Annotated in this window: 49 protein-coding genes (2 of these 49 running past the window's edge); 33 read left to right on the top strand and 16 right to left on the bottom strand. The window is 60.9% G+C overall.

The features are described 5' to 3' along the window. Positions 1-226, top strand: partial view of a non-homologous end joining protein Ku gene (gene ku, locus PDM29_RS17000; protein ID WP_311191235.1) — the end only. The gene continues 695 nt to the left of window position 1, outside the view; only the last 226 of its 921 coding nucleotides appear in the window; its start codon lies off the left edge, out of view; it ends in the stop codon at positions 224-226. Positions 227-239: 13 nt separating this feature from the next. Further along, the gene (gene ligD, locus PDM29_RS17005; RefSeq protein ID WP_311191236.1) at positions 240-2,780 is read left to right on the top strand and encodes a DNA ligase D; all 2,541 of its coding nucleotides are present in this window, start codon (positions 240-242) and stop codon (positions 2,778-2,780) included. Here the strand turns inward: ligD and PDM29_RS17010 are convergent. Genes PDM29_RS17010 through PDM29_RS17020 form a run of 3 tightly spaced genes read right to left on the bottom strand, consistent with a single transcriptional unit; the run spans position 2,769 to position 5,838 of the window. Beyond that, positions 2,769-3,407, bottom strand: a complete 639-nt coding sequence (locus tag PDM29_RS17010; protein WP_311191237.1) for a DNA-3-methyladenine glycosylase — start codon at positions 3,405-3,407, stop codon at positions 2,769-2,771. The two genes, ligD and PDM29_RS17010, sit on opposite strands and share 12 nt — an antisense overlap. Then, a complete protein-coding gene (locus PDM29_RS17015) occupies positions 3,407-4,141 on the bottom strand; it encodes an SOS response-associated peptidase (RefSeq protein WP_311191238.1) in 735 nt (244 codons plus the stop codon). The genes PDM29_RS17010 and PDM29_RS17015 overlap by 1 nt, the downstream gene beginning before the upstream one ends. A 35-nt stretch (positions 4,142-4,176) precedes the next feature. Further along, complete coding sequence (locus PDM29_RS17020; RefSeq protein WP_425508757.1) at positions 4,177-5,838, bottom strand: phosphoethanolamine transferase; 1,662 nt, start codon at positions 5,836-5,838, stop codon at positions 4,177-4,179. 200 nt (positions 5,839-6,038) lie between these two features. On the opposite strand from PDM29_RS17020, the gene PDM29_RS17025 reads away from it, so the two are divergent. The 6 genes from PDM29_RS17025 to PDM29_RS17050 all read left to right on the top strand — a co-directional run bounded on the left by PDM29_RS17025 (position 6,039) and on the right by PDM29_RS17050 (position 14,180). After that, positions 6,039-7,145 (top strand): efflux RND transporter periplasmic adaptor subunit, encoded by a 1,107-nt coding sequence (locus PDM29_RS17025; RefSeq protein WP_311191240.1) that lies wholly within the window; start codon positions 6,039-6,041, stop codon positions 7,143-7,145. After that, complete coding sequence (locus tag PDM29_RS17030) at positions 7,142-10,228, top strand: efflux RND transporter permease subunit (protein WP_311191241.1); 3,087 nt, start codon at positions 7,142-7,144, stop codon at positions 10,226-10,228. Before PDM29_RS17025 ends, PDM29_RS17030 begins: the two co-directional genes overlap by 4 nt. Further along, positions 10,225-11,262, top strand: a complete 1,038-nt coding sequence (locus PDM29_RS17035) for an aspartyl/asparaginyl beta-hydroxylase domain-containing protein (protein ID WP_311191242.1) — start codon at positions 10,225-10,227, stop codon at positions 11,260-11,262. Before PDM29_RS17030 ends, PDM29_RS17035 begins: the two co-directional genes overlap by 4 nt. A gap of 11 nt (positions 11,263-11,273) precedes the next feature. Next, positions 11,274-11,954, top strand: a complete 681-nt coding sequence (locus tag PDM29_RS17040; protein ID WP_311193817.1) for a response regulator transcription factor — start codon at positions 11,274-11,276, stop codon at positions 11,952-11,954. Next, positions 11,947-13,281, top strand: a complete 1,335-nt coding sequence (locus tag PDM29_RS17045) for a sensor histidine kinase (RefSeq protein WP_311191243.1) — start codon at positions 11,947-11,949, stop codon at positions 13,279-13,281. The genes PDM29_RS17040 and PDM29_RS17045 overlap by 8 nt, the downstream gene beginning before the upstream one ends. Positions 13,282-13,379: 98 nt before the next feature. Then, positions 13,380-14,180, top strand: a complete 801-nt coding sequence (locus tag PDM29_RS17050; RefSeq protein WP_311191244.1) for a MipA/OmpV family protein — start codon at positions 13,380-13,382, stop codon at positions 14,178-14,180. Here PDM29_RS17050 and PDM29_RS17055 read toward each other — a convergent pair. Beyond that, on the bottom strand, positions 14,164-15,063 hold the full coding sequence (locus PDM29_RS17055) for a LysR family transcriptional regulator (RefSeq protein WP_311191245.1): 900 nt from the start codon (positions 15,061-15,063) through the stop codon (positions 14,164-14,166). The two genes, PDM29_RS17050 and PDM29_RS17055, sit on opposite strands and share 17 nt — an antisense overlap. Positions 15,064-15,220: 157 nt before the next feature. Between PDM29_RS17055 and PDM29_RS17060 the strand changes: the two genes are divergently transcribed. From PDM29_RS17060 to PDM29_RS17095, 8 genes are all read left to right on the top strand, one after another. After that, entirely contained in the window at positions 15,221-15,874 is a 654-nt protein-coding gene (locus PDM29_RS17060) for a hydrolase (RefSeq protein ID WP_311191246.1), read from the top strand. Positions 15,875-16,023: 149 nt separating this feature from the next. After that, positions 16,024-16,680, top strand: a complete 657-nt coding sequence (locus tag PDM29_RS17065) for an NAD-dependent epimerase/dehydratase family protein (protein ID WP_311191247.1) — start codon at positions 16,024-16,026, stop codon at positions 16,678-16,680. 65 nt (positions 16,681-16,745) lie between these two features. Then, a complete protein-coding gene (locus PDM29_RS17070) occupies positions 16,746-17,549 on the top strand; it encodes a CHAD domain-containing protein (protein ID WP_311191248.1) in 804 nt (267 codons plus the stop codon). A 163-nt stretch (positions 17,550-17,712) separates the two neighbouring features. Then, positions 17,713-18,141, top strand: a complete 429-nt coding sequence (locus PDM29_RS17075) for an antitoxin PaaA2 family protein (protein WP_311193818.1) — start codon at positions 17,713-17,715, stop codon at positions 18,139-18,141. Next, the gene (locus PDM29_RS17080) at positions 18,138-18,434 is read left to right on the top strand and encodes a type II toxin-antitoxin system RelE/ParE family toxin (protein WP_311191249.1); all 297 of its coding nucleotides are present in this window, start codon (positions 18,138-18,140) and stop codon (positions 18,432-18,434) included. The genes PDM29_RS17075 and PDM29_RS17080 overlap by 4 nt, the downstream gene beginning before the upstream one ends. Before the next feature lie 463 nt (positions 18,435-18,897). After that, complete coding sequence (locus PDM29_RS17085; protein ID WP_311191250.1) at positions 18,898-20,727, top strand: Mu transposase C-terminal domain-containing protein; 1,830 nt, start codon at positions 18,898-18,900, stop codon at positions 20,725-20,727. After that, entirely contained in the window at positions 20,724-21,590 is an 867-nt protein-coding gene (locus tag PDM29_RS17090) for a TniB family NTP-binding protein (protein ID WP_311191251.1), read from the top strand. The genes PDM29_RS17085 and PDM29_RS17090 overlap by 4 nt, the downstream gene beginning before the upstream one ends. Before the next feature lie 1,405 nt (positions 21,591-22,995). Next, a complete protein-coding gene (locus PDM29_RS17095) occupies positions 22,996-23,220 on the top strand; it encodes a helix-turn-helix domain-containing protein (protein WP_311191252.1) in 225 nt (74 codons plus the stop codon). A 657-nt stretch (positions 23,221-23,877) separates the two neighbouring features. Here the strand turns inward: PDM29_RS17095 and PDM29_RS17100 are convergent. After that, on the bottom strand, positions 23,878-27,867 hold the full coding sequence (locus PDM29_RS17100; RefSeq protein WP_311191253.1) for an autotransporter outer membrane beta-barrel domain-containing protein: 3,990 nt from the start codon (positions 27,865-27,867) through the stop codon (positions 23,878-23,880). A 481-nt stretch (positions 27,868-28,348) separates the two neighbouring features. Here PDM29_RS17100 and PDM29_RS17105 point away from each other — a divergent pair, with 481 nt between their 5' ends. The 4 genes from PDM29_RS17105 (at position 28,349) to PDM29_RS17120 (ending at position 33,962) form a co-directional block, all read left to right on the top strand. Further along, positions 28,349-28,861 (top strand): hypothetical protein, encoded by a 513-nt coding sequence (locus PDM29_RS17105; protein WP_311191254.1) that lies wholly within the window; start codon positions 28,349-28,351, stop codon positions 28,859-28,861. A gap of 148 nt (positions 28,862-29,009) precedes the next feature. After that, a complete protein-coding gene (locus PDM29_RS17110; RefSeq protein WP_311191255.1) occupies positions 29,010-30,287 on the top strand; it encodes a DUF1214 domain-containing protein in 1,278 nt (425 codons plus the stop codon). Positions 30,288-30,318: 31 nt separating this feature from the next. Continuing rightward, a complete protein-coding gene (locus PDM29_RS17115) occupies positions 30,319-31,833 on the top strand; it encodes a DUF1254 domain-containing protein (RefSeq protein ID WP_311191256.1) in 1,515 nt (504 codons plus the stop codon). Between the two features lie 695 nt (positions 31,834-32,528). Next, positions 32,529-33,962, top strand: coding sequence for a KAP family P-loop NTPase fold protein (locus PDM29_RS17120; RefSeq protein ID WP_311191257.1), 1,434 nt, complete (start codon positions 32,529-32,531; stop codon positions 33,960-33,962). A 241-nt stretch (positions 33,963-34,203) separates the two neighbouring features. Here PDM29_RS17120 and PDM29_RS17125 read toward each other — a convergent pair whose 3' ends face one another. The 3 genes from PDM29_RS17125 to PDM29_RS17135 all read right to left on the bottom strand — a co-directional run bounded on the left by PDM29_RS17125 (position 34,204) and on the right by PDM29_RS17135 (position 38,357). Beyond that, positions 34,204-35,574 carry a hypothetical protein gene (locus tag PDM29_RS17125; protein WP_311191258.1) on the bottom strand — a complete coding sequence of 457 codons (1,371 nt, stop codon included), beginning with the start codon at positions 35,572-35,574 and terminating at the stop codon, positions 34,204-34,206. A gap of 40 nt (positions 35,575-35,614) precedes the next feature. Then, complete coding sequence (locus tag PDM29_RS17130; RefSeq protein WP_311191259.1) at positions 35,615-37,072, bottom strand: SEC-C metal-binding domain-containing protein; 1,458 nt, start codon at positions 37,070-37,072, stop codon at positions 35,615-35,617. A gap of 199 nt (positions 37,073-37,271) precedes the next feature. Continuing rightward, positions 37,272-38,357: a tyrosine-type recombinase/integrase gene (locus tag PDM29_RS17135; protein ID WP_311191260.1), complete on the bottom strand. Its 1,086-nt coding sequence runs from the start codon at positions 38,355-38,357 to the stop codon at positions 37,272-37,274. Positions 38,358-38,461: 104 nt separating this feature from the next. On the opposite strand from PDM29_RS17135, the gene PDM29_RS17140 reads away from it, so the two are divergent. After that, a complete protein-coding gene (locus PDM29_RS17140; protein ID WP_311191261.1) occupies positions 38,462-39,367 on the top strand; it encodes a DNA-binding protein in 906 nt (301 codons plus the stop codon). A 15-nt stretch (positions 39,368-39,382) separates the two neighbouring features. Here PDM29_RS17140 and PDM29_RS21080 read toward each other — a convergent pair whose 3' ends face one another. Then, positions 39,383-39,961 carry a histidine phosphatase family protein gene (locus tag PDM29_RS21080; RefSeq protein ID WP_425508684.1) on the bottom strand — a complete coding sequence of 193 codons (579 nt, stop codon included), beginning with the start codon at positions 39,959-39,961 and terminating at the stop codon, positions 39,383-39,385. A gap of 757 nt (positions 39,962-40,718) precedes the next feature. Here PDM29_RS21080 and PDM29_RS17145 point away from each other — a divergent pair. The 4 genes from PDM29_RS17145 to PDM29_RS17160 all read left to right on the top strand — a co-directional run bounded on the left by PDM29_RS17145 (position 40,719) and on the right by PDM29_RS17160 (position 46,091). Then, on the top strand, positions 40,719-41,729 hold the full coding sequence (locus PDM29_RS17145) for a site-specific integrase (RefSeq protein ID WP_311191262.1): 1,011 nt from the start codon (positions 40,719-40,721) through the stop codon (positions 41,727-41,729). Positions 41,730-41,834: 105 nt separating this feature from the next. Continuing rightward, positions 41,835-43,265, top strand: a complete 1,431-nt coding sequence (locus PDM29_RS17150; RefSeq protein ID WP_311191263.1) for a tyrosine-type recombinase/integrase — start codon at positions 41,835-41,837, stop codon at positions 43,263-43,265. Then, complete coding sequence (locus PDM29_RS17155) at positions 43,262-45,598, top strand: hypothetical protein (RefSeq protein ID WP_311191264.1); 2,337 nt, start codon at positions 43,262-43,264, stop codon at positions 45,596-45,598. Before PDM29_RS17150 ends, PDM29_RS17155 begins: the two co-directional genes overlap by 4 nt. After that, positions 45,591-46,091 carry a hypothetical protein gene (locus PDM29_RS17160; RefSeq protein ID WP_311191265.1) on the top strand — a complete coding sequence of 167 codons (501 nt, stop codon included), beginning with the start codon at positions 45,591-45,593 and terminating at the stop codon, positions 46,089-46,091. The genes PDM29_RS17155 and PDM29_RS17160 overlap by 8 nt, the downstream gene beginning before the upstream one ends. A gap of 672 nt (positions 46,092-46,763) precedes the next feature. Here PDM29_RS17160 and PDM29_RS17165 read toward each other — a convergent pair. Continuing rightward, positions 46,764-46,988, bottom strand: a complete 225-nt coding sequence (locus PDM29_RS17165) for a helix-turn-helix domain-containing protein (RefSeq protein WP_262246292.1) — start codon at positions 46,986-46,988, stop codon at positions 46,764-46,766. Between the two features lie 80 nt (positions 46,989-47,068). Here PDM29_RS17165 and PDM29_RS17170 point away from each other — a divergent pair, with 80 nt between their 5' ends. Further along, the gene (locus PDM29_RS17170) at positions 47,069-47,437 is read left to right on the top strand and encodes a hypothetical protein (protein WP_262246290.1); all 369 of its coding nucleotides are present in this window, start codon (positions 47,069-47,071) and stop codon (positions 47,435-47,437) included. Between the two features lie 57 nt (positions 47,438-47,494). Next, positions 47,495-48,118, top strand: coding sequence for a histidine phosphatase family protein (locus PDM29_RS21085; protein ID WP_425508685.1), 624 nt, complete (start codon positions 47,495-47,497; stop codon positions 48,116-48,118). Between the two features lie 67 nt (positions 48,119-48,185). Here PDM29_RS21085 and PDM29_RS17175 read toward each other — a convergent pair whose 3' ends face one another. Both PDM29_RS17175 and PDM29_RS17180 read right to left on the bottom strand, forming a co-directional pair. Further along, a complete protein-coding gene (locus tag PDM29_RS17175; RefSeq protein ID WP_311191266.1) occupies positions 48,186-49,049 on the bottom strand; it encodes an ImmA/IrrE family metallo-endopeptidase in 864 nt (287 codons plus the stop codon). A gap of 2 nt (positions 49,050-49,051) precedes the next feature. After that, positions 49,052-49,444 carry a helix-turn-helix domain-containing protein gene (locus PDM29_RS17180; protein ID WP_262246286.1) on the bottom strand — a complete coding sequence of 131 codons (393 nt, stop codon included), beginning with the start codon at positions 49,442-49,444 and terminating at the stop codon, positions 49,052-49,054. A 245-nt stretch (positions 49,445-49,689) separates the two neighbouring features. Between PDM29_RS17180 and PDM29_RS17185 the strand changes: the two genes are divergently transcribed. The 6 genes from PDM29_RS17185 (at position 49,690) to PDM29_RS17210 (ending at position 55,253) form a co-directional block, all read left to right on the top strand. Continuing rightward, complete coding sequence (locus PDM29_RS17185) at positions 49,690-49,914, top strand: DUF2188 domain-containing protein (protein WP_262246284.1); 225 nt, start codon at positions 49,690-49,692, stop codon at positions 49,912-49,914. Then, on the top strand, positions 49,914-50,906 hold the full coding sequence (locus PDM29_RS17190; RefSeq protein WP_425508686.1) for a CBASS cGAMP-activated phospholipase: 993 nt from the start codon (positions 49,914-49,916) through the stop codon (positions 50,904-50,906). Before PDM29_RS17185 ends, PDM29_RS17190 begins: the two co-directional genes overlap by 1 nt. A gap of 8 nt (positions 50,907-50,914) precedes the next feature. Further along, positions 50,915-52,057 carry a CBASS cGAMP synthase gene (locus PDM29_RS17195; protein WP_311191267.1) on the top strand — a complete coding sequence of 381 codons (1,143 nt, stop codon included), beginning with the start codon at positions 50,915-50,917 and terminating at the stop codon, positions 52,055-52,057. After that, positions 52,054-53,676, top strand: coding sequence for a ThiF family adenylyltransferase (locus tag PDM29_RS17200; protein WP_311191268.1), 1,623 nt, complete (start codon positions 52,054-52,056; stop codon positions 53,674-53,676). Before PDM29_RS17195 ends, PDM29_RS17200 begins: the two co-directional genes overlap by 4 nt. After that, positions 53,667-54,143: a Mov34/MPN/PAD-1 family protein gene (locus tag PDM29_RS17205; protein WP_262246276.1), complete on the top strand. Its 477-nt coding sequence runs from the start codon at positions 53,667-53,669 to the stop codon at positions 54,141-54,143. Before PDM29_RS17200 ends, PDM29_RS17205 begins: the two co-directional genes overlap by 10 nt. A 570-nt stretch (positions 54,144-54,713) precedes the next feature. After that, positions 54,714-55,253 (top strand): phosphate signaling complex PhoU family protein, encoded by a 540-nt coding sequence (locus PDM29_RS17210; protein ID WP_311191269.1) that lies wholly within the window; start codon positions 54,714-54,716, stop codon positions 55,251-55,253. A gap of 11 nt (positions 55,254-55,264) precedes the next feature. Here PDM29_RS17210 and arsN2 read toward each other — a convergent pair whose 3' ends face one another. The 4 genes in view from arsN2 to arsH are tightly spaced (at most 44 nt apart) and all read right to left on the bottom strand, a layout consistent with a single transcriptional unit that may run on beyond the window. After that, positions 55,265-55,657: an arsenic resistance N-acetyltransferase ArsN2 gene (gene arsN2, locus PDM29_RS17215; RefSeq protein WP_311191270.1), complete on the bottom strand. Its 393-nt coding sequence runs from the start codon at positions 55,655-55,657 to the stop codon at positions 55,265-55,267. 44 nt (positions 55,658-55,701) lie between these two features. Then, positions 55,702-56,994 (bottom strand): MFS transporter, encoded by a 1,293-nt coding sequence (locus tag PDM29_RS17220; protein WP_311191271.1) that lies wholly within the window; start codon positions 56,992-56,994, stop codon positions 55,702-55,704. A 30-nt stretch (positions 56,995-57,024) separates the two neighbouring features. Beyond that, the gene (gene arsC, locus PDM29_RS17225; protein ID WP_311191272.1) at positions 57,025-57,444 is read right to left on the bottom strand and encodes an arsenate reductase (glutaredoxin); all 420 of its coding nucleotides are present in this window, start codon (positions 57,442-57,444) and stop codon (positions 57,025-57,027) included. Continuing rightward, a protein-coding gene (gene arsH, locus PDM29_RS17230; protein ID WP_311191273.1) for an arsenical resistance protein ArsH crosses the window boundary here: on the bottom strand, positions 57,441-57,671 show its 3' end. Its footprint extends 510 nt past the window's final position; 231 of the gene's 741 nt are visible here — the last part of the coding sequence; its start codon lies beyond the right edge, outside the window; the stop codon is at positions 57,441-57,443. Before arsH ends, arsC begins: the two co-directional genes overlap by 4 nt.

Below are 57,671 nucleotides of genomic sequence, written 5' to 3' on the forward strand. Positions count from 1 at the left end.
GGCCACCACGAAGTTCGAGGAGCCCGAGCACCACGAAGATGCCGCTACCAACGTGGTGGACTTCATGGCCCTGCTGCAGAAGAGCCTGGACAGCAACCGGCGCACACCTGCCAAGGCCACCAAGGCAGCGAAGAAATCCGCACCGGCGAAGAAGGCGACCAAGAAGGCAGCAGCGAAGAAGGCACCTGCCAAGAAGGCGGCGACGAAGGCGCGCAAACGCGCGTGACCGGAAGCGTCGCATGAGCCTGAGTGAGTACCGCCGCAAACGCAGTTTCGACAAAACCCGTGAGCCCGAACCGGGCAAAGCCGCGCCACGCGGCCATCGCGCCCTGTTCGTGGTCCAGTTACACCATGCCAGCCGACGGCATTACGACTTCCGCCTGCAGGTGGGCGACGCGCTGAAAAGCTGGGCGGTGCCGAAGGGGCCCAGTTACGATCCCAAGGTCAAGCGGATGGCGGTGGAGGTCGAGGACCATCCCCTTGACTACGCCGGGTTTGAAGGTGAGATACCCAAAGGCGAGTACGGCGGCGGGCATGTGGCGCAGTTCGACCATGGGGTGTGGTCAACCGAAGGAGATGCCGAAGCACAGCTCGCCAAGGGCCACCTGCGCTTCGAGCTGTTCGGTGACAAGCTCAAGGGAGGCTGGCATCTTGTGCGCTCGGGAAAGCCAGCGCGGCAGCCACAGTGGCTGCTGTTCAAGGACAACGACGCGTTCGCCGGCGCGCTCGAGGCCGACGACCTGCTGGCGGATGTCACCTCGGCCCCGGCGGCTGATCGCAAGCGCGCGGGTACCGGCAAGACCCACAAGAAGCGGCTGACGACTGTGGCACCGAAGGCGCGCAAGCGGCGCGTGGACTGGGCCAAGCGGGCGCTGGCATTGGCTGGGGCCCGGAAGGCCGGCGCGCCATCGGGACCGTTTGCGCCACAGTTGGCCAAGCTCGGCGAAAGTCCCCCGCAGGGGGATGCCTGGGTGCACGAAATCAAATGGGATGGTTATCGCATCCTGGCCACGGTCAACAAAGGCGTCGTACGACTGTGGTCGCGAAACGCGCTGGAGTGGACCGACAAAGTGCCGGAGATCCGTGATGCGGTGGCCGCGTTGGGGCTGGAATCGGCCGCGCTGGACGGCGAGCTGATCGCCGGCAAGGGCACCAAGCAGGATTTCAATCTGTTGCAGTCCACGCTGTCCGGTGAGCGCCACGGCGCGCTGACATATGCGTTGTTTGACCTCCTGCACCTGGATGGCGTTGATGTTTCAGAGGCACCGCTGCTGGAGCGGAAACAGCTCCTGCAGTCGCTGCTGGAGGATTCCCCCCGGCAGCTGGCCTACAGTTCGCACGTTGAAGGCGAGGGCGCAAAGGCCTTCGAGATGGCGGGCGAGCAGCACTTCGAGGGCATCATTTCCAAGCGTGCGGACCGTGCTTACCATGGCGGCCGAAGTGACGACTGGCGCAAGACCAAGCAACTTGCCAGCGACGAGTTCGCAGTGGTCGGATACACCGCGCCCAAAGGGAGCCGAACCGGCTTCGGCTCGCTGCTGTTGGCCAGACCCGACGCCGAGCATGGTTGGCGCTTCGCTGGTCGCGTAGGCACAGGCTTCACCGACGCCCGGTTGCGCGAGATCAGCGCACTGATCGGCAAGGCCGGCAGCAAGACCCCCAGTGTCCATATCCCTGAGATGGACACGGATCTTCGCAGTGCCACCTGGTTCAAACCGCGCTTCGTAGTGGAGGTGTTCTATCGGGGCATGGGCGGGCAGCAACTGCTTCGCCAACCGTCATTGAAAGCGGTACGCGAGGACAAGCAGGTGAGTGATCTGAAAGACAGTGATCGGGGCACATCGACAGGCCCGCAGAAGAAGGCGGCCAGAAGGTCGGCAAGATCGAAGAAGGCGGCCAAGGAGATGCCGTCGCTTTCATCGCCCACAAAGGTCCTGTTCGTCGACGACGGCATCACCAAACAGGACGTCTGGAACTACTACACCGCCATCATGGACTACATCCTGCCTGAGATCGTCGGGCGGCCGCTGTCGGTCATCCGCTGCCCTGTAGGCACCGCGAAAGCGTGCTTCTTCCAGAAGCACCATACCGCCGGGATGGAAATCGTGGACACGGTGCGACTGAAGGAAGAAAGTGGGTCGCAGGGCGATTACCTGGTGGTGCGCGAAGCCGCCGGGCTGATGGAACTGGTGCAATTCAACACGCTGGAGTTCCACCCCTGGGGGAGTCATGCCGAATCGCCGGATCGCGCCGACCGCGTAGTGTTCGACCTGGACCCGGGCCCGGGAGTGCCGTTCTCGGAGGTCAAGAAAGCAGCCACTGACATTCGCAGCAAACTGAAGCAGTTGAAGCTGGAGTCGTTCCTGCGGGTATCCGGCGGCAAAGGGCTCCATGTGGTGGTGCCGCTGCGGCCGGGCTGCGACTGGGAGCTGACCAAGCGTTTCGCCAAGGGCTTTGCCGAGGCGCTGGCCGAGACCGAGCCGGACCGTTTCCTTTCCAAAGCCACCAAGAGCCTGCGCAACAAGCGCATCTTCGTGGACTACCTGCGCAACGGGCGCGGTGCCACGGCGGTCGCGTCGTATTCCCTGCGCGCGCGTCCGGGGGCACCTGTGGCCATGCCGATCAGTTGGACCGAGCTGTCCAAACTGCAGCGTGCCGATACGTTCACCCTGAAGACGGTGCCGGCCAAGCTCAAACGGCGGCGCAAGGATCCGTGGGAAGGCATTGATACGCTGAAGCAGAACCTGTCGCGCTGGGCGCGCAAGCCCTCAGGGCGGTGAGCGTCTGGGGCGGACAGACACGTGCGGATGGTCTGGCACGCACCAGCGCCAGGGAATCTCCACCGCCTTGCTGATGCCAATGCGTGGCCCCACCCATGGGGAGTCAGGCGGCGTTACGCCGTCGCTGACGATCGCAACGCCTGAATCGGCACGAACGAGATCTGCTCCGTCCAGAGCGCGGGTGATGCCGAACGCCTGCGACAGCTTGCCCGGGCCGCTCGCCAGGTCGCGATCACGACGCGCCGCAGGACGGGATGCGCGCATGAGATCGAGAGCGCTGACCGGCTCGGCGGCACGCAGCAGTACACCCATTCCCTCACCAACGGGACCACAGACCGCGTTGCTGCCCCAGTGCATGCCATAGGTGAAGTAGACATACAAATGGCCCGCCTCACCAAACATGGTGGCATTGCGCGCCGTCTTTCCCCGGTAGGAGTGTGCGGCGGGGTCTTCACCGCCGGCGTAGGCTTCCACTTCCACGATGCGCGCGGCACGGCCGTCGTCGCGCACCAGCAGCTTGTTGAGGAGTTCAGGTGCCACTTCGGTCGGGTGGCGTGCATAGAAGCGCCGTGGCAGCACAGACCAATCCGCCGGGATCCACGCAGGGGCAAGCGCAATATCGGTCATCAGTCCTGGTCCTCATCGAGGCCGTCACCGTCCCAGGCCACGTTCTCCTCAGAATGAGACTCATCCGGGCTTACCGGTTCCAGCAGGGTGTACTCATCCTGCTTCGGGTCGCGCACGGCCTTGCTCACGTAATGGATCTCAAGCGCATCCGTTCGGGCACGGGCTTTCATTCCTGCGGGGGTATTGATTGAACCGCTCAGCCAGTCCATCGCCACCTGCGGCGAGACGAAGACGGGGCCATCCTGCGAGAGCGGGGCGGGGATGTCCGGATTTGCATCGGTCAGTACTGTAAAGCTGTCCAGGACCTGGCCGGCTTCGTCCTGCCACCGCTCCCAGAGTCCGGCCGCCAGAAGCGCGCGACCGTCCTGGCGCTGTACAAACATCGGCCACGGTGGTTTCCGCTCACGGTCCCATTTGTAGTAGCCGGTCAATGGCACAATGCAGTGGCGGTGCTCCCAGGCACTGGCGAACAGACGGCTGCCCGGTGCCTTGGTCAGGCGCGCGGTCACCGTGGTGTAGGGTGTCGCGGGTTCCTTTGACCAGCGCGGTACCAGTCCCCACTGCATGTCAGTGATCGACGGATCCTCGCCATCCGTCGCGAACAGAACCGCCGCCGGGCAGCCTTTGCCGATGTTGTAACGCTGCACCGCGCTGGCCAAGGCCAGCGTGAGGTGATCCGGAAGGCCGGGCGCAAAGGCGTCCACGTCGACGAAGGCTTGGGCAAAACGGCGCATTCGCGAAGGTTACCGCGCGGTGGGTGATCCGCCTGTCATGTCGCCTTCATGCAGGAAGCAAACACATCCTGGGTCGGGTCATAGGCCCGGGTGCTGACCTGCATCAACCCCAGCAACGAGGAGAACAGCACGTCATGGTCCGTCCGCTGACGGGCGCGCTGCGCCAGGCAGCCGGTGTCCAGGCCGCGCGAGCTGGCGAATCGTTGCGAGAACCACATGATCATCGGCACCGAGGTCTGCTCGGCGGGTGCAATGGCGTAAGGCACCCCATGCAGGTACAAGCCCTTCTCGCCCAGTGACTCGCCATGGTCGGATACATACACCATTGCAGTGTCGTAGTCGCTCATCGCCTGCAGCTCATGGATGGTGCGGGCCAGGAAATGGTCGGTGTACAGCACCGCATTGTCGTATGCGTTGGTGATCTGCTGCGGCGTGCAGTTGCCCAGCTCCGGGTTCTGACAGGGTGGGGTGAACTTGCGGAAGTTGTCCGGGTAGCGCTGGAAGTAGCTGGGGCCATGGTTACCCAGCTGGTGCAGCACCACCACGCGGTCGCCGGGGACGGCACGCACCTTTGCGTCCAGGCCAGCCAGCAGTATCTCGTCCATGCAGCGACCCTCCCTGCACAGTGACGGATCACGGGCATCGGTCAGCGATTCGAACTCGGCTCCCTCGCACACGCCCTTGCAGCCGGACTGGTTGTCGCGCCACAGTGAGGTAATACCGACACGATCAAATACGTTCAACAATGATTGCTGTCCGCGGATGGCTTTCTCGTCATAGTTGCGCCGGCCGATCTGCGAGAACATGCAGGGCAGCGAAACCTCGGTACTCGTTCCGCAGGAATGCATGTCCGGGAAGTTCACCACTCCGATCTGCGCCAACTCGGGAGTGGTCTGGCGCGCATACCCATTCAGACCCCAGTTCTGGGCGCGCACGGTCTCGCCCACCACGATCACAAGCAGGCGCGGACGGCTTCCGGCCGGGCGCGCAGCCACGATGGCGTCCTGCGCGATGGGGGTCTTGGGTGCTTTGGCGATGGGCGAGCTGCTGCGCAGGTTCTGCTTCAGCCCGATAACGTAGTTCATGGGCGTGGCCAGATACTTGATCTCGCGGTGATTGCGCAGCATCGAGGCGACGTCGGCCGATGCAAGCATCACCGAACCCGCGCCGATCACGAGCAACCCCAGCATGAACACCGGGCGTACCCACAGGGTGCGGGTGAACGCACGCGGCACGATGCGAACCCGCCAGAGCAGAAGCGTAGGGAGCACGGCGGTGATCAGCAGCGGCAGGATCAAGCTGGGGGTCATCAGCTCGCGCGATTCCTTGACATCGGTAGCCAGGACATTGCGCACCATGTCGGCGTCGAAGTAGACGCCGTAGCGGGTCATGTAATGCACTGCCATTGCAGTGACGAACAGCAGCACCGTGAGCACAGGTTTCGCGGTCCAGCGCCAGACCAGCAGGGAGAGCAGCAGGCCGTTGGCCGCGATCAGTACCCCCGCCAGCGACACCAGAAACAGCACGCTGCCCGGATGCAGCGCGTGAGCGGCATTCCAGAAGGGGCCGTTGCTGATCAGCGCGAAGAACACGCTTGCCACCAGGATCAGCATTTCCTGGTTCAGAGACGGGCGAAATGCGGAAAGACGGGCAAATACGCCCGTCTTCGGTGCCGGGGTTGCGACTGACGCGTCCAGCGCGATCGACGAAGGGGAGGGGGTTGCAGGAGCCATGCGACCAGCCGCCGTTGGAAAGATGGCGGCGATTCTGGAAGCCGAGAGGTCGGATTGCGGTCGGAGCGGGGCTAGATATTCGTTAACTGCGCGGTTCCGACATTTCCCCGACACCCCCGCGCCATCCTCCGGCCCCAACAGCAGGCCAGAGGAACGCCGCCACCATGAAACACCGCCTTACTGCCCTGACCGCAGCGCTGCTGCTGGTCGTGGCTGCGCTCGCCCTTGGGTGGCATCAATCCCGTTCCAGCGCACCGCCGTCAGGTGCAGCCGTGCCGGTCCTTTCCGTCACCCTGGTGCAGCCACGGCACGAAAGGCTGCCGGTGCGGGTGCCGGCGACCGGCAATATCGCGGCCTGGCAGGAGGCCAGCGTTGGAGCCGAGACAGACGGCCAGCGCCTGACCGAAGTGCTGGTCAACGTCGGTGACGTGGTGCAACAGGGCCAACTGCTCGCACGATTCAGCCCGACATCGCTGCAGGCCTCGCTGGCCGAAGCCGAGGCGGCCGTGACGCTGGCGCGCGCCGAAGCCGATGAGGCAGCGAGCAATCACCAGCGCGCACAGGGTCTGGACGCAGCAGGGGTGATGTCCAAGCAGCAGGTGGGGCAGTACAGCGCTGTCGCGCTGACCAGTCGCGCCCGGCTGCAGGCCGCGCAGGCCGTGGCCGAGCTTGCGCGGTTGCGCGTGCAGCAGACCCGGGTGCTGGCTCCCTCCGACGGAACCATCAGCGCGCGTACGGCGACCGTGGGTGCCGTGGTACCGGCCGGCCAGGAACTGTTCCGGCTGATCAAAGACCATCGGCTGGAATGGCGTGCGGTGGTATCCACTACGGGGCTGGCGCAGGTGCAGGCCGGCCAGCCGGTGCGAATCGCCACTCCGGCGCAGCCCGACGTTGTGGGTCGGGTTCGCATGGTCGGCCCGATGATCGATACCGCCACGCGTAGTGGGCTGGTTTTCGTGGACCTGCCGACGACAACCGTGCTGCGTGCCGGTGCATTCGCACAAGGGCAGATCGAGGTGGGTGATCACGCCGGCCTGACGTTGCCGAACAACGCGGTGTTGGCGCGCGACGGCTTGGATTACGTGATGGAAGTGGGGCAGGGCGGTGCGGTGCACACGCGTCGGGTCACGTTGGGGCAGCGCGTGGGCGAGCGGGTGGAGATCAGTGCGGGGCTGGATGCCGGCACTCGCGTCATCGGCTCAGGTCTGGGTCTGCTCAACGACGGTGACACAGTGCGCGTGGTGAACGGCACTGCGGGGGGCATGCGATGAGTGCCAACCTGTCCATCTGGTCGATCCGCAATCCTGTCGCGGTCACGCTGTTGTTCGTACTGCTGGCGCTGGCCGGTCTGGTCGGCTTCCGTGAGATGAAAGTACAGGATTTCCCGGATATCGACTTCCCGATCATCACCGTCACCGCCACCCTTCCGGGGGCCTCGCCCACGCAACTGGAGAACGACGTTGCGCGCAGGCTGGAAGATGCGCTGGCCAACCTGCAGGGCATCAAGCACATCACGGCGACGCTGGGTGACAGCGTGGTGTCACTGAACGCAGAGTTCGAAGTCGGAGTGCCTGTCCAGCAGGCCATGGATGACGTGCGCAATGCCGTGGCCGGCATACGGGCGGATCTGCCCGCTGAACTGGAAGACCCGGTGATCCGTCGGGTGGAACTGGCGAGCCAGCCGGTGCTGACATTCGCACTGAGCTCCACAACGCTGGATATGGAGCAGCTGTCTTGGTTCATCGACAACCAGGTGAGCAAGCGCCTGCTGGGATCGCCAGGCATCGGGGCCGTACAACGGATAGGCGGGCTCAGTCGCGAAGTGCGGGTGGCGTTGGACCCGGCCCGCCTGCTGGCACTGAACACGACCGCCGCCGACATCTCACGCCAGCTGCGTCAGTCGCAGCTGGAGGCGGCTGGCGGGCGGGTGGATCTGGGCGGCGCTGAACAATCCGTGCGCACGTTAGCGGCGACGGCGTCTGCCGCAGAGATCGCTGCGTTTGAGATCACCCTGAGTGACGGTCGGCACCTGCGCCTGGACGATGTGGCCACCGTCAGTGACACCACGGCCGAGCCCCGCGCTGCTGCCCGCATGGACGGGTGGCCGGTGGTCGCCTTCGATGTGATGCGGGCACGCGGGGCCAGCGAGCTGGAGGTGGCCAGGGTAACGCGGCGGGTGATCGAGGAGCTTCAGCGAGAGCACCCACAGATACAGGTGGAAGAGGCGGTCAGCTACGTGGATCCGATTGCGGCCAACTATCGCGGCTCCATGATGCTGCTGTTGGAAGGTGCGTTGCTTGCGGTGATCGTGGTGTACCTGTTCCTGCGCGACTGGCGCGCCACCTTCATCGCGATCGTGGCGTTGCCGCTCTCGGTCATCCCCACCTTCGCACTGATGCAGTTGATGGGGTTCTCGCTCAATACGGTGTCGCTGCTGTCGTTGTCACTGATCATTGGCGTGCTGGTGGATGACGCGATCGTGGAGATCGAGAACATCGAACGCCACCTGCTGATGGGCAAGGCCCCGCTGGACGCGGCGCGGGACGCCTCCAGCGAGATCGGTCTGGCCGTGGTGGCAACCACGCTGACACTGGTGGCGGTATTCGTGCCGACCTCACTGATGGGCGGTACCGTGGGCCAGTATTTCGTGCAGTTTGGCTGGACCGCCGCGGTCGCCGTGCTGTTCTCGCTGCTGGTCGCGCGAATGCTGACGCCGACCATGGCGGCGTATCTGCTGAAGGCGGCACCTCGTGGCGTCAGCGCGCCACGCTGGGTGGTGCGCTACCTGCGCGTGGTCCGCACCTGCCTGCGGCACCGGCTGCTCACTCTGGCGGCCGCCACAGCCGTGGTGCTGTTGGGGCTGGGGGTGGCTACGCTGCTACCGGGCGAGTTCATGCCGCCGGACGACGGCAACCACGTCCAGGTCCAGTTGACCCTGCCGCCGGGCAGTCGGCTGGCCGATACCCTGGCCAGCGCGGAACAGGCGCGGGCGCTGCTTGCACGCAACCCGTACGTGGAATCGGTGTACACCGCTGTCGGTGCGGGTGGTGCGCGCTCGGGTGAACCGGATGAAGCCGCGCCCAGCGTCGGCGTTACCACCGCAGCGATGACGGTGAACCTCATGCCGCGTGGGGAGCGTCCTCAACGACAGGACGTTGAGAAGGTGCTGCGTGACGCCCTGCAGCCGTTGGCCGGCATCCGCGTGGAAGTGGGGGAGGGCAGCGAAGGCTTCGAGCTGGTGCTCACCGGTGACGATGGCGACCTGCTGGCACGGCATGCCCGTGTGGTGGAGCGTGAGCTGCGCGCGATTCCCGGCGTCGGCGCGGTGGTGTCATCGGCGGCCGTGGTTCGCCCCGAGCTGGAGATCCATCCTGATCCGGCGCGCGCAGCGGACCTCGGTGTCAGCGCCAGCGCCATTGCCGATGCCCTGCGCGTCGCCACCCTCGGCGATTACCGACAGGACCTGGCCAAATTGAACCTGAGTGAGCGCCAGATTCCGGTGGTGGTGCGCCTGGACAACGCAGGGCGCGACGACCTGGACATCCTGCGACGACTGCCGGTGGCCAGCGCCCGGGGCGCGGTGCCGCTGGAGAGCGTGGCGGATGTGCGCCTGGGCAGCGGCCCGGCAGCGCTCAGCCGCCATGACCGCAAGCGCAATGTCACGCTGAATGTGGCCCTGAACGGCCTTCCCCTCGGTGAGGTGGAGCAGCAGGCGATGGCGCTGCCCAGCGTGCGCCACCTGCCTCGCGGTGTTGCCCTGGCCGTGGCTGGCGATTCGGAAGTGATGGGCGAGCTCATCGCTGGTTTCGCGCTGGCGATGGGGGCGGGCGTGCTGTGCGTCTACATGGTGCTGGTGCTGCTGCTGAAGGACTTTGCCCAGCCGCTGACGGTGCTGGTGGCACTGCTGCTCTCGATCCCCGGCGCCTTCCTGGCGCTGTGGTTGAGCGGGCATACGCTGTCCATGCCGTCGATGATCGGCCTGATCATGCTGATGGGCATCACCACCAAGAACGCCATCCTGCTGGTGGACTACATCGTCATTGCCCGCAATGACCTTGGACTGAGCCGGCACCGTGCGGTCATCGATGCATGCCGCAAGCGCGCGCGGCCCATCGTGATGACCACGGTGGCGATGGGGGCCGGCATGCTGCCGGTAGCACTGGGGTGGGGTGCCGATCCCAGCTTCCGCGCGCCCATGGGCGTGGTGGTGATGGGCGGACTGCTGACCTCCACCGTGCTCTGCCTGCTGGTAGTGCCGGTGGCCTACACGGTGATGGATGACGCCGTGCAACACCTGAGACGGCTGTTTGGGAAGGGGGTGCCGGCCCCGGTTCTGCAGGAGCGACGCCCATGAACATGGCGTTTCTCATCCTGCTGTTGGCCATGGTCTACGCCATCGGCAGCGTCTTCTACGTGTACCGCATGCGCGGCCAGCATCGCTACGCCAGTCTGTCCCAGTACCTGCGTAAGAGCTGGCCGGTGTTCGCGCCGTTCAACTGCCTGCTGTACATGGCCACGCGTCCCGAGGCCCGTCACCCGGTGCTGGAACCGCACTACCTGGAGGGCATCCATCGTTTGCGCCGCAACTGGCGCCGCATTCGCGACGAAGCGTTGGCACTCCATGCTGCCGGCAGCATCGATGCCGCTTCAGCCCCGGGTACCGCAGGCCATCATGACGTGGGCTTCCGCACCTTCCACAAGCGCGGCTGGCGGCGGTTCTACCTCAGCTGGTACGGCGAGCCGCATCGCTCCGCGCAGCGTCTGTGCCCCGGCACGGTGCGCCTGCTGGAAGGCATTCCCGGCGTGCGTGCGGCGATGTTCTCGGTATTGCCGCCCGGCGCGGAACTGAGCCTGCATTCCGACCCGCTGGCGTGCTCGCTGCGCTATCACCTCGGCCTGGACACTCCCGAGTCCGACGACTGTTTCATCCAGGTGGATGGCCACCCGGTCTCCTGGCGCAATGGACAGGATTTCGTCTTCGATGAGACGTATCCGCACTTCGTGAGAAATGACACGGACGCGGTGCGCATCATTCTGATGTGCGATGTGGAGCGCCCCATGCACCTGCCGGGACGCGTGTTCAACCGGCTGTACGCGGGGTTGGCCCGGGGCATGACCGTGCCCAACACGCCCGAGGACTGGCAGGGCCCGGTGAGCTGGTTGTTCGCCCGCGTGGCGCCGCTGCGCGAACGTGGCCTGCGTTTGAAACGCTCCCATCGCCGCCTGTACGATCTGCTCAAGCTGAGCCTCAATATTGGCCTGTTGCTGCTTTGCCTGGGCGGCGTATGGGCCGTGCTAGAGTTCGCCTCACAGGCGTTCGCGCTGATGCAGCATTACGCCTCCGGGATCACCTTCCCGATCTTTTTCCTGGGACGCTCCTGGCAATGAGCACTACATCACTGTCGATTCTGATCATCGAGGACAACGCCCAGCTGGCAGCGAACCTCTACGATTACCTGGAAGCCTGTGGGCATCAGTTGGACGCCGCGCCGGACGGCCTCTCCGGTCTACACCTGGCATCGTCAAAGCACTATGACGCCATCGTGCTGGACTGGAACCTGCCACGGCTGGACGGTCTGAGCATGCTGCGCTGGTTGCGCGGCGATGCGAAGAACATGGTGCCGGTGATCATGCTGACCGCACGCGACCAGGTGGCTGACAAGATCGACGGCTTTGAATCCGGCCTGGACGACTACCTCGTCAAGCCCGTGGCCCTGCCGGAGATCGAAGTGCGGCTGCGCTCGCTGGTGGCGCGACGCCGACAGGCGGGCACCGCGGCCAACGTGCTGAGCGTGGCGGACCTGCACTTCGACCTGGGTACGCTGCAGGTGCGGCGGGGTGAACGCGAGGTCACCCTGACCCGCACCGGCCGTCGCCTGCTCGAGCTGCTGATGCGGGAAAGCCCGCAGGTGGTCAGCCGCGCGCGACTGGAGCATGCGGCGTGGGGCGATGCCGTGCCCGGCACGGATCTGCTGAGGTCGCACATGTACGTGCTGCGGCGCGCGATTGAAGTGGATGACGAACCGCCATTGCTGCACACGGTGTCCGGCTCCGGTTACCGGATCTTCGCCCGTGACTAGGCCGGCACCCCGGCGGGGGCGCGGCGTGCATTGGTGGACCAGCGTTGCCCTGATCGTACTGGGACTGCTGATCCTGCTTGCGATCGCCATCCAGAGCTTCAGCGGCCAGCTGCTGATGGAAAGCCGCTACTGGCCCCAACTTCTGCAGTCCATGTCCAAGGAGCATGCGCAGCTGGTACGCGAGGGCAGGCAGGACCTGCTGCCGCGCGAAGGGCTGATGCGTTCCTGGTACGTGGTGGGCGAGCAGGGGCGGGCCGATGTTCCCGCACACCTGGTGGACCAGCCACCGGGGGGCTACACGTCGGAATCCTCGATCCTCGGCGACACGCTCAGCACCGGCCCGGAAGACGGCGAAACCTATCATGCGTTGGTCGTTGACCTGCCGCCCGGTCGGTTGATTACCCAGATCAGCATCGAACCGCTGGAACAACAGCAGAACCGCTACGCTCGGTACAGTGCGTTGTGGGTGTTCTGCTTTGCTGGTGTTATCGCGGGCCTGATCGCCTGGCTGCATGCGAATCTGGTCCGCCCGGTACGAGATCTGGCTGCACGCATGCAGAGCATCGACCCCAGTGACAGCCTGGCTCGCCTGCCCACCGACTACCGGCGCGAGGAAATCCAGATCATTGCCCAGGCCAGCAATGCGCATCTCGAACGGGTTGCCCGCTTCATTGAACGCGAGCGCAGTCTGCTTGACCAGGCCAGCCACGAATTCAGAACGCCGATTGCGGTGATTGCCGGTGCCATCGACGTGCTCAAACAACAGCCCTTGCCCGCTACATCGGCTCCGGCCATGTTACGTATTGAAAATGCGGTGGCCGATCTCTCCGAGACCATGGTCGCACTGCTGTACCTGGCCCGGGAAGCGCCCGCTGCGGGGGCACCGCTGGAAATCACCGCACTGCACGATCTGCTGCCGCGGCTGTTGCAGGACCACGAACATCTGCTGGGTAGCAAAGCCGCGTTCCTGCAGCTGGGTGCTTTGGAGCCTACCTTCATTGCCGCACCCGAAGCGATGGTGCGTATCGCCGCCAGCAATCTGTTGCGGAACGCGATCGAGAACACCGAGTCAGGCAAGGTGGAAGTTGCGCTGCAGGACGGCGTGCTCAGCATCACCGATTCTGGCAGGGGGTTCGACCCGGTAGAGGCCGCGCGCCGCTATCGCGACATCCTGCGGCAAAGCGCCCCGATACGCGGGCAGGGGCTGGGCCTGTTCCTGATCGGGCGCATCTGCGACCGCTTTGGCTGGGCACTGACGTTGGATTCCAGTGAACGTGGCACACGCGCCGCGCTGGACATGTCCCCCAGCCGTATCGACATCGGCTGAGATAGACAGCACGCATTCATCCCCAGGCGGGACGCGCGACATTTCGGCGACATCGAACGCTCATTCTGCGCACTCCATCAGCAGAGGTCTCGTGTCTTATGAAGAAGTTCCTGTGGCCGGTACTGGCCTGTGGTTTGTCCTTCCATGTGGTGGCGCAGGAAGGCGCGGAGGGCAACGGACAGGGTGAGCAGGGGCCGCCACGGTGGGGCTTGGGACTGGGTGCTGTGGTGACCGACAGCGCGTACGCAGGGGAGGGCACCCGGGTGATGCCGTTCCCCCTGGTGAGCTACAACGGCGACCACTTCTACGTTGAAGGCCTGACTGCCGGTTGGAAGTTCATAGAGAGCAACAACTTCAATGCCGCCGTCGTCGCCAAGGCCCGCATGGACGGTTTCGACGTGAAGGACCTCGGTCGCCGCGAGCTGGCCGAGAACGGTATTGATTACCGACTGCTGGAAGATCGTGACAAGGCGCTGGACCTGGGCACCAAGCTGGTGTGGCGGGGTGGTTTCGGCGAGCTGGAGTTCGAAGCCCTGGCCGACGTGACCGACGCCAGCGGCGGGCAGGAAGCATCGCTGCAGTATGGCTATGGTTTCAAGGCCGGCAAAGGTCAGTTGACTCCGAACGTGGGCGTCACCTGGCAGTCCAAGGACATGGGCAACTACTACTACGGAACATTGAAGGAAGAGGTTGCCCGTGGTGTGATCGACTACCGTCCCGGAAGCGTGACCGTGCCGCATGTGGGCGTGAGCTACTTCCGCCCGCTGGGCGAGAAGTGGAGCATGATGGGTTTCGCGCAGTACAAGCTGCTGCCCGATAAGATCACCGACAGCCCGCTGATCGAGCGGGATACCGACGGAAGCGCTACCGTGTTCCTGGGGTTCATGCGCGGGTTCTGATGCCGTCCAGGTGCGGGGATTGATCGAAGCACTCAAGCAGCAGATCGGTCAGTACCCGCACTTTGCGTGACGGGTGTCGTCCCGGCGGGCGCACCACATAGATGCCTGCGGATGGCGGCGGATAATTCTGCATCACTACCTGCAAGGTGCCATTGGCGAGGTGTTCGGCGATGATGCCGTCCGGCAGCCAGGCTACGCCCAATCCGGCGACCGCCGCGACCGCCAACGCTGTGCCGTTGTCAGCCTTGAATCGACCCTGCGGACGCACGCTCACCACTTTGTCGCCGTCCAGCAGCTGCCAGGGCTCGGTGCCCTGCATCAAGGCCTGGTGCTGCGCCAGCTGCTCCGGCGTTTCCGGCGCACCGTGTGTGGCAATGTAGGCAGGACTGGCCACCATCTTGCCGTTCAGTGGACCTACGCAGCGGGCGACCAGACTGGAGTCGGCGAGGTAGCCAACGCGGATGGCGCAGTCGAAGCCTTCTGTCACCATGTCGACAAAGCGATCGCTGTAATGCGTATGCACCTGCAGATGCGGGTGTCGCATAGCCAACTCGGCAAGTATCGAAGCGAAGTGGGTGGGGCCAAACGTCAGCGGCAGGGCAATGCGCAGCCGTCCACGCAGCTCACCTTCCGGCTGCAGCGCTTCGCGGGCCTGATCGATCTCCGCACAGGCCTTGGCCGCATGCTCGCGAAACACCGCACCCGCCTCGGTCAGCGCGGCCCCACGGGTGGTTCGGGCGAGCAGCTGGACGCCCAATTCAGCCTCCAGGCGCGCCAGTGCACGGCTGGCGATGGATTTGGAGATGCCGAGCCGACGTGCACCGGGGGAGACGCCGCCTGCATCCGCCACTTCCACGAACGTCCGCAGATCTTCGATATCCATGCCGCGTCCTTCTGATGAATCTGCATCCTGCCACAGCCGGGCAGCAGACGTCGTTCCGCGCGGCGCGACACAGCTGCGCTCGGAGTGGATCTACCGGCAGTCGTCGTGGGATGACAAGGTTTCAGCCTCACCCTTCACTGCAGCAAAGGATGCATTCATGGCGTTCCGTAATGGTCTTTCCTCGCTTCTTCGCCCCGAAGACTCGGTTGTGGTGCTGATCGACCATCAGCCCTACCAGCTGGCGAACCTCAACAGCCACGACCCGCAGGCCGTAGTGAACAATGCAACCGCGCTGGCCAAGGTCGCCAAGGTGTTCGACGTCCCGACCATCCTCACCAGCGTGATCGCCGAACGTGGCGGCCTGATCTTCCCGCACATCACTGACGTGTTCCCCGACCAGAAGGTGATCGACCGCACCTTCATCAACACCTGGGAAGACCCGGCCGTGGTCGACGTGGTGAAGGAAACCGGACGCAAGCAGCTGATCATTGCCGGCCTGTGGACCGAGATATGCGTTGCCATGCCGGTGATTCAGGCATTGGGGGAAGGCTGGGACGTCACCGTGGTCACCGATGCCTGCGGTGCGGTTTCCACCGAAGCACACGAAGTGGCGATCCAGCGGATGATTTCTGCCGGTGCAAACGTGATGACCTGGGTGGCGGTGGCCGCCGAATGGCAGCGTGACTGGGCACGTCTGGAGCACGTGGAAGCACTGACCGAGGTATTCAAGTACCACGCGGCGGGCAGCGGCGTGGCGTATCTTTGGGAACAGCAGTTGCTCAATACGCCGGCTCCACGCGCGGCCAGCTGAGACTGGACGGGCAGCCCTCGGCGGAGCACTTCCGTCGAGGGCCGCCTGCGCACCCTGCAATGCCACCCCAGGGGTGATGGCGACAACCACAACGGCGTCACCTGACCCGGGTGATAGTCTAGCGTGAGCTGTTCTGTGGGTGCGAGACAATGAAGATTCTGGTGACCGGCGCAACCGGGCTTGTGGGGCAGGGCGTGGTCCTGGCCTGTCAGGCCTCGGCAGCGGTGGAGCGTTTGGCGGTGCTGGTACGCAAGGGGGGCGATGCGCCCGCTGGCGTTGAGGAAATCGTACTGGCCGATTTCCTGCAGGCGAACGAAGTGGTGCCGCTTCTGGGCGGATTCGACGCCTGTTTCTACTGTGCCGGCGCACCGCCAGTAGGCACGCCGGAGGCGGAATACCGGCGGGTGACGCTGGACGCCACTGTAGCGGTTGCCCGCGCCTGGGCCCAGGCTAATCCGGTCGGGCGGTTCCTGTATGTGTCCGGTGCGTATGCAGATCCCGACAGCCGGGTGATGCCGCTGCGGGTCAAGGGAGAGACCGAGCGTGCGCTCGCCGTTCTGCCGATTGTAGCCTTGATGCTGCGCCCGGGTGGCGTGCGGCCCGTCGAGGGCACCGGCACCCGGCATGGCGCGCTGAAGCCCCTGTATCAGTTCGGCGGACCGTTGATGAGGCTGGCCGAGCGCATGACGCCCGGCATGGCGACCAGCAACGAGGCAATTGGTCGCACCATGCTGGCCTTGGCAGCGATGCCTTCACCCCCTAACGTGGTGGAATGCGACCAGATCAATGCACTGGCCGCGAAGTAGACGGAACGCCCCGGTTATTTCCGTGACGCATCACGCCCGCCAACCCACTCGATCCGAGGCATGCGATGTCGAAACAGGGAGTAGGGGAGAAGGCGCATGCCCTGGCCAAGCGGGAGTGCGCCGCGATTCTGCAGGGGCTTTCGGCCACCGGCACCCCTGAGCCAGCGATCCATTCCGCGCGCAAGGCCATTCGCAGGTTGCGCGGGTTGTTGGCATTGCTGGAGCGAAGTCAGCTGGACCTTGATCGTGCAGACGCGTCGCTGCAGCGATTGGGAGACAGCCTTTCAGATATGCGCGATGCCCACGTGGTAGCGGAGGCGGCCGAGCGTCTGCAGACAGAACATCCAGAGGCGCAGCTGGGGCCGGCATGCGCAGCATTGCAGTGGCGTGGTGAGCGCGTTATGCGAAATCAGCTGGGAAAGGATCCCTTGCTAGGTCGCCGGCGAAAGCAACTCGCAGATGTGGCGCTGTGGCTGGATGCGCTGCCCTGGCATGCAGTGAAAGCTTCTGACATCAAAGCCGGATTGCTGCATAGCGAACGTCGCGCCCGCAAGGCGCAGAAACGCGCTGCGCACGACGATAGCCCTGAGAACGTCCATCGTTGGCGTCGACGGGTACGCAGACTGCGCATGCAACTTGAGGCATTGCCTGAGCTGGGTCTGAAGACTACGGCGCTGGTCGATGCGCTGCATGGTCCTGGTAAAGCCAAGGCGCTTCATAAAGTGAGCGATCAGTTGGGTTGGCAGCAGGATCTTCGGATGCTGCGCAACCTGGTGCGGCCGATGCCCGTTTGGGATGGCAAGCCGGAGGTGATGGGTCTGATTGACCGGTTGATGGCGGATGCTGGTGCTCGGGGTGGTAGTGCCTAAGCCGGTCGGGTTTCGCCGGTGCGACGGCGTGGATTTCTTGAAATCTGGGTGACCTGCAGAGGCTCAGGGTTGCAGATTTCAAAGGATACGATTGCATGTTTCCTATAAAATGTGCACTGTTGACCTAGGTTAAGAGACTTCCCAGGAGCCAGCCGTGCTTAGCATGACAATCGAGCAACTTCGTGCCGCTTACAACGCAGGCGGCGTAGAGGGCGTGACTTTAAAGGGTGCTGGCGGGTCGTTCCTGGTGAAGATTGCAACGCGCAGCGGTGCCGATGCCCTTTTGGCTAAAGCCCGAAGCGCGGAACCGCGGCGATTCGGCAATCTGGCGGCAGCTCTGAACGTCCTGCGGGACATCGGCATTACAGCCGGGCAGTTCGACGCCAGCGAATGGGATCCGGATGAGAAGTTGGAGACTGCAGGAAACCGGGGGCGAGCCGAAGCCATGCGCAAAGCCCACCAAGCTGCGGCATATTCCGAATGGCTTGCCGGCGAAATCCAGGAAGCCATTGATGACCCGGAACCGAGCATCCCCCATGAAGACGTCCTTGCTCGCATGGACGCGCAGATAGCCCGCAAGTTGGCGAAATGACAGTTTCAGGTTCGCAATACCAAATAGCGTGGCGACCGTCTGCAGCGCGGGATCTTGAAAGGATCGTTGACTTCATTTCGGACGACAGTCCGGCAACGGCGGCAGTGTTTGGTCGCGAGATCCGCGGGAGGACGTTGTTGCTGGCCGAGCATCCGAGGATCGGCAGGACAGGCAGACCCGGCGTACCAGGACATGTCCGGGAATGGGTAATCCATCAAAACTACATAGCGCTTTACCGCGTGCTGGAGGAGTCCAAAACGGTGGAGATCCTACGACTGTGTCGGTTCCCCTAGATGATGCGAGCACGAAAAAAGCGTGTCGAATCAAGCGATTGGGGAGCCAAATCCGCCAGCGCGAAGAACTTTTGGGGTAGCTTTGCACCGCGGACGCATGAACTAGTGACCAATTCTTGGACAGGAGCAGTATCTCGGAACATGGTCAGATTGAAGCCCCCCGCGAAGGTGGAAATAGTGGTCGCATTTTCCGAAGAACATGGTGTAAAAACTATAGTCTTCAACAGCTTGCATTGAGACTTGCCAAAAGCTGTGCTATGACTCCGAAAACGAACGCGACGGGATCACTAAGCATGGTCTGAGCCAACACCCGCCTAGGCTGGAAAAACGAATGGCCTGGGCGGCAACCCAAGCCATTCAACACAAACGTCGGTGTCGTCCCCGAACGCTTGCAGCCTCCCACTTCGGTCTCCTGTCGTCAAGAGGGACGGGCGGGTGTTGTCCATGGCCTGAGGTTGAGGCGATGTCGGCACCCAAAAGAGAAAGTAAGGTCACGCCGGACTTGAGGATTCGTAAAGGCCTTGTGGCAGTTAGCGGAGGGCGCGCTGTGGTCGTGCTGGGAGTGCACAAAGAGGGTATCCATCTCAGGGTACAGGGCACCGACGAGATTTTCTGGGCCGATCCAAGCATGATCGAACCGTTTGTTTCGGGGACCTCTGCGCGCACCATAAGAGCTATTTCTGACTCCGACCCGAAGGACGAAAAAGAGGCGGCCAATTGGTGCGACACCCTAGCCGCGCTACTAAAGCAGAGCAACGGTGTTGTCAGTCGCAAAGCATGCGCTGCAGTGGCTTTAGAATTGGGCGTCCACCCCTCAACTGTGCGGAGACGAATCAAGAACTATCGTGATAATCCGGTACCCGCGTCGCAGCTACGCGCCATCCCGGGTCCCAGTCCCGGAAGTCGAAGGCTTAGGCCCGTCGCGGAAAGCCTGATAGACAAGGCAATAGACGGGACGCACCTCACGCGTGAAAGACCTCCACTATCTGCCGTTGTGAGGCGAGTGGCGGCGCTGTCTAAGGAGGCAGGCATCCCTGCGCCGGGCAGGAAGGCAATACGTGCACGAATTGCCGCGCGGTCACCTATGGAGGTTGCTAAGAAGCGACTGGGTGGACACGACGCTCACGCGCAACACGCCCCATCTGTCAAAGGGATTGAGGTATCAAGACCTTTGGAGGCAGTTCAGATAGACCACGCGCTCGTGGACCTGATTGTTGTTTCTGCTGAATCCAGGAAGCCGATTGGCCGGCCATGGATCACGGTTGCGATCGACGTTCTCACCCGATGCATTCTTGGCTATTACCTGAGCTTCGACCCTCCAAATCAGACTTCAGTTGCGCACGCATTGGAACATGCATCATTTCCAAAGCAGCCTTGGTTGAAAAGCCTTGGGCTGGATCTTCACTACCCCATGTTTGGCAAGATTGAGTGCGTACACTGGGATAACGCAAAGACCTTTCAGGCAAGGGACGTCAGGGCTCAATGCGAAAGGTATGGCATCCGTGTTAATGAGCGGCCCGTGCGGAGCCCTCATTATGGTGCCTATGTGGAGCGAGTGATTGGCACCATGATGGGAGCGGTTCATCTTCTGCCGGGTACCACATTCTCCAATGTCAAAGCTAGAGGTAGCTATCAGTCCGAACGACGCGCCGTCATGTCGTTTCAGGACCTCGAGAAGTGGCTTGCTGAGGAGATTGCGGGGCAGTATCACAACAGACCACATAAGGGCCTTCGCGGCTTGACGCCTGCTGCAGCCTGGGAGGCGGCGTGGATAGGGAAGCGCGGAGAGACAATCCTTCCGCCGATGATTGGAGACCAGCGCGCCTTTGTTGTTGGTTTCTATCCCTCAGTGACCAGAAAGGTCACGAGAGAGGGGGTGGTAGTCAAAGGACTACGTTACTGGGATCCATGCCTCACTCCTTTCATCAACGATCAAATAGACCATCAGATTCATTACAGCCAACGGGATCTATCAAAGGTTTACTTGCGTCACGGCTGCGGCTTTCTGGACGTTCCTCTCATCGACCGATCCTTGGGGGCGTTCTCTTGGTGGGAGCTGCGCGAGGCGCGCTCGGAGTTGAAGGCAAGAGGTAAATTGGCGTCGTCTTCGAGCGAACTTTTCGAGTCCATGCAGAGGCAGCGCTCTATCCAGATCGCAGCCGAATCAACTTCCAAGGCCGCAAGACGCAAGGTGGCTAGATTTCCCAAGCTCGAAGCGCCGGCCGGCACCGACCTGGTTGACTACGCCGTCGCCGCCGCGGCATTTGATTGGGATGACGGGGTAATCGAATGACCACCAATGATGCTGAGAGTGAAGTTTCCCCGGCTTTTGGGCTTCAAGTTCCAGCTGAGCTCGAGCACTCGTTTCGCTTCATCCCGCACCCCGCGGCCGTAACCTACTTGAAGTTGGCAAGTCACCTCAGAAGGTTCGAGGCAGGGCGAGATCGGCCCAAATGCGTGCACTTGGCTTCCGGGCCGGGCGGGGGGAAGACTCGGCTGCAGATGCACTACCTTTCGCAAGTCTCTCCGTCCGTAGATGCCCTCGGTCTGAGGCAACGCGAAGTAATCTTCGTGGAAGCTCCATTTGATGGACATCACTCGAAGCTGGCTCGGTCGTTGATAGACGCATGTCTGCCAGGCGGCTATCCAGTGCGCAGACCATCTCTCATGTGCGACACCGCGCTGAACTTGCTCTCATCATCGGGGGTCAAACAGATCCTGATCGATGAAGCGGGGAATTTTCTGAATGCGGGTCGCGCGACGCAGCAACAGACGCTTGCGTTCATCAAAACGATAACAAATCGCGGAATCACAGTGTCGATTGCGTCGACCATGAACTTGGTAAATGTTCTGGCTGCAGATGAACAATTACAATCCCGCTTCACGCGCGTTGAGATCCCACTCTGGTCGGAATCGCAGCAATTTCGCTCATTTCTTGCAAGCATCGAGGCTGGGCTCGATCTGCCAAAGGCTTCTGGACTGGATGACCAGGCAGTCGTCCGCTGGATGGTTTCGAGGGGATGCTGCACGACGGCCAAGGTGCTCGAGGTGATCGCAGCGGCGATGAGGATTGTTCACGCGCAAAAGCTCTCGCGAATCGATGTGCATGTTCTCGAAAGAGCGTTGACTGCAGGATACGTAGGGGAGGGTAAATGAAATGAACATCGTGGACTTGCCGGCCCATGCCTCTGTATACCCGGGGGAAACGGTAAACTCTTGGCTGGAGGCCACACGCCAGCATCTTGGCCTTGACCCGGAGGGATGGTGGTCATGGTGCGCGTGTGATTCGCGGGAGCCAGAACGCCCCAGCAATGGGAGGGCGTGGGTCGGGTTGCCTGCCGATATAGGCAATGTAGCGGGTATCCCAATAGATATGCGCGTCGCCCCGGCGTGGCGCCACCTTTGTTGCGCCTTATGCTCAACGCCGTGCAGGGGGGGTAGGCGGTACCCCGTCAGGGTTGCTTGGCTTGATGTGAGAGCCGTTTGCTGCGAAGAGCATGGATTGCTTCTCTGCGAGAGAACGGCCTCACGGAGCATCAGCGCGGGAGAGGACCAAGCGTTAGGGCAATGGCTGCAATGGCTCTCCGAATGGCGCATGGGTACTGGGCTTGACGCCCACGACATGAGGTTGCGGCGAGATCTACTCCTCGCCGCTGCTCGCAACTGGTCTCCGGTTCCTGGTTTGATTGCAGGTATAGGCTCCGAGTGGGTCCTAATGGAGCGCGGGTGGGTGTTCCGCCCGAGCAATCGTCAGCACAACTCAAGAATGCCTTGCAGAGTAGGGGAGCTGCAGCTTGGTGAAAGGGTGGCAGCATTACACGCTGCTTGGCAAGCTTGGAGTGCGTTGCGGGAAGGCGAAGCTGCTGCGCTACCAAGATTTCCAATCGAGGCTTGGAGATGGCTCGACCTGCGATGGCGCTCACGCGGTTCCGTGCCCTGGGCAGGGATGTTTGCGGAGATAGTTGCATCTATGTCGGGGCGGAGAGACGCAAGCGAGTTGCGCAGATCTAAGCGGTGACCTCCTCGTGGAGCGCCAACGTCGCGATCATTTGGCCATCAGGATGAGTGTCAGTTGGCTGGTTCTTTTCGTCTGCGGGGCATTGCTCGGCCTTTTTCCTTTGCTGTAGGTCGTGCGGAGCGACGCACGCCACTAGCCTGCGTAAGTACGGGGATATACGAGTCAAGGAAGTCCGCCATGTCGCTTCGCTTTTGAAGGACGCCGGCTGGGATCTCAAGCTTGAGCCTCCGAGCGATGGAAACTGCATAATTGATTTGTGCATTTGTTGGTGGCTTGAGATCCCAATCCAAGCAGTCGGCAACAATGGGCAGTATCCGTTGGCTGACCCGTGACCCGAAGCTCTCCCGCTCCGGCTCGTACTGGAGTCGTGTCCACTGCTCTCGCAGGGAGTCGAGAAGGCCCTGGGCTGCATCTAGTTCAATTATCAGATCGCAGTCTGGGTCGATGAGCAGCAAAGCCATAGGCGAGCCCTGTGTATACTTATAAGTAGTCTACCTTTGAGGTGGTAGCTATAGAAGTAGCCAGAGAACAATGCTTTACAGCATGCAGCACGACTCTTTGGCCCGAAAACTTGGCTTGGCAATCCGCGCCGCCCGTTCAGCTAATGGCTGGAGTCAGGAGCGTTTCGCCGACTCGATCTCCATGCACCGCGCCTACTACAGCTCAATCGAGAGGGGGGAGAAAAACATAACCGTCGCCACACTAAGTAGACTGGCTGCCGGTCTAGGCGTAAAACCGCATCAGCTCCTTCGTGACGCTGAGCTTTAGGGGGATTGCGGTCGCGCTTGCGAGCGCTGATAAGCAAGTCTATCTTTATGTATAGGGGCGGCATCGAGAGGTAGGTGTGGCAAATCCTGGTCAAGATGCGAAAGGTGGTGCTGATGCCTATTGGCAACGGCGCAGGCTTTCATTTGCCCATGCTCATATATTGAGTCTAGTCGTGCAAGAGCGGCTGAAATCCCATCCCGATCAGGGGGTGATCAATCTGCTGATTGAAAAGGCCGCGCACACACTAGCGCGCGCCCGGAAGCTCTAACCTTCTTCAGCATCCCGCTGCCGTCGATCGAGTCGTAAAGGCCGGCTGGATGGTGGACTTTGGCGTGGAGAGCGTTCGATGTCTGCCTGCACTGCCTTAATTTACGAACGCCTCTGCAGCGATTAGGAATGTTTATCGGGGCTAGGGGGAACATCGCTTCTGACGAAAAGGGAACATGAGGCCTGGCCGTATTAGTGAGGCTTATCGGGAAAAAAATCGCAGCGTCCGCCACATATTGGTCTTGGCGGCGATGAAGACCGCCGACACGGTGTTACCCAGGACAGCGCTCAGGCGGTTAGAGATTCAATCGTGCGAACCGAGCATTTGCTTTGCCCTATCGTCCGATGGAATGCGCGTCAGTCAACGTGCACTGCCGCGACCCTTCCCGTCTACCATGCCCATCTAAGTCCGAGCTTGCCATTCCACGCAGTTTCATTTCCGCTGAAGCTCCAGCTGTAGTCCACGTCGGCGAACAGATAGCCCGTTTCAGAGACCTGCCAGGTGCCACCCACGCCCACCTCAGCCCAGCTGCCGCCCATATCCACCGCGAACGGCACGTAGCCGCTGCTGGTTGCAAACTCCGCCCGGGGTTCGCCACGGAACTCCCACCAGATGTTGGCGCGCAGCCATGCGTTGTCTGCGCGCAGCTGCCCCTGCCTGCTTTCGCGCTGGCCATTGCGGCTGAGTCGCGCGCCGATGCGCCCCACCAGCGAATCGCCGTCGCTGAAGCGTACCTGGGCATTGCCCACGTCAAGATCATCCACGTCGATCTGCTGCCAGATCACCTGCGCCTGCGGCTCGAGCCGCCAGCGCCCGTCCTCGATCGTGCGGCCGTCGCCGTCATTCAGGATGAAAGGCCAGCCCGCCTCCAATGACAGCGCCAAGCCGTATGCATCGACGAAGGTGTCCTGCATCCGCGGCGACTGTATGCGCAAGTCATACCAAGTGTACTGACCCACGGCATCCAGGTATGCGCCCTTGTCGTTGAAGCCTGTCCAGTAGCCACCCACCGAGCCGGCCTTGAAGCGATCGGTGCCGGCGTGGAACTGGTAGTCCAGAAGGTTGTGCCGGACCTCACCCTTGCCCTTGCCGTAGGCCAGGTAGAAGCCGGCGTGCTCGCGGCTGCGATCATCGGTATCGACATGACGGTACAGGTCCACACCGATCTGCAGGGCATCAAAACGATAGTCATAATCAGGGCCGCGATTGCCGTAGATGCCGTGGCGGCCACCGTCGTGCTCGCCGTCGTGGCCTACATAGCGCATCCACGCGCCGTTGAAGCCGCTGCGATCAGGATCAAGGTCTGTACGCTGGTGCAGCAGCTGCTCATCGCCCACCCGCTCATGCAGGGTGTCGATGAGGGTGCGTCCATAGACCTGCGCCATTGCCGGCGCGGCGGCAATTAGCGACACCTCCTGGCGGAAGGCCGGCGTGGGCGGGGCAGGAGGGTTGGGCGGATCCGGATCTGGGTCCGGTGGCGGCGGGGGCGTAGGCGGCACCGGGGGATTGGGCGGCACGGGTGGGGTCGGTGGCGCCGGGCACGGCGGTGAGGGCGCGCCTGCGGCCGCGCAGTCGATCACCGAACGGAGGTACCAGCTGTTCTCGACGTCATTGCCGGACGCCGCAGGACCACCGCCGCGATAGAGGAAGTACTCATACGGTCCGGCGACCACCGGTGCCGCAAGTGCAAAGTTGTCTGCCATCGTTGTGCTGTTGAGCGACTGCACCACCCGGATGCCATCGGCGAGCGTCAGCTCGCCCAACCCACCGGTGTTGCTGACCTCGATCATGCCCGGCCCACTACTGCTGCCGTTGAAGACGACCAGCTGATCCGAAGGCGCACCATCCCCCGCGAGCCAAGTGTTCAAGGCAAGCGTGCCATCGCCGCTGTACCCGGACACCGTCAGGGTCTTGTAGGACGCTGCCAGGGTGGGATCGCCGCTGGGCGGGGTGAACTCGATCCGGCTGGGGTCGTTGACCAGTGTCGTAAGGTTGGAACTGCCGGTCATCCGCCACAGAGACTCCTCCAGCACGAGGTTCGAGACGCTGCCAGCGGCGGTTGAGGCGGATCCCACCAGCGTGCTGCGGGTCGCCGTGATGTCGGCCGCGCCCGGCAGCGTCGGGATGGGAGCACCGGGCGGCAGCGGCGGTGGCTCGGCGGGAAGGTTGCCGTCGTCATCAGGAAAATCGGCCGGGCCGCGAACGCCCGGCTCGCTCGTCGCCAGCGATGGGAAGCTGGTCAGATCGCCCACCCGAAGCCACTCGGTGGCGCCGCTGGCGCTGGTGTCGGTCAGGCGGATGCTGCCGTTGCCCGCGACCCCAACCGTGGGCCCGCTGGCGTTGGTCAATGTGCTGCCGGTGAAGTCTGCCTGCGAAACGGACGTGGGCGTCCCCACCAGAAACAGGGCCATGGCGTCACTTCCGATGGGAGCCACCGTAGTGGACGCACCGGTCAACTGCCCCCCGATCAGTGCCACTGCCCCATGTGCCGCCGCGCCCCCAGTGCGCAACGCCACGTTGCTCATCTGTACCTGCGTTGGCATATCGCGCGCCAGCGCGCCGTGCGCACCCGCGCCTTCGGTTGAGACGGCGAGGTTTGCTGCGATGACCCGCGCCTGCCCACGGCCGGACGGTGCGGAGCCATAGTCCACCAGCACCGCGCGCAGGCCGACCGCGCCGATGCCATGCGTGGTCACCGGCGTGCCGGTGAGGGTGATGGCCGCAAGTTCGGTCGCCAGGTCGTTGCGCGCTTGCGCATTGGCGCCGTGGGCGAGGTCGCCGAACGTTTCCACGCTGCCGCCAGTGTAGGTCACCTGGGCAGGAAACTGCGTCCCCAGCTGTTCGGTGATGGCGAGGACGCCGCTGGCCCCGCTGCCTTCTGTGCGTACGGTCACCGCATCCACCGTGGCGGTGCCGCCGTCGTCGGCCCACACGCCCATCGCGTAGGTACCGTAGGTCCGGGCCGCGGTGCCGCTGGCCAGCAGCAGCCCACCCGGATTGCGTGCGCCAAGCGCATGGGCGAATGACGACTGCCGCACCTGGTTGCCGTACGTGATGATCGAGCCGCCCGTCAGCGTCACGGTGCCGGCCATGTCGGCCAGCGCGCCCATGGCGTTGTCATTGCCACGGGTGACTATCGTGACGTTGTTGGCGGTGATGCTGGCGCTGCCCGCAGTGAGCGCGGCCGCGTCCACGCCCAGCGTGCTGATGGTGGTGCCGTCCACCGCGATGGTGGAACCGGCCAACGCGCGCACGCCGTAGGCGGTGGCGCTTTCGGTGCTCACGCTGCCGCCCTGCAGGGTCACGTTGGCCGCCAGCCCGTCCGCCAGTACCGCCGGTGCCCACGGACCGGTGGCACCGGACGGGCGCATCAGCACCTGGGTATCGACCAGCGATGCGGTTGCCCCTGCCAGCACCGAAACGCCGATGGAACGTGCGCCGCCCACGGTGATCGTTGCATCTTCGATGCGGGCGCTTGAGCCGGCATCCGCAATCAGCAGTCCGGGCGAATACAGCGCGCTGGTGGTAATGGCGCTGGTGCCGTCAAGCGTGAACGTACCGCCGCTGGTCACGCGCACGCCTGCTGCCGGATTGAGGACATTGCCCGCGCCGACATGCGAGAGCAGGGTGTCGCTCAGCGACACCGTGCCGGCGTCCACGCGGACCAAGTTGGCCAGCGTACCGGTGGTGGTCACGACCGCGCCCTGGCCGGTGACCCGGCTGCCCGCGCCGCGCGCCAGAATGGCATGGCTGCCGTCCTGGGTGGTGGTGTTCTGCGCACCTGCCGTACTGATCGTGGTGCCGTTCAAGGTGATCAGCCCACCGTCGAGCGCTGCCGCGCCGAATGCACCGCGCGAACTGGAACTGATGCTGCCTGAGGTCAGTTCGATCACGCTGCCGGCGCCGGTCGCCACGACGGCATGGTTGTTGAGCGCGTTGAAGCCGCCGGTTACCTGGATCTGCGCGTTGTCCAGGCTGATCTGCCCACCCGCCTCGGCGCTTACTCCGCGCAGATTGGCCGGCGTACTGGTGCCTGTGGGTGTCATCGTGATGACGGCACCACTGGAGGTGATGGCGCTGCCCGCGCCGTTTGCGCGCAGCCCGATCTGCCCGCTGGCGGCAGCGGCCGTGGACACGGTTCGTACCGTGCTTGCGTTGAAGCTAATCCGGCCGCCCGATTGTGCGTACGCACCCACCGCATTGGCACCGCCAAGGTTTTCGATGATGCCGTCAGCGATGATGTATCCCGTCGATTGTGCCGAAGCACCGGTGGCGTTGGCTGCCACGACAACGACGGTTCCGGTCGGTATGGTGCACTCGCCGCCGGCGGTGGCCACGGCGGGCGTGGGGCAGGTCTGCGCCGCGACAGGTGATGCCATCGCTACTGCCAAGGCAACGCTCAATACACACAACTCTTTAGGCCGATAGTTCACCCCGCCGGCTCGATCCGTATGAACAGGCATGGCAGCACCCCTCGCTTGCGGTAGTCCGAAGGTGGAGTGCCAGACCACTGCTGACAAGGGTAAAAAGCGCAACCCGCTTAAGTAAACATACGCGTCGACCCGTGTCGGAACTTGGACAAGAATCGCTACGGGCAGCGCACTGTAGACGCCGAGCCGGAAGGCATCTCCCACTGCCCCCCGCGGACCGAGATCAACCGATCACGAGTCGCGGCGTCTATTGACGTAGTAGCTCGGCAGGAGCACGCAGGTCACAGGTTGCAAAGTAGTTTTACTGACGTCGTCTGCGTAGATCCGCAGAAGTAAAGGCGAGGCAAATGCTGCAGCATGCATTTGGCGACTTCTCGCGTCCGGTCGGCGCCAGGTTGAAGGATGGTCCTTGCTGCCCCGGAGTTGGGAAATGGATCGGAAATTCCTGGTAATGTCGCTTGCGACGGCTATCTTGAACCTAGCCACGCATCAAGCGCAGGCGGCCCCGCCGGGAGATGCCCAGTTGCCAGACGCCTATGAGCCGGTCGGCAGCGGCACGACACTATCGACCGCGCCGGATGCCCCTGTGGGCTGTTTCGGCATCACTGCCAATCCGCGCACGACGGCGACATTCACCGACTACCAAACTGTTGCCGAGCGCCCGGCAGGGAGCTACTTCAGCCCGATACCCGTGTTCAGTGGACCCGCGAGTTTTGCGCCTGCGAATGCCACCTTCATCAATGCAACGGTGTACATGGCGCCGGAGCGCCTTTCACCGCCGACCTGGGTGACAGTTGGGGCAAAGCGGGACTGGGTGGCACATGGCAAATCAGCGCCATCGGCTATCTCTTCGCAGATGCGGATTACACATGGACTTTCGATGGCGACGAGACATCGTGGAACGGAAAGGTCGGCATGCGCTGGCAATGGTGATCACGGTTAGACCAACCATCAGCACCCAGACAGGCTGCCGACTGTTCCGTCCACCTTGCGATGTCGTGTGGCGAGAGGCGAACTGCGGCTGGCGATTTCTTTCGTTACCTTCCACGCTGCACGAGAGAGCAGTTTACTTTTTGAAGGAGTGTGATCCCGTGTCCGAAATTACCAACCCGCATGAGAACGTCGCTCAATCGATATCCGACCAGGACATCAGCGATGCTTACATATATCTACTCGGCCGCCTGCTGATAGCGCGTCAGCAGCAGGCGGATTTCGACGAAGAAGGCCTGCGGTGGAACACGCTGCTGCATCGCAAGCCGGGGCAGGTCGAGTGGCCGAATCCCAACTTGGACGTGGCCTATTCCGAGGCGTGGATAGCGCTTGACGATAACGCCTGGCTGCTTGTCACCGTTCCGGAGATCAGTGGGCGGTACTACGTGGTCGAATTTATCGACGGGTGGGGTGAAACCGTCGCAAACATCAATGAACGGGTCTATCCGGACCATCCGTTCGGCCAGTTCGCGGTGTGCCTGACAGGCAGCGACATGAGGATTCCAGAGGGGGTGCAGCGGGTCGAAGTGCCGGCCATGGTCACTCGGGTCCTGCTGCGCGTAGAGCTGGGTGCAGATTGGAAAGAAGCGATCGACTTGCAACGGCAGTTCAGGTTCGAGATGCAGGGAAACCCGACCTTGCCCGAAGTCCCACGCACGGTGATGTTCGATATCGCGGAGCTGCCCGGCGTGGAGGCGTTCGAATCGGCCGAGCTGGCATTGCGCGAACCGGACACCAGCGCTCTGGAGCAGCTCCAAGCCAAAGTCAGGGCGATTGCCCTGGCGATCCGGGCGCCAGCCGAGCGAGCCCGCGTCGATGCAGTTGTCCGGAGCAAGGCGTTCAAAGACTTCTCCGATGCCGCGCCATACATCGGCCGTGGCAGCATCCGCAACGGATGGGCGCGGCCTGCCTGTTGCGGCCATTGGGGCCAGGACTGGATGAGCCGGAGCACCGTCAACTTTGGTGGGATCTGGGCCAACGTGCTCGATGAAGTGCTGTATTACCGCGGTGCCTTGGACAGCGCCGGCGCAGCGCTTGAACCCGATGGCAGCTACACCCTGACATTTCCCGCCGACGCGCTTCCGGACAAGTTTGCCAAGTACTTCTGGTCAGTTATCGCCGTCGACCGCCTGCACCGCAGGGTGCTGCCGAATCCGCTGGAACGCTATCTACTGAACAACCAGTCGGGTCTCGTCAAAGAAGACGACGGCTCGCTCACGCTCTACTTTGCACCGGAGAAGCCAGCGGACGCGCCCGAGCCAAACTGGCTGCCGACCAGCGCCGGCAAGCCATGGAGCTTGACCTTCCGCTTCTATGGCCCACGCGGCGCTGTCGCCGATGGCAGCTACTATCCGCCGCCCCTCATCCGGCGAGCATAGGCCAATCTCATCACTCTTTCGGAGCGCCATAATGTCCAGCCCGCACAAGTCCAGCAGCAAACGCATGCCCAACCCCGCTCAGGTCAGCGCGTTCTCGCCAGCCCACCCGGACCTTAAAGATGGTGCCGCCGTGCCGGCGCGCGTGGCCAGCCAGCATTACGCCGAGGCATTGGCACGGGTGGTCTATATCTGGGGTCATCCCCTGGTCAACACGTTCCGGCGCACCAGCACTTGGGAACTCATGAAGGGCCACGGGCCCGGCATGGCCATGGGCCTGTTCCCCGGCTCGCCAAAGAACCACATGGGCTATGTGGATGACTACCTGCCCGCCGCCCAACGCAAAATCGTGACGCCGAACAACGACACGATCTACGGTGCCTGCTTCGCAGACCTTGGCGAAGAACCCGTAGTAGTACAGACACCGAGGGATGTTCCCGTAGGTCACTACTGGACCATTCAGATTGTGGATGCGTTCACCAACGTGATCCACCAACTGGGCTCTGCGTCAAAAACGCCAGCCGGCAAGTTCCTTCTGGTCGGGCCTAACTGGCGAGGCGGGACGCCGCAAGGCTTCAGCGGCGTACTGCACTCACCGACGGATGTCGCCGTAGTAATGGCGCGAAGCTTCGCCGCGCGCACGCCCGAGGCCAAGGCACAGGCACGCGCCGTACTTAATCAGATGGGCGCTACGCCGCTCAGCGAGGATCGGCCGGGAATGCGCCATTTCGACTGCGAGTCCAGTGCGCGAAACAAGGTATATCCACCCAATCTCAATGCCGATATCCTCGCAGCCGATCCTGACATCTTGCGCGAGCGTCCTGTGCATGGCGAGACCTTCTGGGACGATCTGAAGCGGGCACTGGACGCCAATCCGCAAGTCGGCCCGGACGATGCCGTGATGGCCGAACAAGCGCGCGTATTGCTCGCGTTGCGCGAGCGTGATCCGGCATGGAAGGCGCTGTTGGACCAGACGGTGTTGATCGCCGACGCCGAACTGTTCCAAGGCGCACGTTACGAGCAGGTCGGAACGGACGCCGGGAACGGTTGGCAGCGCCAGGCCAACAGTGGACGCTGGGGCAGCGACTGGCTGAGCAGGGCGCAGGCGGCCGCGATTTATATCTATGTCAATGACTTCGAAGAAGCGGCCTACCTCATCCGCGGCGTCGATGACCAAGGCGCTCTGTTGAACGGTCGCTACCACTACACGATGCGATTCGAAAAGAATCAACTGCCACCCGTGGATCGTACGCGAGGTGGGTTCTGGTCCCTAACCATGTACGACAAGGACTACTATATGCTACCGGAGAGCCCCAACAGCCGGCACAACCTGGGCACGGTCAACCTCGACGCCAACGAACTGCATTTCGACCAGGACGGCTCGCTCACGCTCGTTTTGTCCAGCGACGAACCCCGGGATGTGGCCGGGAAGGCCAACTGGCTGCCCGCCCCACGCGACGCGTTCGCGCTGATCGTCCGCGCCTACGTGCCGGATGCGACAATTCTCGATGGAATCTACAAGCTGCCTCAAGTGGTGCGGCAGAGCTGAAATTAGCCCCAGCGGTGCGCCAGTTGCATCCTTTCGTTCTTATTCGCCAAGGGCAGGGCGTTCAATGATGAGCTCTGTCAATCATGGCTGGAGGCGTTACAAAACACGCACCCTGCGTCGCCGTCAGCGCTTCGGGCGATTGTGAATGTCCGCTTCCGGCTGGGAGCGGACATCGGCAGGGCGGGGGATAAGGAAGATTTATCGGGGGTAGGGGCGGCTTTTGGCCGGCAGGACTGTCTCACGAGCGTGCGGAGTCGAGAAAGGTCCGCTGTCGTTTAGGGAAACGCATGTTTCGGCCTTTAGTCCATCCAACCATTGTTCGACAGACCTTAACGCTTCTTCGGGAGCTGCTTCGGCCGCCCGTTGTACAACCTGGAAAGTAAGCTGGCAGATTGCTGTGGACTGCAATCAGGCTATGACCAGGCGGGTCGCGTGACCGCACAGCTGAACCATCATGTCAGCTGCGTCGATCTAGCCCAATTTCAATATGGCGAAGCAGCCCGACCATGCCATAGAGCTCTCGCTTGTCTGCGAGCAGCTCGATGTCCCTGGGCTAAATTTCGCTCAGGGGTGGAACATTGTCCGAATCCTGTCCTGGGAAGCATTCTGAGACGCGGCGAACCTTGCTCATGGTCGTTGAAACTCTTGCTGCGAACGAGCGTTGGCACCAGAATGAGGCATCCCAAGCAAGGCCGATGGTGATGTTTCTTTCGAAACTCCAGCAGCACACACCGACCAACGAGGACATCTGGGGTGATGACCCACTTGGCCGTCGTGAATGCGCTGTAACACTTACACGCCTCATTAGAGCCACAACCAAGCCCTATGTCATAGGCATTTACGGACCTTGGGGAAGCGGAAAGACGGTGTTTATGCACCAGCTTCAGCTCGAGCTGGAACAGGAAAAAGTCCCCACCGTCCGGGTGGATGCGTGGAGAACTGACTATCTGGCGGATCCACTTGTCGCCCTCGTCGAAGCCATCAATCAAAGACAGGCAGATGAGGCGGCCGCTCACGGCGGAGGCTTAACAAGGTCCCCTGATGAACTCTTGGAGGCTTCGCTCGCGATAGCTCTCCCGCTCTCGGAGATTGGAGTTGCTGCCACTGCGGTCGCCACGCCGCTACTCGCGGCGACGGGTGCCGCATTGAAGGGCGCATTGGTTGCTGCAAAAGAGGTGGTATCGCGAAGGGTTAAGGCTAGCAAGGATCTCCGCATTGGCATCGAGCATGCGCGGGACTATTTAACGGGGCGAGCGCGCCCGGGCGTCGTTAGCCCGATCGTCAAGCCACTGGTAATTATCATCGACGAACTCGATAGGTGCAGGCCCGACTACGCTGTGCGCATGCTGGAGCGCGTCAAGCACTTTTTTGACGTCAACGGCATTGTCTTCCTCATAGCATCCGATGGAAAGAATCTGCCTGCTGCAGTCAACTCCCAGTACGGCTCCGGACTAAACAGTGAGGAGTACCTTCGGAAATTCTTCGACTATGAGTACGTGCTGCCCGAACCCAATGCCTTACAGTTCACAGGCGTGCTATTTCAGTCCTTTGGCTGGGACCGAATCGTGCCTGAAGGTAAAATGCTGTTTGATCAGGGCTTCGGTTCGCGAGAGCAGATCGCTTCGTATGTTCATGGTATACAGTCATTTGATCGGCGCTACGACTACTCTGAAGCACTTGACCTCTTCCCTAAAGTAGCCGATTGGCTCGATCTGAAGCTAAGGGACCAGGCGCAAGCCTTCACTCTCATAGACGTATACCTCCGCACTCGCGAGCCAGAAGAGGTTGCATTCCCACAGCTCTCGGTCTTCTTGGCATGTATGCGTTTTGGGCGTGAAAAGAAGTATCGCGAGATCATCAAGAATCCCACATCGCAGTCGTTCCTCGGTCAGATGGATTTCGAGCGTCCGGAGAGCAGTGGCCTAAAGCCTCTAAGGGATTGGGTTACTGCCCTCGCGTCATGGGATCGTCCTAGTCAGCAGAAATCATCAGTCATAGTCAACAATGCTAGAGAGTACGGAAGTGTTGATGAGCCTGAACTGCTTCCAATCCATGCGCGCTTAAGAAAACTCAGCAATATCGGTCTTTCCGATGTGACCTCTTCCTTCTCAAGGCTCGCTAGGGCATAGCTTTAATCTGTTTAGTCAAAGGGCAGCGGTCGCTCAGACGCGTGGGCTGATGAAGAACTGAGGACGTGTTGCTTGCGACTGATGAATGACGCTGCATCCCGCAGCGGTAGGGGAGGGGGCTTTTCGGTCAGCCGCAAGTCACTGAGAGCTTCCGTTCTTGGATGAAAGCGGATCTCGTGATGTAGATAGCGAAGGAAAATTCATCCGGAGGATGCCTGGATTCTCACTTGCAGTCCAGGGCCTAGATATCTTCAGAAATGAAAATCTGCGTCCAGGAGGCCAACGGCTGCACGAGGTCGGCCGACTGAACGGAATTGATGGTGCCGTCCGCCTGCAGATAATGGTGCACGGCCGCCGGAAAATGCTCAGGGTTGAGCGGAATTGCCGCGCGTGGGTTGTGAAAAACGTCCAGGCCTTCGGTCCACGATTCGGCATAGTCCGAATCGTCGACGCGCACTGCGAAGGGGATCGGTTCGGCCGCGTCTGGGGCGGGGTTCCAGACGGTGCCGTGGCGAATCATCCGGACCCGCCGGGAACCGAAACCGGCTACGTAGCCTATCCGGTTGAACTTCGGCAGCGTCGCGCCGCTGTTGAAGATCACGGCGCTAACATGCTCGGCCCCAGGCAGATCGAAAAACCCTGACGCCGCCCTCCTGTCGCTCCAACGATGCTCTTCCACCTTGGTCGCCACCACGACGAGCCTTCCGTCCACGTCGTGGTATGCATTGTGCTCGTATGCGTATAGGTAGTTGATCAACCCGCCGCGCGCGAATGTCATCGCCGCCGGCGCATGGAAGTCCTGAATGACGAATACCAACGGCTTGCCGGTGACATGCGGCAGGTTCCAGTACGCCTTGCGGAGCTTCTTCTTCAGCGCACCGGCGAACTTGATTGGGATGTAGTGCTTGAGGTAGGCAAGCCGCTCGTCCTCTGTCGAGATCTCCGGTGGTGCCTGCAGATTGCCCTGACTGTCCTGGGTCGGATTGACGGTAGTGACTTCTACCGCGATCGTGCCGAGGATATCCCGGGCGAGGAAGTCGGGCGCTTCATGCTCGCGTGTGAGCTCAAAGCCATTCTCGACGAGCATTGCGTACGTATAGAGCTCGAGCAGTCGCGCGTCGAAGGCACGGGTCTGAAACTGCTCGATGAAGTTGCCGTCGACGTCCTCGTACCAGCGCATCATCGCCTCGACGATAGCGCGTGCCGGACTGAATCCTTCTTTATCCAAGAGTATGGCGAAGCTCGGATGCAGGCGTTCACGCTCCACCTCGAGCCGGAAGAAATCTACCGGCGCGGGCCCTTCGTCGCCTTGGCCACGTTCGGCCTCGAGGCGGGTCAACAACGCTGGGGCTCCGCCCACGAGCGCGGCTGCGGCAGCCTCGGCGGTATCGAAAAAGGCGTCGGTCTGGGTGATCTGGCGGAACCGCCCGACGCGATCCTGGGCCAAGTAGATGCCTAGGAAGTCGCCGTCGGTGCGGTCACGCACGATCACCCCAAGTAGCTGCCCGTCGGCCGATTCGAACCAGGCGACCTCGTCCAGAATCCACATGGAAGGGCCGAAGCGGCACCACGCCGCCAACGCATTGAACCGGGGCAGGGAGATTGGATGCATGTGACTAGGATATCAGGCGGTATCCCTGCCGGCGCATGGGTCACGCGCCGTGGCACTTCTTGTGCTTCTTGCCTGATCCACAGGGGCACTGTTCATTGCGCCCAAGCTTTTCACCGACGAGAGCAGCCTTCGGTGGGACAAATTGGGTGACTGTCTGTTCGTATTTTTGAAGCTGCGGTGTGTCGAAGAAGCACCAGTCCTCATTCAGCGCCTGGTAGTGATCGCGGACGTCGTCCGGCCATGGCTCGCCGGGCATGAGGATGAAGTCCTCGGAGTTGGTGTTCCAGGCGAACTTCGGCGCGTCCATGCCGATGCCGATCACCTTGTGCAGGTGCGGGAACTTGTTGCGCGCCGCGCCGCACGCGATCTCGAGCAAAGTGCGACGCTTGTCGAGATAGTCGGGCTGCACGCGGATCGCCTCGGGCGCGCGCAACTGGAAGAAGACGTAGCCGACCTCCGGATAGAACGAAGGCATCAAGGACACGTGACGCGTCAACCCGCCAGTGTTGGGAAAGTTGATGACGTTCTCGCGAATCTTGCTCGACAGGGCGCGTCGCACGAACCGCGGTTCCTTCACCATCTCGACGATGGCGCTCTGGCCGCGGAGCAGGTCGGCGTTGCCGCCCAAGGTGCCGTCCAGCAGATTCTGGCAGGTGCGCTGGATCAGCTCGTCCCAGAAGTAGGAGACCTCGTCTTCGCGCTTGGTGTTCTGATACAGGGCGGAGTTCACGAAGCCGTGCCATTCGCCTTCGCCGATCATCACCCCTGTGACCGGCTCGTCGGAGCCGATCCTATGCACATTCGTCGCCTGGTCGAAGTTGAATAGGTAGTGCCCGAGCAGATCTTCTTCGCCGCAGTACGCCAGAACGTCGAAGCGTCGGATGGCTCGAACTTTCTCATCGAGGTAGCGTGAGAAGTCGCTGATCGTATCGAGCTCGCCCAGGATGATTGGGAGGTTGTGGCTGTCGAACAGGTGCACCGGATCCTGCCGGTCCAGGTCGACGTGGAAAGGGCGCGGTGCGTGGCCCTTGTCCGGATCGCAGTAGGTGATGGCCAAGCTGCCGTAGATGTTCTGCTCAGAGCTACGCGCGCACGCGTTCTTGGCACCGTGTGCCACCACGATCTTGTGGACGGTGGCCGCCGGGTCGACAGACAACGGGAACGGCACGGTCAGCTTGGCATCGAGGTAGATGGGGCGGCCACTGCGCAGATAGCGCTCGGCGCCGTGGGCGGTAATGATCTGGCGATCGATCGCGCGTCGCTTCCAGCGGTCCCAGGCAATCAGGGGATCGGTGTCCGGGTTCTCCCCATAGGCCTTCTCGCGATCGAAGAAGACGAAGATGTGGTCACCAAAAGCCGCCAGGACGTCGCAGAGCTCCTTGCCGTCGTCCTTATACGGGTTCGGGTAGGTCCACAACTTCAGGAAGGAGCGCTCGCAGAAGTCCGCGAGCATGCGCTCGGTTTCAGTAACCCCCGCAGACTTATGGCCGGCCTCCATGCGTAACACTCCTGAACGGGAACGATGCAGTCTAGCGGGCGGCTTCCGCATCGCCGTCGAGCATGCGGGCCGCGGGGTTTTGGGTGATCTCGCCGGCCTGGAAGCAACCGATCGCTTGCGCCATCCAGGGGTGCTCGTTCAGCGCCTTGCCGGCCGCTTTCGGTGATAGCGCCCCAAATCCATAGTACGCTCAAGGCAATCAATCCTCCAACAGTCGAGCAGCTGGATTTGCTGTAGCTCCGCCGGTCTGGAAGTACCCCACGACACTCGACACCGAGCGATGCTCGGTCAGTTGCATGATCGCCGGTAGCGCCACGCCTTGGCGGCTGGCCTCGGTCACGAACCCCGACCGCAAACTGTGCCCGCCAAAATCCCCCTCCAATCCCGCGAGGCGCGCCCGCCGCTGCACGATCTCACCCACGGCGGCCGGGGACAGGGCAGGGCCGACCCGCTGTTTCCACAGCCGCCGGAAGATTGCCCCTTCGGTGATCCCAGACGCCTCCAGCCAATCCTGCAGGGCGAGGGCAGCCCGATCCAGCACCGGCTTGTCCGGTGTCGAGGTTGCGGTGACGCCGGCCTGCTGGGTCTTGCTGTGCTCCAGACGGTAGATATAGCCCTCTTCGCCGATGCGGCGAAGGTCGCGCAGGTCGGCAGCGGCGATCTCGCTGCGCCGGCGGCCGCCACTAGCGAATCCGAAGCAGAGTAGGGCGCGATCCCGAATTCCTTCCAGGCTGTCGTCGCAGGTGACCAACATGGCCTCCAGCTCGGCCAGGGTGATCGCAGTCTTCTTGCGTGGGCGTTCGCCGCGCTTGACCGCGGCCCTTGCCGCGCGACTGAGGACGGTGCGGATCGCTGGCTGCTCGCAGGGATTGGACACTTGCTTGAGGCGGTGCGCGGTGGACAGCACGGCAACGCGATGGCGCACGGTGGCCAAGGTCCATGGGCCGGCCTTGCCCTTAAGGCCAGCGGCCACCAAGGCCTGGTCGACGGCTGGTGGCAGTTCCCAGGCCAATTCGCCGTCGGTTGAGCGGCGCTGTAGATGATCGACCAAGAACTGCAGCACGGTGGCTTCGGGTACCGGTAAAGCCAGCTCGATGCCGTAGCGCGCCGCATGCCAGCCCGCCCAATAGCGCAGGGCGCTGGTGTAGCTGCGGGTGGTGTTCTCGGCCGCCGCTTCTGCCAGCAGTTCGCGGACCGCATCGGCCGCCTGTTGGGCCAGCTGTTCGGGCAGTGCCAGGGAGGTGGCCGCTGCGGCGGAAACGGGAATTGTAGAAATATCTTTCATACTATGTAATGTACGCTACGCTAGAAAGAATATACCCGCGATAATCATCACTTATCGCCAGTACCGAATCAACGGGGCAGGGTGCCCATACAGGAGGCAATTCTATGGCTCGCGGGATTTCCGAATCCGACGTTCACACGGCTGCTGACGAACTGGTTTCCCGCGGCGAGCGACCAACGGTAGAGCGTATCCGCAGCCACTTAGGCACGGGGTCCCCCAACACGGTGACGCGCTGGCTGGACACTTGGTGGAAGGGTCTGGGCGACCGCCTGAAGCCCGAGCGACCGAGCCTGAATAATGCGCCAGCGGCACTGGCACAGTTGGCAGGCGAGTGGTGGGCCCTTGCCCAGGAACACGCGCGTGAAGTCATCCTTTTCGAGCTCGCTGGGGTCCGGCAGGAGCTATCAAATGCACGTAGCGAGCTTCAGAGTGAAGAGCAAAGGTTCTCAGATGAGGCGTCTCGCCTTCGCGCAACCGCTAGCGAGAGCGCCCACGCTGAGCGCATTGCACTCAGCCAGGTGGCCGAGCTGAGGGGACTTGTGGATCATTTGCGTTCGCAATTGGAAGAGTCTCGCGAGCAATGCTCATTGTCTGACCGACGATTTGAACAGGCATCAGCTGTGGCTGCTGCCGCAGAGGCCCGTGTAGCCGAACTCCAGCAACTGGCAAGATCCGAACGTGACAGCCTTACGCAGCACACCAGATCTGTCGAGGATCGTGCCATGGTTGAGATAGACCGGGCGCGCCAAGAGTCGAAGGAGCTCCGCAGCCAATTGAACAACTCAGAGAAGCTTCACAGATCGATCGTACGGACACTCACGATCGACTTGGAATCCGCTAAACAGTGCGCCATTGAGGCATCCAAAGACTTGGAAAGGCATCGAACCAAGTCTGCAGTACTTGAGGAACAGCTGAGTAGAATTCCTGCAGCAATCGAGACTGCACTCCGAACCAAAAGGCGGTCGGCATCGCCCAGAAAGCAAGCACAGACGAAGCAAAAGAAACGCTAGGTCAATCTTCTCGCCTTAGGAGTACATCAGCACGCGCTGTTCGCAATGGCCTACTGGGGAATTAATGTCTAACTCTCTGAATTCGCGCATGGCGTTTGCGTCTAGGGAGACGGCACTACGTCCAACAAGCCAGCAGGCCATCTGGATGACCTGACCATGACAGACGACAACAACGCCAGGTTCGCAGCTGCCACCTATGGCGCAGATCGCTCCTTCAACTCTTGACGCGAACTCTCGAAAAGTCTCGGCACCGGTGCCGTCTCGGAAATCTGGCTCCGCTCTCTGCCAATACGCGTCCACCCAGTTCCTGCGCTCATGCGGGGTTGTTCCTCGGCAGCGATCGGGTGAGAGGTAGGTGAACTCTTGAAGGTCACCCACATGAATCGGTAGTCCGAATCGAGTGGCCAATGGCTTGGCGGTGTCTAAAGCTCTCAGAAATGGAGAGCTAATGAGCTTTGAAGGGGTTCGTCCCCACGACTTTGCTAAGGCCTCGGCCTGCAGCACACCCGCATCTGTCAGTCCGATGGTACCGGGGTCAAAGGTTCTGCGCCCGGCGTTGGCAACGCTCTCCGCGTGCCTGATTAGGGTCATCATGGCTCAATGATAGCCGAGCGCAACAATCACTTGGCAACCGAGCACGTCAGTCTCGCAATTTGGAGTTCGAGCCACCGGAGGAAAGCAAGTGCAACAGATAGGCGGGTTTGCACACGGTCTGGGAACTGATTGAAGGGCTAGTTGGCCCTAATTCCTGTCTGTAGGCTCCGCAACGCAGCTACAAGGCCGTAAGTTCAAATAGATAGGGTTTCCAAGGACGAACGACACCAATAGGGAACACTGCTATCCGCTCGCATCAATTGAGGCGATCTTGAAGAAATGATGTCCTCAATTGATGCGAGCGATACTCAGAGAAAAATCTTTAATATCAATGGAGTGCACGATCTAGGAACCGGTCGCATCAATTGGGATTGCCGACACCGACAGACTGAAGCACTCGGCGCAGCAGGATCCATGGATTACATAATATGCATTATGCGAAAAAGTGGTACTTATGGAGGTGTTGCGTCTTCCGGGATCTTGTCGAGGTTTGACTGCAACAGCAACCTGACAAATAGTACAAATGACGTTGCCCTCCCAGGACGAGCTCGTGCTGAGACAGTTGACTGACACCCAAGTTCCGAGCTCTCTGCGCGGACCTTTGATCGTTGATAGTCGCTACAACTTGCCGCGCTATTGGGCTACCGTCTGGGCGTCAATGTCCGGATCTGGAGCAGCTGTGTCGACGCAGATCAAGCGGCTTAGATACGTGGAGAGCCTCTATTGCCACGCGGATCGGCTATTTGGAGCGTGCTCCTTGGACGACGCGATTGCTGACCTCGACGAGGTTCGGCTCGCTGAAATACTGGAATCTTGGTTCATATCCATCCGGAATCGAGCTGAACCGACATCAGCTGATGAAGCGCGGTGGAGGACCGGATTGGTGTTTGTGACGACGGTCGTGACTTGGCTTTCTAAGACAAGCCTACCCATCGAAAGACTTCGACGCATCGACGGGCAGCTTCATCGACTGACCACGCTCTACGGCCAGCTACATGTTCGGAAAGGAAGGCAGACAAGCCGAATTCGATCCCTCCCCGCTGCCGTGATCGAAGCCCTGTACGAGATGCTTGACCCTGAGTCCCGGATCAACCCTTTCTCAAGGCAGCGTGGGCGATGGCTAGCCTTCCTGGCATTCATGCTGATGCTTCATCAAGGGCTTCGCCGCGGCGAGTTGATGCTCTTATCGGCTGATGTGATCAATAGTGCGTTCGACGAACGTCAACAGCGGACTCGGCACTGGTTGAATGTCTCACTTAGCCAGTACGCAGATGATGAACTTGACTCACGCTACTCTCGCCCAAGCATCAAGTCTTCCAACGCAATTCGCCAATTGCCAGTGAGCGCGGCGACTGCTGGAGTCGTCCAGTCTTACGTTGAAAACTACCGGGGGAAGCCTGACCACCCTTTCCTTTTAAACACACAGCAAAACACTCCTTTGTCCACGGAGTCTCTAACAAAGATCTTCGCAAAGATCTCTGCCAACCTTCCCCCGAGAACTATCAAGGAGCTGGTCGACAGAAACGGGCGTTCGACTGTAACGCCGCACGACCTGCGACATACCTGTGCTGTGGTGAGACTCAACCAGCTACTGAGACAAGGTGACTCCATGGAGGAGGCGCTACAAAAATTAAGATCCTTCTTCGGCTGGTCCAGAGAGTCCCAAATGCCCATACGGTACGCCGGAGCGGTATTCGAGGATCGCCTGTCGACTGTATGGAATGATTCGTTGGATGAAAGGTTGGCGGTGTTGAGGGCGATACCTTAGAGCCCCTCTCTTTAGGAGAGAAGCGTGATGAACAGGACGAGTACGAGTTCGGCAGCTGATCGTAATGCTTCCTCGATAGTGGACCACCTCCCTGTGTTGCCGCCCATGGTCCGCTATTACGATGACTTCGATGAGAAGCAGCGATCAATTCGAGATTTCCAAGAGGCCTCTAGCTTTGTGGTCTACGTTGATGGGCGAGCCATCAACGTTGGACTCGATCACCTATCGGCTCCTCATGCGCTCCTGATAAAGCACGTCTTCGTGAATCTTCTGGCACAAGGGCGTGCTCCAACAACAGCGGTGAAGTATGTGCTCGGAAGCAAGGCAATAGGAGATGCAGGGCTATCGGAGATTTCAACGCTAGTGCCCGTCCAGGCTGGTGTCTTCTGGTCAGTCTTCTTTTCTCGAGAGCTTCCTACCGATGCATACGCCTGTGCAAAGTCAATCTTGCAACTGCTGTGCAAACATCGACTTGGTGGGTGGTCCGAGTCCTATCTTGAGGTGATATCTGCCCTACCCCTTCCTTTCAAGGACAAGTACGCTGTCGTCAAATCGGGTCGCGCATTTGTCTCTGTTGACGAAGAAGCTTCGATAGTTCGATTCTTGGACGAGGCAGCAGCGGAGTCTGGCAGCGGGCGGCTCGCGCTGAAGGAAGCCCAGGAAGCGGCAATGTTGCTCTGTGCGTATCAGTTTGGAATGCGCCCCGTTCAGATCGCGTATCTCTCACTTCGCGATTTAAAGATCCGGGATAACCCTGGGGAGAGCTTCACCTCCGTCTACATCACTTTTAGAATGGTTAAGCAACGGGCGTCCAGCTCTACCAAGCCTCTAGTGAGGCGTGTAAAGAGCGAATGGACTTCGCTATTTGTCCAAATCGAAAACCAGCTGCGAACGGACGGCGCGGGCGGGCCTGATAGATTGTTTGGCATCCATTCCGCCCATGAGGCAACCCGCCAAATCAGCGCCCTGCTCCGTACCCGGCTCAAGTTGGAGGCAACAGCAGTCAACCTCCGCCACACGGCTGCGCAGCGCCTGGTTGATGCCGGAGCGAGTCATGATGAGCTGGCGGAGTTCCTCGGTCACTCGGACAGCACGACCGCGCTGGTCTACTACGACACGTCTGCGAATCAAGCTGAACGGGTGAATTCCGCTCTCGGGATATCAGAGATATATCAGCGAGTTGCCCGCATTGCCCATGACAGATTTATCAGTGCAGAAGAGTTGGCGCACCTAAAGGACTCGCAGCAGATCGGCGGCGCACCTCATGGAGTAGCAATCGCCGGCATTGGGGGGTGCACCTCTGGTCAGCCTGCATGTCCTTACAATCCAATTTTGTCATGCTATGGCTGCCCCAAATTCATGCCGATCCAGAGCCTTCCGATGCACTTGAAGGTACTAGGTGACCTGCGTGAGGTTGCGAGATTCTTTCATGAGTCTTCTCGGGGGGATGCCGTGTCACCGGCCTACTTGCAGCTCGAGCGAACAATCGCGGAAGTTCAGGCGGTCGTAGTCGAAATTGAGGGGGAACCCTCATGAAGTTCCACTTCGAAGCATTTGTACAGCATGGAATGCAGTTGGCAACTACGCACGGATTGGGATGGGATATCCCGCTCGATGATTCGGGGACCGCATTGAAGGGTCATGAGTGGGATCTGACAAGTCTTGCAGGAGGTGTAGCGCCTACGCATCGCCTGCGCCACCTATCTTCTGATCTCTCTGCTCTGAGTGCCCTAAATCGCGTGCGCGCGTCCAACGGGCTTCAAGCAATGCATCCTGTGACCTTTTCTCCGCCGTGGCAGGACCTCATCAAAGCCGCGGTAATGCAGCAACTGTTCGTTCGAAGGAACTCGTCAGGCCACGTCGCCAACAATGTTGTTAGGCCCCTGCGAGTGGTCGCAACCTGCCTGGCCGCCATAGACCCGTGGCAAGCTACAGTCGATGACATGACCTTGGCGATCACTATCGGAAAGGAAGTTCAGGCATCAGGAAAGCTTGGCGACTTGATCGCCGGACTGACCCACGATCTCCTCGACACCAACCACTTGACGGACTCGGGACCCCTGTACCCTGCCCTTGCTTCATCACGTCTCCAGACCCGATCTCCTCGGCGCTCCAATTTCCTGAAATCGAAGCCTGAGATCAAGCACAGCCTTGAGGAACGCAAGAAGGCTGAGCGCCTTCCGGAGCGACGAGCGTTCTGGGAGCTAGTTAGAATTGTGATGACTGAGCAGCCAGTCACATTCATGGATGAGCTTAGATTCGCAGCCATTCGAACAATGATGCTGACCGGATTTAGAATTGGCGAGGCAGTTCTACTCCCCGCGGATTGGCGTACGGAGAGACACTACTACGACTCGAGGCATCGCCCTGCAGGCGAGCTGGGCGGGTACTCGCATTCATTGATGATCCGGCATTTTGCAGAGAAGCAACAGACAAAGAACGCAAGAAGCGCACTGCTCACCGAGGCAAGTCACTACGTGCCGAAGATGTTCGAAGAAATTGTTTCGGATACGCTCGCGCGGGCGGCTGCAATCACCGATCCTCTTCGAAATACACTTCGTCGGCAAGTAAGTACAGGCCGCCTTCTTCCAGACTTCCAGTTGGATGACCTCGTTCCCGCCACAAAGATATACACCTATCTCACGGGAAATCCTTTCTGGCTTGATCTGAATGAGATGCAGAAGAGTGGTCTCATTGAGCGGTGTCGACGTCAATACACGTTCGAGAGTTTCTCTGAAATCCAGTATCTGCAGGAGCAGATGAGCACGAACTCCCAAGGAGAGGTGAGCGTAGCCGCCAAGATGTACTTCCGTCGCATGGCAGGAGCGGACAGTGGAGACCGCGGTGCTCTGTCGCTTAGGAGTGAAAATGGGGAGGCTATCTCCCTAAGTAGCGCTTGGCGCGATCTCCGATCTGCGTTCGTGAGGATTCATGAGGTTGAGAGTCACCTTCGTACTGCGACCGCCTCAAAGCTGCCAGACACAGCAGCATTTGACCTTGAGGACCGCAAATTTTCCCCTTGGGAGTTCCTCTTCCTGCATCCAAAGCGGTCGCTGAGTGAAGAGCGAAACGGAGGGATCTGCGATGTGACCCGCTATTTCTCCATAGGAAGGCCAGACGAACGTTTGGTCAATATGAGCCTGGGCGAGCAGAAATCTCGAGATACGCTGTTTGAACGCTACAGTCACTCTGCGGCGGACAAGGAGCTCGTTCTGACCTCGCACTCTCTCCGTCACCTTCAGAATACTGAGCTCTTCAGGCTTGGCGTTGCGGACACAATCATCTCAAAGCGGTTCAACCGTCGTAGCGTAGCTCAGAGCTATGAGTACGATCACCGCAGCTTGGCTGAGGAGCTTGATCAGATCGAGCTTCCAGATGAGGTAGAAACAGCACTGGGCGAGAAGGCGTCCATCGTGGCCAGAATGATTCAGTTGGGCCGCGCCAGCGGGCCCATTGTGAGCGCATTCAAGCGAATCCAGAGCACTGAGGGCGACGCTGCTGCGTTCGATTTCCTAAAGGCGGAAGCCGATGGATTTCATGCCACACCCTATGGTCACTGCTTAAATAGCTTCACGGTAGATCCATGCCCCAAGCACCTTGAGTGCTTCTCTGGCTGCAGGCATCTGTCCGCCACCAACCTACCTGAGAATCGACGCCACCTGCAGACCCTAGAGCTCAAGCTTGTCGCGACTGTTGAGGCTGCAGAGTCACGGTGCTCTAGCAGCCCGGGCCGAACCAATCAGATTCATCACGCGAAGGTTAGGCTGGCTGGAGTGCGGACGCTGCTAGCCACATCCCCTGGCGAGAAGCCATTTCCAGAAGGCAGGGACCTTTCACTTCCTACACCCAAGGGAGTTTTGGATGATTAATGACAGCTCTGATCGTGGCAGGACTGACCAAGAGCCGGAAATGCTCTCGGTGCTTGATGATCTCCTGGCGCGGGATCAGGACATCACCGCGCGAGCCGTCGCGCGACTACATCCAAAGATCAACGCAGCGTCATCAATTACGCGGAACGTGGAACGTAGCAGGCTTCTGTCTATTTACCAGCAGCGGCAGGCTGAGTTCCGTCAGTGGCGTGGCAGGCCTGCCAAGTTGGCTGGTGACGCAGCCGCGAGCGCGCTAGCAGATCGGGACCTGTATATCTCCGAGCTTGAGTCTCAGGTTGCCTTGCTGACTTCGTCACATGTCGCGCTGATCCGGGCGATCGGCGAGTTGGGCGGCTTCAACAAGTGGGCCCAGTTCTACACGTCGTATCGCGAAACGAGGGACAAATTGGGTCAGCTAGGCGCAATGCCTGAGGCAAGCGTTGATTCAATCCCGGAAAGCAGAAGAAACAGACGAAGGTTGCAGGAGGAGTGACGCAGCTGCAGATTCTGCGCGCGGTCAGAGGTGCCGCGCGGGTCGCAAGGCGCGCTCGCCCTCCCCTACTTTTCGATGATTAGCCCGACCGGAGAAGCCACGGGCCCGGTCGGTTGACAGACGTCCTACTGCCAGTCCGGCGACGGAGCGGTGATTCTGTGGATGAGCAGCGCCAGACGGGATTAGCCGGGGTCTCGCTCCCTCCCAAAAAAGAAGGGCGCGCTGGTCACGCCCGTCGGGTGACCTCGCTGGTTGCCCTCAATACGAGTGTACGCTCGGCCTGTGGAGGCACCGGGCTTTTCCATGACTATCCGCCAGATGCCTATGCCCCTCGGCTCTCGCTCAGTTGGCTCTAGCACCGTCTCTGCCGCCCCATGCCAACCTGAATACACGGGGGACCGGCTGCAGGCTATCCGTCAGGACACCTCCGCCCTGCAGCTGGGCACTCGGCAAGCGGCAACCACGGCTTGATGTGCCCAGGCGTAATAAAGCGCGTGCAGGCCGACACCGAGCGCCTTGACAGCGATGCGACGTCGTCTGCCGTCATCTGATCCGCCTATGCCTCCCTCCTCCCGCTGAGCCTGATGGGCGGCGGCTCCCTCACACGCCGCGTAGCGCACGAACCGCAGGTTCGGCGAGCGCGACGGTAGCCCTACCCTCAGCCCAGCTGCGCTAAAGACCAGCTGCAGCCAGGAGTTCGGACGGCCTGAGCCCAAGGCCGTCGGCGAGGCGGGCCAATGTGACGATCGTGATGTTCTTCTCGCCTCGCTCGATCGCGCTGTAATAGGCGCGATGCATCGAAATCGCGTCGGCGAAGCGTTCCTGGCTCGACCCGGTGGCCAAGCGGCTTGTCCGAATGGCGGCCCCAAGCCGGAGGGCTATATTCTGTTCCTGCATGGCTACAGGATTGGCGTTGAGCTACTTCTATAGCTACCACCCTAAAGGTAGACTACCTATAGGTATCAGCAGGCAAAGCCATGGCGCTGCTTCTAATCGATCCGGATTACGACCTCCTGCTGGACTTAGGTGCCCCGGCTGGTGTGCTTGAGTCTTTACATGAGCAATGGTTGCGGCTGGCTCATGACCCCGAGCGCGAAGAATTTGCTGCTAGGGTCGCTGCACGACTCTTGCCGGTCCTGTCGGACTCACTCGACTGGGACCTGAAGCCTCCCACCTCCGCTCAAATCAGCTATGCGGTATCCATCGCCAGGAAGTTGAACCTCGAGATACCTGCGAAGGTTCTTCAGCGCCGCAGCGATATGGGTATGTTCTTGGACGAAAATGCAGATCTGATCCTGGGCACAAAGCGCACGCGCCGTGGCCTTCGATCATCGAAGCGGGCGTAAGATGAGTTGTTGCGCTCGCTGATTTAGGACCGGAGCCGAGAACTTGAATGAGATGCGATGCTCACTCTAATTAGACATGCTCAAAGTGCCGCAAATGCCGGTTCGGCAACGTTTCACCCTGCAACCATTCCACTCACGACGTTGGGGCATTCGCAAGCAAAACAATTCTCAAGGTCGACGGTCGCCTCGCCGGTAGGAGCAATCTGGAGCTCGCCCTTCTTGAGGGCTGTACAAACGGCAAAACCCACTGCAGAGCGGTGCCGTGTGCGTATCCAGGAGGCACCGATCCACGAATTCACCTATCTTTGCCCGGCACGTTGCGCAGGAACGACCGCTACTGAGAGGATGCGCTGGGTCTGCGAATACTGGGAGCGGGGGGACCCCAACTACATAGATGGGCCAGGCGCTGAGTCCTTCGCGATGTTCATTGGGCGTGCGCGGGACGCCCTGTCCATATTCAGCAAGTATTCGCACCCAATTCAAGCCGTCGCCTTCAGTCACGGGCAGTTCCTGCAGATGATCTACTGGCTAAATGGCTACAGGGGTGAACCGGCTTCCGAAGCGGGAATGCGAGAATTTCGCGCTCTGGACCGAATGTCTCCAATTCACCACTGCGAAGGATTGCAGCTGTTCCCTGCCTCACCAGGAACAATAGTTCGATGGCCAAGTTCGGCAGGGTGACCTCAGTGTCTTGAGTCTTCCTTGGTTGACTGATGGCTGTTGCTGTCGATCAAGCAAGCGAACACATTTAGCGCTTCTGCTTGTTCCAAGAGAGGTGGCCGGTGAGCTCTTCCAGCCCGTCTTCCTCATCAATCGATGTGCCGAATCGGTCGAGCTCCCCATCTGGTAGTTCGTCTTCGTCAAACCAAAGTAGCGATACCGTAGTATCGCGGCTTGAGAAGTGACGGCTGATTTCCCACAAAACGCCGCCCTTCTTCCAGTTGTCGAACCAGATGTCCTGAGCTACTTCGCCGGCGGCGGCGGCGCTGACAACTGCTTCACGCAAGCGCTTGGCCACCGACCCCGCCGGAATAATCGATCGAGCTGGGATTTGCGCGTTGACGTTGCGTAGCGATGTCGAGCGAGAGGCGTATCGAACGGCACCGCGCTCCATCGTGACAAAGGCGCATGGTCTGTGACTGAGGCTTGCGTACCGTGACGCAGCTGCAGGGAAAGAAGTGCCAAATGTGACTGCCAGATTCTCGATGATCTCCATGGAGGGGTCGTCCGGCGGCACCTTGTCCAGCCACAGCTTGTAAGGCATCAACAGCTCTGACGCGAAGGTGTCGCAGGCAACCTCATTGGGGTGCCGCTTGGCATAGGACCAAGAAGGCACTTCTTCGTGACTGGAGGGTAGCTCCAGAAGGATGTGCGCAATCTCGTGGCAGATCGTAAAGCGCTGGCGTTCCAGCGTTTCAGTGCTGTTGACCGTCACGATGTGACGGCCATTGGGCTTCGTGATGGTGTACCCAGATTCACCTTGTTCAAGCTCTTCTTGTCGGAGCTTGGCGTTGATAGCCTCCAGATAGGGCGTCAGATCACCAAAGACCGGCGGTAACGCCACTTTGGCGACAAACCCGCGCGCCTTCTGCCTAACCCACAGCTCGTCCATGCTTAGCCGTCCTCATCATCGTCCTCGAATGCCCGCCTCACTCTGGATATCAAAGTAACCGGGTCCGGCCTGACCGATCCTCGATGTTTCATGCCCGCAGCGGCGGAGAAGACTTCCAGGCTGACATCTCCATCTTGCAGGGCATAGTCCACCAGCTCCACATCCGCCTCAGGGTGGTCCATTAGCCAGTAGACGATACCTGCATCGCGCTCACTTGGCCTCAGTACGGCCAACAGTTTGGCTACCAGATCGTTGGATGGGCTGGTCTTTTCGCCCGTTTCCAACCGATGGATGTACGCATGGTCGGTAGAGGAGCGCTGGCCAATTTCCCTCAACGACATCCCATTTCGCTCTCTAAGCGTCTTTAGGGCAACGCCTAAGCCGGTCTGCGGCATTTTTGACTCCTAATCGGTGCAAAGGCACGCCAGACAAGGCTTTACACCCATTTTTGGGGGCCCAGTTGCTTTCGCGTCCAAGGCCTGCTAGCGTGTTGTCCATCCAGACAACACGCCCCATTCTCATGAATGGGCTGGCCCATACTCGGGCCGTTGTCTGGACAAGCAACGCATTGTGCTTCATCGCAGTACCGGCAGCAACCTGGTTATCAACGTGGTCCGCACCACCTACACGGGAGCTCGAGATGACACGCAAGAACCAACATGTCGTACCCCATCCGGATGGCTGGGCCGTCCGCGGTGCTGGCAACCAGCGGGCAACCTCGGTCCACCAGACCCAGCAGGAAGCCATCGATGCCGGTCGCGGGATCGCCCGCAACCAGCAAAGTGAGCTGGTGATCCATCGTCCGAACGGTCAGATCCGTGACAAAGACAGTCACGGCCATGACCCCAACCCGCCGAAGGGCTGATGACCATGGCTGACATCCCGACCTACCACGTGCTCGCACTTTCAGGAGGCGGCTATCGTGGCCTGTACACGGCCACGGTACTTGCTGAGCTGGAAGCGGTTCTGGGGCGACCCATTGCTGCGCATTTTGACCTGATCTGCGGAACGTCGGCAGGCGGGATGTTGGCCTTGGGCTTGGCTAACGAGATTCCTGCCTTAGAGCTCAAAGGCCTATTCGAGGATCAGGGCAATCGCATCTTCGGTCGACGTAGTCTGGCGCGCCGGCTGTTTGGGTTCTGGCTGGCAGCCAAGCACGATTCGGCAGGCCTTCAGGGGGTGCTAAATGAGCGCTTTGGTTCCACGACCATCGGCGATCTGAAGCATCGTGTGCTGATTCCGGCGGTGAACTACACCACCGGGCGAGGGCAGTTCTTCAAGACGCCCCACCATCCCACCTTTGAGCTTGACCACCGCATGCAGGTGACCGACGTGGCCATGGCGACGGCCGCAGCACCTGTCTACTTCCCGCTATCCAGGAACGATCGCGGAGTCTTTGCAGATGGCGGCTTGGTAGGCAACGCCCCGGGACTGTTTGGGCTGCATGAGGTGAGGACCTTTCTGGCACCGGGTGGGCAGGCCGAGATCCGGGTTCTCTCCATCGGAACCATGACCATCGGTGCCACCCTGCGTGGCGGTGCAACTCTGGATCGAGGGTTCGGAATGTGGCGCGGCGGGCTGTTCGACCTGGTCATTTCTGCCCAGGAATCCTCGGTGGACTACATGTTGCGGCAATCACTTGGAGACAAGTACCTGCAGATTGACGATCAGGCTACGCCGGACCAGTGCCGCGACATTAAGGCATTGGATCGCGTGTCCGTCGGTGCCACCAACACCCTAAAGGATCGGGGTAAGCATGCAGCCCAACGCGCACTGGGCAATCCTCTGTTCAAGCCCTTCCGTGACCACATAGCCGCCTCGCCCGTGTTCTACCACGGCGCTCTCAAGAACGCATAGGAACCGATATGCTCAACCTCAGCCCGCTGTTGTTCACCACGGTCGCCGATGAGGCGTGCCTGCATTCCAACCTGGATTTGAGCGACGCCGAGCGTGCGCTGATTGCGCACGCCCGGGCGGAGGTTCGAGACTGCTTGCGTACGGGCATTCCTCGCGTTCTGGCTGAACGTGGCTACACCGATACGGTGCCGCAGCCGCGATTCTTCACGCAAGGCTCCTGGGCGTACAAGACGCTCAACGCGCCGGCGCGAAAGCCTCAGCAGGCCGACGTTGATGACGGGTGCTACTTGCCGATGAGCTTTGTATCTCAAGGAACGCGACCGAGCGTGGCTTCCACCATTTTCTTCGAGGCTGCCGAGCAAGCACTTGCTCCGTTGATCGAACGAAAGAAGTGGGAGCTTGTGAACAACAAGGACACCTGCATCCGGATCGTGATCTGTGGCTTTGCCCACATCGACATCCCGCTCTACGCCATCCCGGACAGCGAGTTCACCGCATTGACCAAGGCGTCCATGGAGAAATATGGATTTGACTCCATTGCCGAGGCAGCCATCTTCGCCGAACGCGACGCCTGGACCGCCCTGCCCCGCGACAAGGTGCTTCTGGCCCACCGCAAATGCAACTGGATGGCCTCGGACCCCCGCCCCGTCAAAGAGTGGTTCCTGCAGGAGGTTGACGAGAAAGGCGAGCAGTTCCGCCGGGTCATTCGTTATCTAAAGGCATTTCGGGACTGGCGCTGGGAGAGCGGCGGCCCCTCCTCCATCCTTCTAATGGCGGCTGCAGCACCCATTTTCGAGAAGCGTGAGCGGCGCGATGACCTTGCGCTGCTGGATGTCGTAGCCAGGCTGCCGCCGTGCCTGCGGGCGGGTGTGGTAAACCCAGTCGAGAACAGCGAGTCGTTGACCGACCGTCTAGGCAAGCGCGGGGTGGAAAATGCCGCACAAGCCTTCGAGGCCCTTGAGGTCACGCTTCGCGGCTGCGTAAATGCGTCCAGCCCTTCTCAGGCCTGCGTGTGGATGCGCAACGAGTTCGGCGATCGATTCCCCGCCGATGAGGAACGCATCAAGGTGGTCTCGGTTGTCGCAACAATCGGTGCCACTTCGCCTCAGCCCGGACCCAGTGAGCTCGTCGGCCGGAGCAAGGCAGGGTGAGCCGTGCCACGCCCAGCCAGGTAATTGAGGCGTTTGGGCGCGAAGGGTTCGACTTCGCAGGCATGGCCGACAACGGTTGGTTCCGGGTTTCCGGGCGTCTGTTCTCGGACGTCACTCCGGAAGGTGTGCCATGCGAAATAGTACTGGATCCCAACTTCTTTGAACTCCCGCGCTTCCGGCTGCTCGAGATTCCCTCCCATCTTCCTGCCGCAGTCCCGCACCTCAACGCCAATGGCGGGCTTTGCTACATCGCCAATGGCACGGTGACGTTGGACATCTTTGACCCGATCGGCCAATCGCTGGCTTGCCTGCGGCAGGCGCAGCATGTGTTTGATCGGATCATGCGGGGGGAGATGGTAGAAGACCTGACCGAGGAGTTCTACGCGTATTGGAATGGTGCGTATTGCCTTTCCGACCTCGACGGAAGTGCTCAGGGACGCCAGGAGTGCTTCATCGTGGAGGGTAACGAACGCCCGATCTGGTTCGTTACAAACAACCTTGCGCGAACCAAGAAGAAGGCTGAACTACTAGGATTCACCCCAACCGAAAGGACCACCCCGACCTACAGAATAAAGACCACTGCGCAACCACGCCCTGTCCCAGGCGTGTGGCCGCCCACCACCGTCAGCTCGCTGTTGACATGGCAAAGCCAACTGGACAGTCGCTGCAGGCGAAGCATCCATCGTCGTATCCAGCAAGGTGAGCGCGATCGCCTCAACGCGCTTCTTATTCTGATCGACTCACCAAAGATGACGTATGCCTTTGGAGTCATCTATGAGCGAGATGAGCAGGCTCCGAAGGTGAAGTTTGCAGATCGGCGAGATCGGACGCTGGGATTGGCAATACTTCCATTTTCCGTATTCAGGATTGATGAGCGCTACATTGCCGAGCGCAATATCCCAGGGCGTTCCACGCTTGCTGGGAAGGCAATCGCTTTGATTGGCTGTGGGACAATAGGGGGCTTCCTGGCCGAAATGCTGGTCAAGGCGGGCGCAGGAACTCAGGGTGGCACGCTGAAACTGATCGATTTCGACACTCTAGTACCACAGAATCTGGGGCGTCACCGATTGGGGTTTCCCTCCCTGCTTCAGAAAAAATCCGTGGCCATGGCTGATGAACTTCGCCGCTTGGCACCTGGCGTATCGATTGAAGCGGTCACCCAGGATGCCCGGGAAGTCGACCTGCCCGATCAACACCTTCTCATTGATGCGACCGGCGAGGAGTCCTTGGGCCATTGGCTGGCGAACTACTACCCACGGCCGACTCAGGTGCTTTCCGTCTGGATTGAGGGGCCAGGAATTGCCGTGCGCACGTTGCTTAGAACAGCCCAGGGCGGCTGCTATCGGTGTCTTTGGGAATTCACTCGGCGTGGAGAGATGCGCTCGACCACCGAGCCTTTGCCCAGCATTCTGGCAGGGCACGGGTGCGAGGGATTGTATGTGCCTTTCGGCGCCTCGGTTTCCATTCAAGCAGCTAGCTTGGGGGTAGATGCGGCGCTCGATTGGGCCAATGACATCGTCTCCCCCGCTCTGCGCACGCAAGTGCTTAACCGTGACTTCGCACAAGCTACGCCGGACGGTGATCTGCCAATTGAACGCGGATGCCCAGCATGCCACTGACGAATGACTGGTCCAGCCGTGATCAGCGCAAGCTAATCCATCTTTCGCCAGACACTTTGGGTGTGTTTGCCCGCTACGTACAAGACAGCGATGAAGCTCCCGAGTCAGGCGGGCTACTTCTTGGGACAGTTCATGGCGAGCATCTCATCATTGAACAGGCCACCGCTCCAACCGTCTGGGATCTTAGGCTGCGGACTTTTTTCCACCGGTCCGCTATCGGTCACGCCAAACTTGCGCTTGATCGATGGCGTGCCTCCCGTGGCACCGTGCGGTATCTGGGCGAGTGGCACACCCACCCGGAGGACTACCCTATCCCGTCTGGGTTGGACCGCTCGGAGTGGCGCAGACTGGCCGCGGGTAGAAGAGACAAGCGACCTCAGCTTTCGATCATCGTCGGACGACACGGGCTCCACGTCGAGCTTGTCCACAGTGACGGCAATGGCGTCTATTTTCAGCCCTATCAGTAGGGGCGTTGGTCCGTCGGGTAAGGAGTATCCCTCGCGCTGCCCCAGCCCCAGTAGAGGGTTGCGACGGCGGCTTTTCTTGCTTCCAATAAGCTTCCCCTCTAAGCAACACTCTGGGCTGCTATTGGCATAACTGGTACCAAGACTGCGAAATGCAGTCTTTGGCAGCTGGGGTGCTTAAACTCCTGGATACAGGCCCCCACTCGCCCGTATTGGCCTGATGAAGAAGCTCTGATACTTCGAGCGCGTCTACGTCCAGACCGATACGCCACTCAGTCAGAACTCATTGGATGATGCACTGGGCGGACTGGATGACGGGCGAATTTCAGAAACGTTGGAATCACAGGTGCGGTACTGACCCCATCTGATGCTGCACTACTCCGAGCGGCAATCGCATGCTTCACCGGGGCATTACGACCCCCAGATCACGATTTGACTGTCTGGCGATCGGACCTGGAGAGTGCCATGAACGAAATGCCGCAACCGTCATTGGATTCCGAGCTTGCACGTGTTGAAACGAAGGTCATTCTGTTAGGTAGAGCTGTAGAGCAGTAGTTGGTGGACACCGGTTGGATGATCCGCCACCCCGGGCGATCCTTAGGGCAGTCGATTGAGCAGCAGCGGCTCGAACTGCACCGGGCCGCCGAAGAGTGCGAGGAGGCGGCGATCGGCGTTGTAGCTGATCATGCTGCCGAGACCTTGGATCTGAGGCATATGCTTGCGGTGATCCGAATAGCCTCTGAGCTTAAACAGGCAGGAATTCTGTCCTGCTCAGTAGCGGAGCATCTTCAGGATATGACTCTGGCTAGGCCAGAAGATCTGACTGGGTCACTTCTGGAGATGATCGAGCTGGCTCAGATTCAACTCCGAGATGCCTGTGTCGCGTTCGAGAAGCGAGATGCTGACCTGGCGAAACGTGCTCTTGAACATGAGGATGCCATCTCCGGCCTCCATTCAATTCTGTTCAAGGAAATTCTTCAGGGAATTTCCGATCAAGACAAAGTCTCGGTAGAGCTCGTCCACCTCCTCTATGTCATCAAGAGTCTTGAGAAGATCGGAGACCATGCGACAGAAATAGCGTCCAGTGTCATTGCGCTCTCGAACGACCATTAGACTGATGTCTTTCAGAGTTCCTTCCGCATCACCGCGCATGTGGCCGGACACAACGTGGAGAATTGGCTGGTTTCCCGGATCAGGAGTGGAACATCCTCTCTCGCCACCATGCTGAAACCAACTCCCTGAAAGAAGTGGCTCGATGACGTTGTCAGCAGGTAGAGGCCATGTACTCCTGACCTCTGCGCAACTTCCACTGCATGGGCGACGAGGGCCTGCCCGAATCCGTTTCGTTGATGCTGCGTCTTTACAGCGAGCGACCGCAGCAGGGCCAGATTGCCATGAGGCTCGATCGCCACCACACCACAGAGAGTGTGATCTTCAAAAATGCCATAGAAGATGGCTCCACTTCGGCCTTCAACTAGATCTTCGGTAGGAAGTTCCACCTCTTTCAGCAGCTCCATCACTTCAGTACTGAGCAAGACCGGTCGTATTGATGTGGTCATGGTCAGTCGGGCTGGCGTTTGTCATTGGAAGTGCGCGCGGCAGTTGATGCGGGTGCCAAGCCCGCCTGCGCTGCCCCGATCATGCCCCGCATCTTCGCCGGCAGCCAGCAGCTTCCCGCCAGGGAAACAGTGGCAAGCAGCGCCAACAGGCAGATCAGCCAGACAGGCCCGGTTCGATCCAGCGCGATGGCTGCGAGCGGCGGTGCCGCCGCCTGTGCCAGCAGCATGGGGCGGGCAAGTTGGCCCATGGTCCTGCCGTAGTCCGCCGATCCGATCAAGGCCAGCGGGAGGGTGCCGCGGGCTACCGTGAGTATCCCGTTGCCGGCACCGTAGATGACGAATGCAATGATCGCGACCCATGGGTCTCCGATGAGTAGCAGCAAGAGTGCAGCCAATGTCGCTGCAATTCCAATGCGCGCAGACCAGGTCGGATGCACGCCTTGTCCAAAGTACATCTCGAGCAAACGAGCGATGACCTGGGCGGGGCCGATCACCATCCCAGCGAGCAGCGCCACCGATGGTGCCAGCCCGATGGCACCGAGCAGCGCAATCAGATGCACCGACAAGGTCGCCATGATCGCCGCCTGGCAGGTCAGCAAGAGGCCAATGAGCACAAGCCAGTGTGCAGGCGGTACTGCAGCCAGAACGGTTGCTGCAGATCTGGTGGAAGCGGCAGCGGCGGCTGAGGGATGCGAACTTACGCCAGTACGGGGTCGGTGCTTCGCAATGGCGAGCAAGTGGATGGGCAATGCGACAAGCAGGTTTAATGCGGCTGCTACCCACAACGCGCCGCGCCATCCCACGGTCTCGTCAAGGTAGGTCAGCGCTGGCCAGCCCAGCGTGCTTGCAAAGCCAGCCACCAAGGTCAGGCCGGCAATGGATCGCTTCGCGTTTGACCCGAGCAGCTGTCCAAGTGTCGAAAACGCAGCGTCATACAGGCCTGCAGACATGGCAACGCCCAGTACCACCCAGCCAAGGTAATAGGCAGCTGGGGAGTGGGACGTGGCCAGCATCGCCAGGCCCATGGCAAACACTACCGAGCTGACCGCCAGTACGGTGCGCCCTCCCCGCCTGTCGATGGCCCGGCCGGCCAGGGGAGCCAGAAGTCCGGCTGTGACCAGCCCAGCGGAGAGGCCTCCCACCAACAGCCCGAGCGACCAGCCGGTGCTTTTGGACATCGGATGCGCCAGAACGGCCAACAGGTAATAGCTGCTGGCCCACGCAATGATCTGGCCCACCCCCAGCGCAACGATCAGCCGGGTCAGCTTTTGCGGCTGCGTGGACGGGCTCTGCATGCTCTCGAACTCTCCCTGGTGTTCAGCTGCTCAGCGGACGCGCTTGCCGTCCTGATCGATCACCACTTCGCCATCTTCCTTGGTAAAGGGCTCGTGGACTGCTGGCAGGATGTCCAGAACCACCTCGGAGGGTCGGCACAGGCGCGTGCCCATGGTGGTCTGGACGAAGGGGCGATTGATGAGGATTGGATTGGCCAGCATGGCATCCAGCAATGCGTCCTCGCTCAACGTGGGATCGTCCAACCCCAGTTCCAGATAGGGTGTGCCCTTCTGGCGGATCGCACCGCGAACATCCAATCCGGCGGCGGCAATCATCTCGACAAGGCGCGCTCGGCTGGGTGGGTCGACCAGGTACTCAATCACTTCCGGCTCAATGCCGGCGTGGCGAATCAACGCCAAGGTGTTTCGCGAGGTGCCGCACTTGGGGTTGTGATAGATGACAGCGTTCATGCGTCCTCCTTTTCATTCAATGAAGTCTCGACGACGCCGGCCGCGGCGGTCAGGGCGGCCGCTTCGACTGCCCCTTTCCGTTCGCTGTAGCGATCAACCAGGTAGTCACTGCGGCCACGCACCAGCAGGGTGAACTTGACCAGTTCTTCCATCACATCCACGACGCGATCGTAGTAGGCCGACGGCTTCATTCGCCCATCGTCATCGAACTCCTGCCAGGCCTTGGC

The organism is Stenotrophomonas oahuensis, from assembly GCF_031834595.1.
Classification (GTDB): Bacteria; Pseudomonadota; Gammaproteobacteria; order Xanthomonadales; family Xanthomonadaceae; genus Stenotrophomonas; species Stenotrophomonas oahuensis.

What these genes read in the sequence shown, in the direction of transcription:
- ligD (WP_311191236.1), top strand. Translation starts at nt 240, where the DNA reads ATGAGCCTGAGTGAGTACCGCCGCAAACGCAGTTTCGACAAAACCCGT.
- PDM29_RS17010 (WP_311191237.1), bottom strand. Translation starts at nt 3,407, where the DNA reads ATGACCGATATTGCGCTTGCCCCTGCGTGGATCCCGGCGGATTGGTCT.
- PDM29_RS17015 (WP_311191238.1), bottom strand. Translation starts at nt 4,141, where the DNA reads ATGCGCCGTTTTGCCCAAGCCTTCGTCGACGTGGACGCCTTTGCGCCC.
- PDM29_RS17025 (WP_311191240.1), top strand. Translation starts at nt 6,039, where the DNA reads ATGAAACACCGCCTTACTGCCCTGACCGCAGCGCTGCTGCTGGTCGTG.
- PDM29_RS17030 (WP_311191241.1), top strand. Translation starts at nt 7,142, where the DNA reads ATGAGTGCCAACCTGTCCATCTGGTCGATCCGCAATCCTGTCGCGGTC.
- PDM29_RS17035 (WP_311191242.1), top strand. Translation starts at nt 10,225, where the DNA reads ATGAACATGGCGTTTCTCATCCTGCTGTTGGCCATGGTCTACGCCATC.
- PDM29_RS17050 (WP_311191244.1), top strand. Translation starts at nt 13,380, where the DNA reads ATGAAGAAGTTCCTGTGGCCGGTACTGGCCTGTGGTTTGTCCTTCCAT.
- PDM29_RS17055 (WP_311191245.1), bottom strand. Translation starts at nt 15,063, where the DNA reads ATGGATATCGAAGATCTGCGGACGTTCGTGGAAGTGGCGGATGCAGGC.
- PDM29_RS17060 (WP_311191246.1), top strand. Translation starts at nt 15,221, where the DNA reads ATGGCGTTCCGTAATGGTCTTTCCTCGCTTCTTCGCCCCGAAGACTCG.
- PDM29_RS17065 (WP_311191247.1), top strand. Translation starts at nt 16,024, where the DNA reads ATGAAGATTCTGGTGACCGGCGCAACCGGGCTTGTGGGGCAGGGCGTG.
- PDM29_RS17070 (WP_311191248.1), top strand. Translation starts at nt 16,746, where the DNA reads ATGTCGAAACAGGGAGTAGGGGAGAAGGCGCATGCCCTGGCCAAGCGG.
- PDM29_RS17075 (WP_311193818.1), top strand. Translation starts at nt 17,713, where the DNA reads ATGACAATCGAGCAACTTCGTGCCGCTTACAACGCAGGCGGCGTAGAG.
- PDM29_RS17080 (WP_311191249.1), top strand. Translation starts at nt 18,138, where the DNA reads ATGACAGTTTCAGGTTCGCAATACCAAATAGCGTGGCGACCGTCTGCA.
- PDM29_RS17085 (WP_311191250.1), top strand. Translation starts at nt 18,898, where the DNA reads ATGTCGGCACCCAAAAGAGAAAGTAAGGTCACGCCGGACTTGAGGATT.
- PDM29_RS17090 (WP_311191251.1), top strand. Translation starts at nt 20,724, where the DNA reads ATGACCACCAATGATGCTGAGAGTGAAGTTTCCCCGGCTTTTGGGCTT.
- PDM29_RS17095 (WP_311191252.1), top strand. Translation starts at nt 22,996, where the DNA reads ATGCAGCACGACTCTTTGGCCCGAAAACTTGGCTTGGCAATCCGCGCC.
- PDM29_RS17100 (WP_311191253.1), bottom strand. Translation starts at nt 27,867, where the DNA reads ATGGCATCACCTGTCGCGGCGCAGACCTGCCCCACGCCCGCCGTGGCC.
- PDM29_RS17105 (WP_311191254.1), top strand. Translation starts at nt 28,349, where the DNA reads ATGGATCGGAAATTCCTGGTAATGTCGCTTGCGACGGCTATCTTGAAC.
- PDM29_RS17115 (WP_311191256.1), top strand. Translation starts at nt 30,319, where the DNA reads ATGTCCAGCCCGCACAAGTCCAGCAGCAAACGCATGCCCAACCCCGCT.
- PDM29_RS17120 (WP_311191257.1), top strand. Translation starts at nt 32,529, where the DNA reads ATGGTGATGTTTCTTTCGAAACTCCAGCAGCACACACCGACCAACGAG.
- PDM29_RS17125 (WP_311191258.1), bottom strand. Translation starts at nt 35,574, where the DNA reads ATGCATCCAATCTCCCTGCCCCGGTTCAATGCGTTGGCGGCGTGGTGC.
- PDM29_RS17130 (WP_311191259.1), bottom strand. Translation starts at nt 37,072, where the DNA reads ATGGAGGCCGGCCATAAGTCTGCGGGGGTTACTGAAACCGAGCGCATG.
- PDM29_RS17135 (WP_311191260.1), bottom strand. Translation starts at nt 38,357, where the DNA reads ATGAAAGATATTTCTACAATTCCCGTTTCCGCCGCAGCGGCCACCTCC.
- PDM29_RS17140 (WP_311191261.1), top strand. Translation starts at nt 38,462, where the DNA reads ATGGCTCGCGGGATTTCCGAATCCGACGTTCACACGGCTGCTGACGAA.
- PDM29_RS21080 (WP_425508684.1), bottom strand. Translation starts at nt 39,961, where the DNA reads ATGATGACCCTAATCAGGCACGCGGAGAGCGTTGCCAACGCCGGGCGC.
- PDM29_RS17150 (WP_311191263.1), top strand. Translation starts at nt 41,835, where the DNA reads ATGGTCCGCTATTACGATGACTTCGATGAGAAGCAGCGATCAATTCGA.
- PDM29_RS17155 (WP_311191264.1), top strand. Translation starts at nt 43,262, where the DNA reads ATGAAGTTCCACTTCGAAGCATTTGTACAGCATGGAATGCAGTTGGCA.
- PDM29_RS17160 (WP_311191265.1), top strand. Translation starts at nt 45,591, where the DNA reads ATGATTAATGACAGCTCTGATCGTGGCAGGACTGACCAAGAGCCGGAA.
- PDM29_RS17165 (WP_262246292.1), bottom strand. Translation starts at nt 46,988, where the DNA reads ATGCAGGAACAGAATATAGCCCTCCGGCTTGGGGCCGCCATTCGGACA.
- PDM29_RS17170 (WP_262246290.1), top strand. Translation starts at nt 47,069, where the DNA reads ATGGCGCTGCTTCTAATCGATCCGGATTACGACCTCCTGCTGGACTTA.
- PDM29_RS21085 (WP_425508685.1), top strand. Translation starts at nt 47,495, where the DNA reads ATGCTCACTCTAATTAGACATGCTCAAAGTGCCGCAAATGCCGGTTCG.
- PDM29_RS17175 (WP_311191266.1), bottom strand. Translation starts at nt 49,049, where the DNA reads ATGGACGAGCTGTGGGTTAGGCAGAAGGCGCGCGGGTTTGTCGCCAAA.
- PDM29_RS17180 (WP_262246286.1), bottom strand. Translation starts at nt 49,444, where the DNA reads ATGCCGCAGACCGGCTTAGGCGTTGCCCTAAAGACGCTTAGAGAGCGA.
- PDM29_RS17185 (WP_262246284.1), top strand. Translation starts at nt 49,690, where the DNA reads ATGACACGCAAGAACCAACATGTCGTACCCCATCCGGATGGCTGGGCC.
- PDM29_RS17190 (WP_425508686.1), top strand. Translation starts at nt 49,914, where the DNA reads ATGACCATGGCTGACATCCCGACCTACCACGTGCTCGCACTTTCAGGA.
- PDM29_RS17195 (WP_311191267.1), top strand. Translation starts at nt 50,915, where the DNA reads ATGCTCAACCTCAGCCCGCTGTTGTTCACCACGGTCGCCGATGAGGCG.
- PDM29_RS17205 (WP_262246276.1), top strand. Translation starts at nt 53,667, where the DNA reads ATGCCACTGACGAATGACTGGTCCAGCCGTGATCAGCGCAAGCTAATC.
- PDM29_RS17210 (WP_311191269.1), top strand. Translation starts at nt 54,714, where the DNA reads ATGATCCGCCACCCCGGGCGATCCTTAGGGCAGTCGATTGAGCAGCAG.
- arsN2 (WP_311191270.1), bottom strand. Translation starts at nt 55,657, where the DNA reads ATGGAGCTGCTGAAAGAGGTGGAACTTCCTACCGAAGATCTAGTTGAA.
- PDM29_RS17220 (WP_311191271.1), bottom strand. Translation starts at nt 56,994, where the DNA reads ATGCAGAGCCCGTCCACGCAGCCGCAAAAGCTGACCCGGCTGATCGTT.
- arsC (WP_311191272.1), bottom strand. Translation starts at nt 57,444, where the DNA reads ATGAACGCTGTCATCTATCACAACCCCAAGTGCGGCACCTCGCGAAAC.